Source organism: Sphingomonas sp. Leaf4 (assembly GCF_920939515.1).
In the GTDB taxonomy this organism is placed as follows: domain Bacteria; phylum Pseudomonadota; class Alphaproteobacteria; order Sphingomonadales; family Sphingomonadaceae; genus Sphingomonas.
Genome location: NZ_CAKLBB010000002.1, coordinates 449,361 through 498,857, shown reverse-complemented (window position 1 = coordinate 498,857; position 49,497 = coordinate 449,361). Strand labels below are relative to the sequence as shown.

At 66.4% G+C, this 49,497-nt stretch carries 38 protein-coding genes, 2 pseudogenes and 1 CRISPR repeat array (1 of these 41 cut by a window edge); of the genes and pseudogenes, 27 read left to right on the top strand and 13 right to left on the bottom strand.

From position 1 onward, the window contains the following. The first annotated feature begins 142 nt into the window (after positions 1-142). The 5 genes from LRA89_RS04820 (at position 143) to LRA89_RS04800 (ending at position 6,004) form a co-directional block, all read left to right on the top strand. Positions 143-325: a hypothetical protein gene (locus tag LRA89_RS04820; RefSeq protein WP_230769215.1), complete on the top strand. Its 183-nt coding sequence runs from the start codon at positions 143-145 to the stop codon at positions 323-325. After that, positions 322-1,098: a type I-E CRISPR-associated protein Cas6/Cse3/CasE gene (locus tag LRA89_RS04815; RefSeq protein ID WP_162233449.1), complete on the top strand. Its 777-nt coding sequence runs from the start codon at positions 322-324 to the stop codon at positions 1,096-1,098. The genes LRA89_RS04820 and LRA89_RS04815 overlap by 4 nt, the downstream gene beginning before the upstream one ends. After that, entirely contained in the window at positions 1,099-1,998 is a 900-nt protein-coding gene (cas1e, locus tag LRA89_RS04810; RefSeq protein ID WP_230769214.1) for a type I-E CRISPR-associated endonuclease Cas1e, read from the top strand. Between the two features lie 5 nt (positions 1,999-2,003). Further along, entirely contained in the window at positions 2,004-2,318 is a 315-nt protein-coding gene (gene cas2e, locus LRA89_RS04805) for a type I-E CRISPR-associated endoribonuclease Cas2e (RefSeq protein WP_230769213.1), read from the top strand. Positions 2,319-2,364: 46 nt separating this feature from the next. Beyond that, positions 2,365-4,914: direct repeats of the CRISPR family, unit length 29 nt; unit sequence GGCTCCCCCGCATGCGCGGGGATAGACCC. 280 nt (positions 4,915-5,194) lie between these two features. After that, positions 5,195-6,004, top strand: a complete 810-nt coding sequence (locus tag LRA89_RS04800) for an IS5 family transposase (protein ID WP_230769212.1) — start codon at positions 5,195-5,197, stop codon at positions 6,002-6,004. 156 nt (positions 6,005-6,160) lie between these two features. Here the strand turns inward: LRA89_RS04800 and LRA89_RS04795 are convergent, their stop codons facing one another. Next, positions 6,161-6,478, bottom strand: a complete 318-nt coding sequence (locus tag LRA89_RS04795) for a hypothetical protein (RefSeq protein ID WP_230769211.1) — start codon at positions 6,476-6,478, stop codon at positions 6,161-6,163. Between the two features lie 91 nt (positions 6,479-6,569). Between LRA89_RS04795 and LRA89_RS04790 the strand changes: the two genes are divergently transcribed. Then, on the top strand, positions 6,570-6,827 hold the full coding sequence (locus LRA89_RS04790) for a helix-turn-helix domain-containing protein (RefSeq protein ID WP_230769210.1): 258 nt from the start codon (positions 6,570-6,572) through the stop codon (positions 6,825-6,827). 1,094 nt (positions 6,828-7,921) lie between these two features. Here the strand turns inward: LRA89_RS04790 and LRA89_RS20605 are convergent. Then, positions 7,922-8,221: a DUF6471 domain-containing protein gene (locus LRA89_RS20605; protein WP_443024933.1), complete on the bottom strand. Its 300-nt coding sequence runs from the start codon at positions 8,219-8,221 to the stop codon at positions 7,922-7,924. A gap of 34 nt (positions 8,222-8,255) precedes the next feature. Between LRA89_RS20605 and LRA89_RS04785 the strand changes: the two are divergent. Further along, a pseudogene (locus tag LRA89_RS04785) lies at positions 8,256-9,217 on the top strand (IS1595 family transposase). Positions 9,218-9,719: 502 nt separating this feature from the next. Then, complete coding sequence (locus LRA89_RS04780) at positions 9,720-10,136, top strand: hypothetical protein (RefSeq protein ID WP_230769209.1); 417 nt, start codon at positions 9,720-9,722, stop codon at positions 10,134-10,136. A 36-nt stretch (positions 10,137-10,172) separates the two neighbouring features. On the opposite strand, the gene LRA89_RS04775 is transcribed toward LRA89_RS04780, so the two are convergent. Continuing rightward, entirely contained in the window at positions 10,173-10,631 is a 459-nt protein-coding gene (locus LRA89_RS04775; RefSeq protein ID WP_230769208.1) for a hypothetical protein, read from the bottom strand. Positions 10,632-10,677: 46 nt separating this feature from the next. Then, on the bottom strand, positions 10,678-11,655 hold the full coding sequence (locus LRA89_RS04770; RefSeq protein ID WP_230769207.1) for a hypothetical protein: 978 nt from the start codon (positions 11,653-11,655) through the stop codon (positions 10,678-10,680). A gap of 65 nt (positions 11,656-11,720) precedes the next feature. Here LRA89_RS04770 and LRA89_RS04765 point away from each other — a divergent pair, with 65 nt between their 5' ends. Together LRA89_RS04765 and LRA89_RS04760 are read left to right on the top strand one after the other, a co-directional pair. Continuing rightward, positions 11,721-12,722: an NAD-dependent epimerase/dehydratase family protein gene (locus LRA89_RS04765; protein WP_230769206.1), complete on the top strand. Its 1,002-nt coding sequence runs from the start codon at positions 11,721-11,723 to the stop codon at positions 12,720-12,722. Positions 12,723-12,923: 201 nt separating this feature from the next. Beyond that, positions 12,924-13,204 (top strand): annotated as a pseudogene (locus tag LRA89_RS04760) (transposase); the annotation flags it as partial. Positions 13,205-13,212: 8 nt separating this feature from the next. On the opposite strand, the gene LRA89_RS04755 reads toward LRA89_RS04760, so the two are convergent. The 6 genes from LRA89_RS04755 to LRA89_RS04730 form a co-directional block, all read right to left on the bottom strand. After that, a complete protein-coding gene (locus tag LRA89_RS04755; RefSeq protein ID WP_230769205.1) occupies positions 13,213-14,598 on the bottom strand; it encodes a hypothetical protein in 1,386 nt (461 codons plus the stop codon). A gap of 76 nt (positions 14,599-14,674) precedes the next feature. Further along, the gene (locus tag LRA89_RS04750) at positions 14,675-15,751 is read right to left on the bottom strand and encodes a helix-turn-helix transcriptional regulator (RefSeq protein WP_230769204.1); all 1,077 of its coding nucleotides are present in this window, start codon (positions 15,749-15,751) and stop codon (positions 14,675-14,677) included. Positions 15,752-15,830: 79 nt separating this feature from the next. Further along, positions 15,831-17,330: a hypothetical protein gene (locus tag LRA89_RS04745; protein ID WP_230769203.1), complete on the bottom strand. Its 1,500-nt coding sequence runs from the start codon at positions 17,328-17,330 to the stop codon at positions 15,831-15,833. 49 nt (positions 17,331-17,379) lie between these two features. After that, positions 17,380-19,011 carry a GDSL-type esterase/lipase family protein gene (locus tag LRA89_RS04740; protein ID WP_230769202.1) on the bottom strand — a complete coding sequence of 544 codons (1,632 nt, stop codon included), beginning with the start codon at positions 19,009-19,011 and terminating at the stop codon, positions 17,380-17,382. Between the two features lie 18 nt (positions 19,012-19,029). Next, the gene (locus LRA89_RS04735) at positions 19,030-20,694 is read right to left on the bottom strand and encodes a hypothetical protein (protein ID WP_230769201.1); all 1,665 of its coding nucleotides are present in this window, start codon (positions 20,692-20,694) and stop codon (positions 19,030-19,032) included. 289 nt (positions 20,695-20,983) lie between these two features. Next, positions 20,984-21,472 carry an Lrp/AsnC family transcriptional regulator gene (locus tag LRA89_RS04730; RefSeq protein ID WP_230769200.1) on the bottom strand — a complete coding sequence of 163 codons (489 nt, stop codon included), beginning with the start codon at positions 21,470-21,472 and terminating at the stop codon, positions 20,984-20,986. Between the two features lie 177 nt (positions 21,473-21,649). On the opposite strand from LRA89_RS04730, the gene LRA89_RS04725 reads away from it, so the two are divergent. From LRA89_RS04725 to LRA89_RS04690, 8 genes are all read left to right on the top strand, one after another. Further along, entirely contained in the window at positions 21,650-24,727 is a 3,078-nt protein-coding gene (locus tag LRA89_RS04725) for a TonB-dependent receptor plug domain-containing protein (protein WP_230769199.1), read from the top strand. 73 nt (positions 24,728-24,800) lie between these two features. Further along, positions 24,801-28,022, top strand: a complete 3,222-nt coding sequence (locus tag LRA89_RS04720) for a S41 family peptidase (protein WP_230769198.1) — start codon at positions 24,801-24,803, stop codon at positions 28,020-28,022. A gap of 185 nt (positions 28,023-28,207) precedes the next feature. Then, positions 28,208-28,780, top strand: a complete 573-nt coding sequence (locus LRA89_RS04715) for an RNA polymerase sigma factor (RefSeq protein ID WP_056494546.1) — start codon at positions 28,208-28,210, stop codon at positions 28,778-28,780. Continuing rightward, the gene (locus tag LRA89_RS04710) at positions 28,750-29,682 is read left to right on the top strand and encodes a FecR family protein (RefSeq protein ID WP_056494543.1); all 933 of its coding nucleotides are present in this window, start codon (positions 28,750-28,752) and stop codon (positions 29,680-29,682) included. The genes LRA89_RS04715 and LRA89_RS04710 overlap by 31 nt, the downstream gene beginning before the upstream one ends. A 79-nt stretch (positions 29,683-29,761) precedes the next feature. Further along, entirely contained in the window at positions 29,762-32,275 is a 2,514-nt protein-coding gene (locus LRA89_RS04705) for a TonB-dependent receptor domain-containing protein (RefSeq protein ID WP_230769197.1), read from the top strand. A gap of 65 nt (positions 32,276-32,340) precedes the next feature. After that, entirely contained in the window at positions 32,341-33,264 is a 924-nt protein-coding gene (locus LRA89_RS04700; RefSeq protein WP_230769196.1) for a metallophosphoesterase family protein, read from the top strand. A gap of 265 nt (positions 33,265-33,529) precedes the next feature. Continuing rightward, complete coding sequence (locus LRA89_RS04695) at positions 33,530-35,158, top strand: Na+/H+ antiporter (RefSeq protein WP_230769195.1); 1,629 nt, start codon at positions 33,530-33,532, stop codon at positions 35,156-35,158. Between the two features lie 146 nt (positions 35,159-35,304). Next, positions 35,305-37,377 carry a catalase gene (locus LRA89_RS04690; protein ID WP_230769194.1) on the top strand — a complete coding sequence of 691 codons (2,073 nt, stop codon included), beginning with the start codon at positions 35,305-35,307 and terminating at the stop codon, positions 37,375-37,377. A 64-nt stretch (positions 37,378-37,441) separates the two neighbouring features. On the opposite strand, the gene LRA89_RS04685 is transcribed toward LRA89_RS04690, so the two are convergent. Beyond that, positions 37,442-37,939 (bottom strand): hypothetical protein, encoded by a 498-nt coding sequence (locus LRA89_RS04685; RefSeq protein WP_055756029.1) that lies wholly within the window; start codon positions 37,937-37,939, stop codon positions 37,442-37,444. A 77-nt stretch (positions 37,940-38,016) separates the two neighbouring features. Here LRA89_RS04685 and LRA89_RS20600 point away from each other — a divergent pair, with 77 nt between their 5' ends. Then, complete coding sequence (locus tag LRA89_RS20600; RefSeq protein WP_443024931.1) at positions 38,017-38,352, top strand: DUF6440 family protein; 336 nt, start codon at positions 38,017-38,019, stop codon at positions 38,350-38,352. A 31-nt stretch (positions 38,353-38,383) separates the two neighbouring features. On the opposite strand, the gene LRA89_RS04680 is transcribed toward LRA89_RS20600, so the two are convergent. Then, positions 38,384-39,460, bottom strand: coding sequence for a DUF1176 domain-containing protein (locus LRA89_RS04680; RefSeq protein ID WP_230769193.1), 1,077 nt, complete (start codon positions 39,458-39,460; stop codon positions 38,384-38,386). Beyond that, on the bottom strand, positions 39,453-39,803 hold the full coding sequence (locus LRA89_RS04675) for a hypothetical protein (RefSeq protein ID WP_230769192.1): 351 nt from the start codon (positions 39,801-39,803) through the stop codon (positions 39,453-39,455). The genes LRA89_RS04680 and LRA89_RS04675 overlap by 8 nt, the downstream gene beginning before the upstream one ends. 226 nt (positions 39,804-40,029) lie before the next feature. On the opposite strand from LRA89_RS04675, the gene LRA89_RS04670 reads away from it, so the two are divergent. From LRA89_RS04670 to LRA89_RS04635, 8 genes are all read left to right on the top strand, one after another. Then, a complete protein-coding gene (locus tag LRA89_RS04670; protein ID WP_230769191.1) occupies positions 40,030-40,881 on the top strand; it encodes a TorF family putative porin in 852 nt (283 codons plus the stop codon). A gap of 113 nt (positions 40,882-40,994) precedes the next feature. After that, positions 40,995-41,084, top strand: a complete 90-nt coding sequence (gene kdpF, locus LRA89_RS04665; protein ID WP_055756022.1) for a K(+)-transporting ATPase subunit F — start codon at positions 40,995-40,997, stop codon at positions 41,082-41,084. 13 nt (positions 41,085-41,097) lie between these two features. Continuing rightward, positions 41,098-42,801 carry a potassium-transporting ATPase subunit KdpA gene (kdpA, locus tag LRA89_RS04660; protein ID WP_230769190.1) on the top strand — a complete coding sequence of 568 codons (1,704 nt, stop codon included), beginning with the start codon at positions 41,098-41,100 and terminating at the stop codon, positions 42,799-42,801. A 13-nt stretch (positions 42,802-42,814) separates the two neighbouring features. Beyond that, positions 42,815-44,851 (top strand): potassium-transporting ATPase subunit KdpB, encoded by a 2,037-nt coding sequence (kdpB, locus tag LRA89_RS04655; RefSeq protein ID WP_230769189.1) that lies wholly within the window; start codon positions 42,815-42,817, stop codon positions 44,849-44,851. A gap of 12 nt (positions 44,852-44,863) precedes the next feature. Further along, positions 44,864-45,448, top strand: coding sequence for a potassium-transporting ATPase subunit KdpC (gene kdpC / locus LRA89_RS04650; RefSeq protein ID WP_230769188.1), 585 nt, complete (start codon positions 44,864-44,866; stop codon positions 45,446-45,448). Next, entirely contained in the window at positions 45,448-48,117 is a 2,670-nt protein-coding gene (locus tag LRA89_RS04645) for a sensor histidine kinase (protein WP_230769187.1), read from the top strand. The genes kdpC and LRA89_RS04645 overlap by 1 nt, the downstream gene beginning before the upstream one ends. Beyond that, positions 48,117-48,794: a response regulator transcription factor gene (locus LRA89_RS04640; RefSeq protein ID WP_230769186.1), complete on the top strand. Its 678-nt coding sequence runs from the start codon at positions 48,117-48,119 to the stop codon at positions 48,792-48,794. The genes LRA89_RS04645 and LRA89_RS04640 overlap by 1 nt, the downstream gene beginning before the upstream one ends. 104 nt (positions 48,795-48,898) lie before the next feature. Beyond that, positions 48,899-49,497, top strand: the 5' portion of a protein-coding gene (locus LRA89_RS04635) for a PepSY-associated TM helix domain-containing protein (RefSeq protein ID WP_230769185.1). 73 nt of this gene lie beyond the right edge of the window; the window shows 599 of its 672 coding nt (coding positions 1-599); its start codon is at positions 48,899-48,901; its stop codon lies off the right edge, out of view.

The following is a 49,497-nucleotide window of genomic DNA, read 5'->3' as shown; positions in this document are numbered from 1 at the left end:
CTCCCGCAGGTCCATCGATAACGGCTTGCCCATCTGACCGGCCTCCTGTCGCCGGTGACAGGCTTGAATCAGACTTCAGTCCCCTTGGGAATCCCTCAACGATTCACGCCGTTCGGATTATGCTCTAGCGCTGCTCAAGGACTTGCCGACGGGCTTCAACGCGGCCGCCACCCTGCCCGCGCAATGGCCGATCGGCGAAGCAATGGACGTGGCAAGTGCGGAGGAAGAGGAACTGACCGACGAACGCCACTGGCCGGCCGGAGTCCATGCCGGACTGCGCCGGGTGATGCGCGGATCGATCGCATGGCCGGAGACGACCGCATGACGCTGCATCTCGTCCGGCTGGCGATCGACCGGCATCCGCTCGCCGTCTACGCCGCCGAGCGGCGGCTGGCCGACGATGACGGCGGCTATGCCTTGCACCATGCGCTTCGCAACCGGTTCAGCAGCGCCGCCCCGCAACCGTTCCGCTATTTCGCCGAACATCCGCGCGGTCCGCATCTGCTGGGCTATGTTGCCGACCGGTCGGCGCTTGATGATGCGGCGGCCCTTCCCTCCGCCGACGATCTGCTGCGCTCGGTCTTTCCCACACCGCCCGATGTTCAGGAAATGCCGGCGACGTGGCGCGCCGGCAGCCGCTATGATTTCGAGGTTCGCGCCCGCCCGGTCGTCCGTTTCGGCAAGAAGAAGCGCGCCGAACGGGCCGGGCGGCAGGACGCGTGGCAACGTAGCGCGAGCGAGATCGACGCCTATGTCGCGGCCTGCGAACGGGTGGTCGCGGCAGGTGGCGACAGCAAGACCGTCCACCGCGAACACGTCTATCGCGACTGGCTGCTCGCCCGGCTCGACGGGATCGCCGAAATCGAGGCGGTCGATCTGCGCATGGCGCTGCGCCAGCGCACCCGGCGCAGCCGGCATGCCACGCCCGACAAGCCGGCGCGTACCTGCCCGGTGGAAGGACCGGATGCCCTCCTCGCGGGTACGTTGCGCGTGACCGACCCCGACCGGTTCGCCGCGCTGCTGGCGCGCGGCGTCGGCCGGCATGCCGCGTTCGGCTTCGGCATGCTGCTGCTCCGGCCGCCGGGGCGGAACGGGTAGATGCTCTCCGGTCGGCTGGGCCTCGAGAAAGCCCGCATCCCGCATGCCGACCGTCAGGGGCTGGTCTGGCTCGATCGCGGGCGGCTGGAAGTTGAGAACGGCTGCCTGCGGTTCGTGACCGCGGGCGGCGGGCAGATGGCGGCCGGGGACTATCAGATCCCCTATCACGCCATCTCGATCGTGCTGCTCGGCCCCGGATCGAGCGTCACCCATGATGCGCTGCGCCTGCTCGCCCGCCACGGATGCGCGCTGGCGGCGATCGGCGACGGCGCGGTCCGCTTCTATACCGCACCGCCGCTGATGCCCGACAGTTCGGCGCTGGCGCGGGCACAGGTCACGCGCTGGGCCGACCCCAAGTTGCGTATGGAAACCGCGCGCGCGATGTACGCGATGCGCTTCGGCGAGATCGTGCGGACGCGCGAGATCGCCGTGCTGCGCGGACAGGAGGGCGCGCGGATCAAGCGGGCCTATGCGCTCGCCGCCGAACGACACGGCATCGTGTGGAACGGGCGACGCTACGACCGTGAGAACCCCGAAGCCGGCGATCTCGCCAACCAGGCGATCAACCATGCCGGATCGGCGATGACCGCCGCCGCCTGCGTCGCGGTGGCGGCGACCGGGGCGATCCCGCAACTGGGCTTCGTCCATGAGGATTCGGGCCAGAGCTTCGTCCTCGACATCGCCGATCTCTATCGCCACGACGTGCTGCTCGACATTGCCTTCGGCGCCGTCCGCGATGCGCGTGCGCGGGGCGCCGCCCCGATTGAACGTCTGGTGCGCAAACGCTCGGCATTGCTGTTCCGTCAGCGTGCCGTCATCCCCGGCATGATCGACCGGATCAAGACGCTGCTGCTCCCGGGCGAAACGCCACCCCCGGCGCCCCCGGCGGGCGTGGCCTGACGGCTATGCCGCTTACCGTCGTCATCACCCGCGATGTCGAGGATCGCTACCGCGGGTTCCTCGGCTCGGCGATGCTTGAACTGGCCCCCGGTGTCTATGCCCAGCCCCGGATGAGTGCTGGCGTTCGCGGCCGGATCTGGGCCGTGGTCGAGGAATGGCACGGCCGCCTGCGCCGCGGCAGCATCGTGATGTGCTGGGCCGAATCCGCCGCCGCCGGCGGTCTGGGGCTTGCAACGCTGGGCGAACCGCCCAAGGATGTGACGGCGTACGACGGCATCCTCCTGGTCCGCCGCGCCCTCCCCGGTCGAACAGAGGATTGAATGGATCTTTGACATTGTGAGAGAGAACAGCCAGTTAGGTGGGAGGGGCTCCCCCGCATGCGCGGGGATAGACCATACGGACGGGTCGCAGATGCCTACCCGGTCAAGGCTCCCCCGCATGCGCGGGGATAGACCCCCATCGACTTCGCCATAGGTGAGGTGCGTGCCGGCTCCCCCGCATGCGCGGGGATAGACCCAGCAGTGAGTCGCTGCTCCTGCTCGTAGGCCTGGCTCCCCCGCATGCGCGGGGATAGACCCTGGAAGCCGTGGCGCAGGTAATGCGCGATGCAGGCTCCCCCGCATGCGCGGGGATAGACCCGACTGCGTCGACGAGGCGGCGCGGCTGGACGAGGCTCCCCCGCATGCGCGGGGATAGACCCAACGCCGGCATGGTCGCGGAAGGCACGCTCAAGGCTCCCCCGCATGCGCGGGGATAGACCCCGGCTTCGACGTGAAGACGATGCGGCAGATCGGGCTCCCCCGCATGCGCGGGGATAGACCCAGTCCCGCAAGGCACATAAGATCAAGCAGATGGGCTCCCCCGCATGCGCGGGGATAGACCCCTCGTAATATTCGCAGACGCGGATAATATCCTTCGCGTACCAGTCATAATGGGCTCCCCCGCATGCGCGGGGATAGACCCCATCGTTAACGCCGGCAGATGAACCAACAGGCGGCTCCCCCGCATGCGCGGGGATAGACCCTCCCGACTGTCGCATTGCCCGAGGGTAGCGCGGGCTCCCCCGCATGCGCGGGGATAGACCCCGCGTCCTGCTCGGGCGCAATCGGGATCGCATGGCTCCCCCGCATGCGCGGGGATAGACCCTGATCGCCGCCCTCGCGCGCGTCGAGGTTTTCGGCTCCCCCGCATGCGCGGGGATAGACCCGCCCCGCCGGCCTCGCTGGCGAGGTGCGCGGTGGCTCCCCCGCATGCGCGGGGATAGACCTCAGCGAGCAAAGCGAAATCGCCGCGCGTGATCGGCTCCCCCGCATGCGCGGGGATAGACCCAAGTTCATCAATGACTGGGGAAACTTCTCAAAGGCTCCCCCGCATGCGCGGGGATAGACCCGGGCGGAGCAATGCGCCCGCCGCGACCGACATGGCTCCCCCGCATGCGCGGGGATAGACCCACCGCGACCGACGCGGCGTGGTCGCTAATCGGGGCTCCCCCGCATGCGCGGGGATAGACCCTCGGGCAGCGGGCGAGCGGGATCGATACCGGCGGCTCCCCCGCATGCGCGGGGATAGACCCTTCGCGCGCCGCGCCAGCTCGGACTGGCTGAGGGCTCCCCCGCATGCGCGGGGATAGACCCTCATTGCCGACCGATCCGCCCGGAACGCGCCCGGCTCCCCCGCATGCGCGGGGATAGACCCTAACCCAACATTAGTTGCCCCACGTAGCGCCTGGCTCCCCCGCATGCGCGGGGATAGACCCGTTTGATCTGGACGACGTCGCATGATCGCCGTGGCTCCCCCGCATGCGCGGGGATAGACCCGGATTCTGCCCGCCTGCCAGCGAGACGCCAATGGCTCCCCCGCATGCGCGGGGATAGACCCCTTGCCGATCTGATGCCGACTAGCACGATCTGGGCTCCCCCGCATGCGCGGGGATAGACCCGATCCGGCTACCGGCAAGATGAATGACTGGCTGGCTCCCCCGCATGCGCGGGGATAGACCCGGGAGGCGAGGCGATGACGGACCTGTTCGACGGGCTCCCCCGCATGCGCGGGGATAGACCCGTAACCGACGTGCCAATCGCGAACAAGGCGACGGCTCCCCCGCATGCGCGGGGATAGACCCTCGGTCGGCGGGACGCCTGCGCTGGTCAAGTAGGCTCCCCCGCATGCGCGGGGATAGACCCTTCTTGATCACCCATTGGTTGGTGACCAGCTCGGCTCCCCCGCATGCGCGGGGATAGACCGCCATGCCGTCTCCTCGCATCGCACCACGCGACGGGCTCCCCCGCATGCGCGGGGATAGACCCGCCGCTGCCGCTATCCGCCGAGTGACATTCACGGCTCCCCCGCATGCGCGGGGATAGACCCTGGATAGTTGGCGTTACCACCACCCCCGCCACGGCTCCCCCGCATGCGCGGGGATAGACCCGGCACTGGCTCGACTTCATCAGCTACAGCGGCGGCTCCCCCGCATGCGCGGGGATAGACCCGCGGCGATGACGCTGGTCGACAGACACGGCGTGGCTCCCCCGCATGCGCGGGGATAGACCCCGGCCGTCCATCTCATCGAACAGCGGGCCATAGGCTCCCCCGCATGCGCGGGGATAGACCCGCGGCCTCGTCGATGGCGTAGGACTGTTTCGCGGCTCCCCCGCATGCGCGGGGATAGACCCCCGGTGCGGGTTCGGTGACAATGGCGACGTGCGGCTCCCCCGCATGCGCGGGGATAGACCCTGGTGACGATCCTCAAGCCGATCGATCACGAAGGCTCCCCCGCATGCGCGGGGATAGACCCTGCGCTCGCGCCATCTTCTGCATCTTCGTCACGGCTCCCCCGCATGCGCGGGGATAGACCCGGGTTCAGCAGCGTGATCCCGTCAACGACGCAGGCTCCCCCGCATGCGCGGGGATGGACCCCACCCCGACACGCGCGGCATTATGTAGCAAATGCACCAACGCCGAAAATTGGCGTGAGCGGCGACCTACCTTCGGCGATTTATAAATAGAATAATGGACACAACAGTAATGATGCGTCGCTACATGGCGCTGGTTGAAGCGATCGATACCAAGGTAGAAGTCAGAATAGAGGCCTACGTCGGACTTAATCAAGAGCCGGGATCGTGTGCTGATTTTCCAGCTTCGCTTCGCCTAGAAGCTGTTATGGACTTGAGTGTGGGTGTGATTCATCCGTTACTAGATGAGCATTTTCCGCAAGCCGTATCCGTCCGACGTCAGCGATGAAGAATGGTCGCTGATCGCGCCATACCTGCCGTTGCAGCGCGAGGATGCGGGCCAGCGTGAGCATGATCTGCGCGAAGGGTTCAACGGCCTGCGCTACATCGTGAAGACTGGCGCGCCGTGGCGGTGGATGCCCAATGATCTGCCTCCTTGGGCGGCGGTGTACCAGCAGACGCAACGCTGGCTGGTGGCGGGTTGCTTCGAGGCGCTGGTGGATGACCTGCGCGCGGTGCTGCGCCTGGCGGCGGGCCGCAAAGCCGAGCCCACTGCCGCGATCATCGACAGCCGGACATTGCGCTTCACGCCTGAGAGTGGCGAGCGCGCCGGCTATGACGGGAGCAAGCGGAAGAAAGGGTCAAAAATCCACATGGCCGTCGATACGCTGGGGCACCTGCTCGCGCTGCATGTGACGCCAGCCAGTGCCGAGGATCGCGGCGAAGTAGAACGCCTCGCACGCACCGTGCAGGCCGTCACGGGCGATACCGTCGATATCGCATATGTCGATCAAGGCTATACGGGCGAACGTGCCGCGAAGGCCGCAGCTGCCCATGGCATCACGCTGGAAGTCATCAAACTGCCTGAGGCAAAACGCGGGTTCGTCCTCCTGCCGCGCCGCTGGGTCGTCGAACGGTCATTCGCTTGGGCAACCCGCTTCCGACGCCTCGTCAAAGACTATGAACGCTACGCCAAAACACTCGCAGGACTTCACGTCGTCGCCTTCGCCTGCCTCATGATGAAGCAGGCTGCCGCGCTCACCGCAAGTTCATAACAGCCTCTAGAGATTGATTCATCGTTGGATCAAAATGCTTCGACGCTAGAAATTAAGTGGTTGGTGCAGCAAGCTACTGGTTATGAACCTGCTCGATTTGCTTGGAAGCGCGTCAGTAGCGCGGCACACATGGCCATCATAGCAATACGGCACATATTACAGCCCCATTTTGTCGCAACGCTTGAGCGTACTCTCGCGTTGCTCAACACATATCGCTAATTCTCTAGGATCAGCGGATATATCCTTGTTGAACAGGGCGGCTGCATTCTCGCAGCGAGCGATGGATTCTTCCTCGCTGATACTACGCTCGATTCGACAAGATTGCTTTTGATACTCAGCATTCTCCTTTTCTTCCTTTTTTTCGTCCTGAGAAACCTGCCATATTGCGAAGGGAAGAAGCAGAAGCAGAAGGATCGAACAACCAGACGACTTCTCGACTGTATCGCCTAACACGTTCCGAAACATTCCACTCACTCTGCCCCCTATCTGCCCTGCTATGACAAGCCACTGCGATGGGTGAACCACATTCCAAAATGGAATGTAACGGAGTCGAGGGTACCGTTGGGTGGTGGGCCTGCCGACCAACCTTCATCGCCAGAAAGCGATCGGAAAAGCGCTGCGGACCGCTCGTGAAGCGGCTGGCTTGCAGCAAATCCAACTCGGCGAAAGGATCGGTCGGACTCAGGGATACATCAGCAAGATCGAAGGCGGACATCAGGGCGTTGACGTGCTGTTGCTCTACGATATTGCGTTTGCGCTTCAGCAAGAACCTATCGCACTGCACTCGAACGTAATAAAATACTTAGAGGGTGAAAATGGATGACAGCTTTAAATTCCACCAAACCGAACCCTACTGGTTTCTAGCGCGTAAAGAATGGCGCGTTTATTTTACCGCGCAACTCGGAAACCTAACTATCCAGATACCTACCCTTGTAGATAAAGTCATACCAGAGGACGATCGTCATATGGTCATATAGAAGCGCAAAACAAGTTCATAGAATTTGTTGAAAACTACTTAGTGACGCGCAAAAATACTTTTGACCCGACTAATTAGATAGTATTCCGTATAGATCATCAATCGTCGGGTAAAACTTATCTTTGACCAATGCAGCGATCGGCATTTGGTTTTCGATGGATCGTATTCAGGAATCTCACCGGCAAATTTTCCGAGATTATTCCAGAGTAATTTCAAAATTTTCATATTATATTTAGTTTCATTGCCACTTATTCGTATAAGCGCTCGTCATCACGGAATAGTGGGTTAATGCCATAAAGCATTCGGTTGCGTCCGAGAGTTTCCCAGTCTTGTGCAAGATGGAGGGATTTTATTCTGCGCATACCCGAAAGAGCATTTAGTTGCCGTAGCTACCCAAATACTGAAGCACCTTGGCTCTGTATGTCAGCGACCAATTTTTCAGCGTACGCCACTATCTTCCTGTAGCAGCGCAAATACACGCCGGTAGTCGCGGACGGTGATAGATGGTCGTGCGCAACACTCCACGTTCTGACAAGTGAACGCAGATCGCTATCCGAAAGGATAAAGGCTGTTGTGCAAATCCAAAGAAGATGCCGCCTCGAAGAATTAAAAGGGAACCGACGCGCTACTTTATCCGCATAACTTTTTGCGCTGAGTAGGGTATGTGCTTGAAACCGTGTTTCGCATGGCTCCAAAAAGAAGCTCATAACAGCATCGTATTGCCTCTGCGTCGGAGGGCAGAATGCGTCGTATCCCTGATCCGGTATAGTTTGGCGAATAGAAAATCGCTCAATCTCTCCTTCGCAACCTACGAACGAGCCAATCCGTTGACGTGTTCGTTTAACTGGTATCGTCTTCGGAGAGTAAACTTTACCGGCGAGCGACAGGTCCAACTCCCAAATTAGGATCGTCGCCCTGTCTCCGCTCGACTTGCCGCCCATTCAATCTTCCTTTAGCCGAAGAGTGCGGACGCCAATTGCTTCTAAACATTGGAGTAAGAACACGGCAGTGAACTTACCCCTAGCAATCTTATTGCGGATGTTAGGCTCTGTTTCCTCCACCCCGATTGTCTGCAACCGGCTCGCGAGATCGTGATAAGAGATTGCGCGTCGCTTGAGTTCCGCCTTCAGAACCCCTTTGACACGATCCTCCCAGTTTTGATCACTTAGCAATGTCACGCTCCCGATGTTTTTGCCATCATACACGATGCAAAAACACTTGCAATCAGGATAAATTGCCATCGTATGCGATGCATAAGCAACTCATGTGGTGGCATTGGTACAGAATTTCCTCCTTTCTGCGGAAGCACGAACCCTGAGCTTGGGGTCGGTATTCCGTATGAGTGAGGATGCGGCCTACGAATCATTCCGCAAGATGCGCTGGCCGGACACGGACGGCAAAGCCATTTGCCCGAAGTGCGGGTGTGTGGAGACATACGACATAAAGAGCCGCCGCCGGTTCAAGTGCATGGCCTGCCACCACCAGTTCAGCGTCACATCCGGCACCATTTTCGCCAGCCGCAAGCTGCCGTTCACCACGTTGATCGCGGCGATCGTCATCTTCGTGCATGGCGCGAAGGGCGTTGCCGCTCTGCACCTGAGCCGCGATCTCGATGTGCAGTACAAGACGGCGTTCATCCTGACGCACAAGCTGCGCGAAGCGATGGCAGCAGAGTTCAAGGATCGAACCTTGTCAGGCACCGTCGAGGTCGATGGCGCGTACTTCGGCGGTTACGTCAAACCGGCGAACGAGAAGAAGGACCGAAAGGATCGTCGTCTGCTCGAACATCGGACGGGCAAACGACAGTCGGTCATCATCATGCGCGAACGTCGGGGACGCTCTCTCGCCTTCGTGGCTGCATCGGAAGCTGCCGGTGCGCCGGTCGTTCAACAGCGGGTCGAACGTAACACGATGTTGATCGCCGATGAGAGCAATGCGTGGGAGCGGTTCCACCTGACGCACGAAACGTTGCGGGTGAACCATTCTCAACGATACATGGATCGGGGTGTGACGACGAATCAGGCCGAGAGTATTTTTCCCGGCTTCGTCGCGCGGAGGTTGGTGTCCATCATCACATCGCTGGACCGTATCTTGGCGCGTATGCATCGGAGATGTCGTGGCGGGAAGACAACCGCCGGGTGTCGAACGGGACGCAGACGGTGATGTTGGCCGAGGCGGCGCTTGCGTTGAAGCCATCGCGTCAGTGGAAAGGATACTGGCAACGCCGTGCCTGCTAGAAAAAAATGGGCCACCTAAAGTGGCCCTAGTTGCGACGCCGCGCACACTGGCGGCGACAAGAATGATCGAACTAACGGCTACCTAACCGTTAGCGGCGACGCCAGTGAGCGCACACGGTTTCCCAGCGCCCCCGACGAAAGCGGATGTATCCGCGAATGCGTCGCATCCGTCTCTTCCTGTTGCAATGCACGCGAAGAAATGCGAATCCACAGTTGTTCACGCTGGAGATTGCATGGCTTCCCGCCATTCGATTCCTGACGGAAGGGGTCGCTTCGGCGGCCCCTTTTGCTATGCGGCATCCTAGCCCCGCACGGCATCTACCTACATACAGCCCCCTAGCCCCTGCCCGAACGTGGTTCGCCATGGCAGGAGTTCAGCACTCATAGCCTGCGCTGAACTTCGACGCAACCCCCGTTGCGCCGGTGAGGACACATGTGCTTCGTAAGTGTCCCTTGTGTTGCTGGGCATGATTCTGTATATTGCCGCTAGTGAGGGAGCGAAATGTCCGATTCTAACGACATCATCAAGAAAGCTATGCAGAAGAGACTGAGCCTTCAAGCTGAGCTTAAGAAGGTCGAAAATTTTTTAAAAATGGCTGAGGATTATAACGGTGGTGCGTTACCTAATCTTCTCGACACGAACGAAATAATTAAACGTTCCGAAGAGCGCCTTAGAAACCATATTCAGAACAGAAGGTACTCTACAGATCAGGTTGTAGAAGCCACGAAAAAAGTCTTGAGTAGCGCTAAGCGTCCAATGAACCGTTTCGAACTTGTTGAAGTTCTGGATGATATGAACGTTCGAATCAATGGCGTCGATAAGGCAAAAAACCTAGGGACAATCTTGTGGAGGTCGCCCGATTTCGTGAGCACCCCCGAAGGGTATTGGATTAATGAGAATCTTCCCGATAAAGATTAATAGAATTGATGTGATGTTATTTGCATCATTTTCAATTTAATTATTCATAGTTGTCCATGGAAATTGGCGGGTGTGCTGTTCCATAGCCCCCGTCACCAACCCTTCCGCCTTGAGTTTGACCAAAGCTTTTGCAATCCTCTTCTTCACGACGGTTCGGATAACTCGATCCGATGGGTCCAATCCACGCTTCCTAATCGATGCTGCGGCCAACGCTGTCGTTGTAACGGGCATAGGTGCAACGCGAAGTTCATCCATGATGAACCGACGTACCTCAGCACGAAGCGCAGGAATCATCGGCGGCGCTGGACGCTCGGGCAGATCGCCAATATCCGCATCAGGCCGGAATACCCGGATGGCACGCTCAACCGCCGGCATCGATACCAAACACTCATCCAAGCGTCCGCGAAGGTCAGCCTCCAACGCGGATAACTCACCGCGCTTCCGCAGCAAACCGTGAACCGCTTGAACATATTCCGTGTCGCTCATACGCAACATATAGCGCGCTATACGGTGCTATACGCCATCGTTTGTGGTGCATTTGCTACATAATGCCGGACACGCGCCACTTGTGCCAGTCCATGGCTCCCCCGCATGCGCGGGGATAGACCCTGCCGGAATAGGTGCATCCCGGGTCGTAGCGGTGTCCGTCGAACAAATCCTTGAACGTGCCGTCGGCTTTCACGCCATAGATGGCGATACCATTGCTCCACCGAACGGCGAATGCACCGATCGTGTCGGCAGGCGGCTTGCCGCCAAGCAGAACCGGCTGTCCGATCACGCCGCTATACGAATCGACGTGCGCGGTGATCTTCCATTGCCACACCGGATCAGGGCTGACCTTGTCCAGACTGACGTCGAAACGGGCCAGCGTACGCTCGTCGCCATGGACCATGATGATCGTCGCCCGCATGCCGTCCACCGACGACACGACCAGCGGGCTGCAGCGAAGCTTGATCGGCCGCTGGGTACGAAGCGGATGGTTCCATGGGCGGGACGGCTTCAGCACCAGATAGCCTCCGCGCTCCGCTAACGATAAGAAGGCGCCGATCTCCGCCATGCTTGCGATCGGCGGGAAGCGTAACCGCAGGCGCAACGGAAGCAGGCACCTTTTGAGCCGCTGGATCGATACGATACCGCCGGGTTGCAAGACATCGGCGACGGCCAGTCTGGATTCGGCGTTCGACTGTACGATGGCCTTGTCCACCAGAAAGCTGTCGGTTTTCTTGTTCGCCCTGACGGTTTCCAGTCTGCTGCGCAGCGTCGCGAGCTTCGTGGCCATCGAATAGATCACGCGCCAGATCTCGACCCGATCGCCATCGAACCGAAGCTGGATGGCCGTTTCCGTTTCGATGTCGCTCTGGATCGTATCGCGAAGGGCCCGTGGCGTCTTCGTAGGCTCGTCAGTTCCTGCGCTGACCTGTCCTCCTCCTCGTTCTGGTTGCCGCACGGAAATGAAACGGCGGGAAGGCGGCAGCGCATTGCTCCGTCGGATTCGCTCGCGTTTTGATGCTGCCCGCACAGCAAATCTATGGCAACGGCAAAGCCCGGACGCTTCCTTGCGTTACCAGCAGACGGAGACAGGCCTTGAGTATCGTCGTCACCGGAGCCGCCGGGTTCATCGGTTCGCATGTCGCGCGCCGGCTGATCGACAGCGGGCGCGACGTGATCGGCATCGATAATTTCGAGCCTTATTACGACGTTGCGCTGAAGCATGCCCGCATCGCATCGATCAAGGCATCGGAACACGGCCGCCGCTTCACGCTGCGCGACGTGGATATTGCCGACGACGTCGCGCTCGATGCCGCGCTGGAGACCGATGCGATCGACGGGATCGTCCATCTCGCCGCGCAGGCCGGAGTGCGTTACTCGATCCTCGAACCGCGCAAATATGTCCGCGCGAACCTGGTCGGCCATCTCAACATGCTCGAGGTCGCGCGGGCGCGGCCGGGGGTGCCGTTCGTCTATGCGTCGTCCTCCTCGGTCTATGGCGGCAACACGGCCCAGCCGTTCCGGGTGGAGGACCGGGTGGATTCCCCGCTCTCGCTCTATGCCGCGACCAAGCGCGCCGACGAGCTGATGAGCGAAACCTATGCCCATCTCTACCGCATTCCGCAGACGGGGCTGCGCTTCTTTACCGTCTATGGCCCATGGGGTCGGCCCGACATGGCGATGTGGCTGTTCACCGACGCCATCCTGTCCGAACGGCCGATCACCGTGTTCAACGGCGGACGCATGGTGCGCGACTTTACCTATATCGACGATATTGTCTCCGGCGTGGTCGCGGCACTCGACCGACCACCGCTCGACGATGGCGAGGAAAAAGCCGGGGGCAGCCGTTCGCCCCACCGGCTCTACAACATCGGCAACAACCGGCCCGAAGCGCTGGAGACGCTGATCGCGACGCTGGAAGAGGCGCTCGGCCGCAAGGCGATCCGCGACTATCAGCCGATCCAGCCGGGCGACGTGCCCAGCACCAGCGCCGACATCAGCGCGATCAGCCGCGATCTGGGGTTCAGCCCGACGACGCCGATCACCGTCGGCGTGCCGCGCTTCGTCGATTGGTATCGCGACTATACCGGACGCTGAACGCGACAGCATTTGCGCAGTGCGTCGAGCGCGCCTATCGCAGAACGTACGGTCCAACGGAGAAGGACCGGGAACGTCGGTCGCCAGGACATGGTTGGCAATGGGCACGTCGGCCGCGTTGCTGGCCGGATGTGCGGGCAGTCGCGGCGGGGACATCCCCTACAACCCGGACGGCTTCGTCGCTGACGATCCCCCGATTTAGTGAACACCTTTGCTAAGCCCGTAAGAGCATGGAGGTGTACAGTACCAAAGACGAGGCGGAAATTTTCTCCCGAGTTCAAGCGGGAGACGGTTGCCCTGCTGGAAAGCAGCGGGCGACCGCTGATGCAGGTGGCGACCGAGGTAGGAATTCGCCATCGATGTTACGGAACTGGCGGGCGATAATCCGTAGCGGCACGGCACAGTCAAGGGCAGCGACGTCCGCTGCATCACCACCGCCGTCGCTGGCTGACCAAGCGTCGGAGATCGCGCGACTGAATCGACTTCGACTCTAGATTCTCCGGCGGGCGATGCGTGCTTCCCAGACCTTGGCATCGGGGGATAAGCGAACCACGCGATCGAGAATCCCCGCCTCGCCCCAGCGTTCGCGGCGAGCCTCGCCGATGCGCAGGCGGGTCGCGACCGCGTCCCATCGTCCGGCCCGTGCCGCGATCAGCATCGCGACGGCGGGGGACGGGTCCGTGCCCGCTTGCAATTGCCGCACCGCCCGGTCGGTGACGACACGGCGGATTTCCGCCGGACCGGCGGCGAGCGCGCGGTCCAGTCCGGCGGCGTCGCGTTGCAGCGACCGCCCCTGTCGCAACCGGGCCACGCGGACGACGTGGCGGGCGTGGGCGGTGAAATCACCCTCGACCAGCGCGACGATGGAGAGACATTCATGCGCTACCGGGAAATCGGGGTGCGCCCGTTCGACCCAGTCGAGGATGGCGCGGCCTTCGGCATCGCGGCCGGCGGCCCAGAGCGCCCAGCCGTAATCGGTCATCAGCGCGATCGATCCGGGCAGCGCGAGGCGGGCGCGGTCCAGTTCGCGCAAGGCCGCGACATGGTCGCCCCGGTCGGACAGGATGTTGCCGTACCAGAAGCGCGTCAGCGCATCGTCGGGATCGGCGGCGAGCGCCGCGCCGAATTGCAGATCGGCTTCCGCCCGGTCGTGATCGGCCCAATAGGCGATGAACCCCATCGCGCGGCGCGCCATCGGCAGGTCGGGGGCAAGGCGCAGCGAGCGCCGCGCCGCCACTCGGGCGCGGTCGAACGCCTCGGCATCGTCCTGCTGCGCGAATTCGCGCGACAGCAGCAGCGCCTCGGCAAGTGCCGCATGGCCCGGCGCGAAGCCGGGTGCGGCGGTCGTCACAGCCTGAAGCAGCGCGACGCCACGGGCAAGCGTGGCGGGGCTGCGCGCGGCGACCAGATCGCGCGCCATCAGGAAGCGCGACGCCACCGCCGGATCGGCCGGCAGCACGACGCCCGAGGCGCGCGGTGCGGCGGGCCACACCGTCACCAGCGCGACGATGGCGATCACCAGCAGCGCCGCCAGTATCGCCAGCAGGCGGGGACGAGGACGACCCCGGGCGACCGGCGCGGATGCGACGGTATCGGCGGGCGGCGGCGCGGGCGGTGCCGGTGCGACGGCGTCGACCGCATCCGCGCCATCGACGGGCACGCTGGCCCAGCGATCCAGTTCGCCGCGCAGGGCATAGACGGTGCCGACCCGGCCGCCGGGCAGGCGATGGACCGGCAACGCCCGTTCGCGCGCCCAGCGGATGACGGTGGTCCGGTCGCGCCCGAAATAGGCCGCGATCGATTTCCAGCCATCGATCCGGTCCTCGGCGAAGCGCGACGCGACGTCCCGCTCCGGCAATGCGGTTGCGCGATCCATGTCAAATGTGGTCTGCATCGCCCCACCCCGCCCGTCTGCGCAGATGTTTACCCCGGTGGGCGGCGGCGTGCGTCCATCATCTGTTTAGGGCGTCACCGCCGGAAATGGTGACGAAGCGATGCGCCAGTGCGATCAGCGCGGCCTGTCCGCCGGTCGCGGTCTTTTCATAGATGCGGTGGAGATGGGTTCGCGCGGTCGCCCGCGCCATGCCGAGCCGGGACCCGATACCGATCAGGTCGGCATGGGTGACGACATCGTCCAGCACGCGCGCCTCGGTCGGGGTCAGGCGGTAGAAGGCGGCGATCGCGCCGATCGCGATGGTCGAGGGACGGTCGAGCCGGGTAAGGTGGACGATACAGGCGATGCCGCCGGTGTCGCCCAGATCGGCGAACCGGTCGCGGATCACCGGCAAGACCTGCACCAGCACCGGGAGCGGGGTGGCGACACCGTCCGCCAGTTCGACCGCGACCGGCTGTCCCCCGGTCCGGGCGAGGTTGATCGCGCGGGCCAGCGCGGGCAGGCGCACCGGTTCGCCGTGGCGCAGCGCCAGCAGGTCGGCGGCGGCGGGATCATGGTCGATCACGCGGTGCTGGGCATCGAGCATCAGCACGGCATCGCCGCGCGCCGCGACCAGCGTGCGCAGCGCCGCCATTTGGTCGACGGCGCGCGACAGGTGCGACCCGACATAGACCGCGCGGCGCAGATGCGGGACCAGCGCCTGCAACCGGTCACGATCGGTATCGGCGAAGGGTGCCACGGCACCGCGCCGGATGAGCGCCAGATGCGCGCTCAGCCCCGGCTGTTTGAACAGATTGACCGCCAGATTGTCGACCACGCCCATCGGCGCCAGATAGTCGCGGTAGAAGATGCTGGCGCGCACCGCCGGTTCGGCCAGCATCGCGTGCGCGGTGACGCACTGTCCCTCGGCCGCCTGCATCAGCCGGGGGAACAGGATGTCATGCTGGTGATAGCGGGTGGCATACAGGTCGAGCCACGCGGGGTCGTTGCCGAACTGCGCCTGGAACGCCGCACCGTCGGGCACGGTACAGGCGAGGAACCCCGACTGGGCATCGAACGACCGCACCAGTTGTTCGAGCAGGGTGGCGAGATGTTCGCGCCCGAACGCCGCTGCATATATGTCCTCGATCCGCATCGGCCCTCCCTTTGCCGGCCATTCTACCCGCGCCGGCCCGCCGCGCCCAGAGGATCGCGCGGCGGGCGGCCCGCGCCGGTCAGTTGACGATCAGCGGCGGGGTGAGCAGCACCGGCGACAAGGACCCGACCGTCACCGCCGCCAGCAGCGCGGCGGCCAGCGTCGGGTGATGGAAACACACCTTGCCATCGGCGGCGACGTCGCTGAAGCGCAGCGCGAGCGTCAGTTGCGCCGAGATCACCACCGCATGATAGATGGCCGCGATCAGTAGCGAGGCAATCGCCGCCCCCGCCGCGACCGCCATCGGCCCCAGGCCCGACACCGCCGTCGCCAGTTCGGCGATCGGCGCGATGTTGAGCGCGGTGGCGACCCCCGAATGGAACGTCGCCAGCAGCGACAGCGCGGTGCCGAGCGCGTCGGCGGTGTTCGCCGCGACCCGGTCGAGCGTCAGCGACCGGGCGCAGGCGGCATCGATGCAGATGTTGACGCCGAACGGGATGCCGATGCCCGCGACCAATGGCAGCGCGGCGATGCTCCATTCGCCTTCGATGAAGCAGCGGAACGGCCCCAGTTCCGACAGCACGCCGTCGAGGTGCCGGCGCAGCAACTGCACCGCGCGCAGCACGTCCTGCGACTGCATGATGCCTTCGCGGATCTGGCGGATGAAATCGGGTTCCTTGATCTCCGGGATCGGCAGGGTCGGCAGGTCGAACCGGTCGGGCAGATAGCCGCGCAGCGGCGCGGTGCATTCGGTCACTTCGCGCGTGACTTCATCGACGATGGTCGACCAGACGGTGATCGTGCCGACGACGATGTCGACGAACCCCTTGCCCACGCAAAAGGTCGCGGCACAGACCCGCGCGGGCTGGAACGAGGGATCGCCGGCGCCGAACCATCCGCAGGCCCCGTCCCTGTCGCGCACCGTCTCGTCGAAACACTTCGCATAGCGTTCCTGCGCCGACATCCAGACGTTGACCGTCTCGCTCACCCGGCGTTCGACCGATTCGGTGATAGTGGTGGTCGTGCAGTGGGCCGCGCTGCCCAGATCGTCCCAGACCTGCCCGAGCGTCGCCATCTGTTGTTTGCCGACCGGCTGCTTCTTCTGTGCGGCCAGCACCGGGAAGGCGGTGGCATAGGCCGAGCGGAGCTGCATCGCGCTGCGCGTCCAGCCCTTGTTGCCACGGATCAGCTTCACCAGCACCGCGAGATTACCTTTCAGCGGGCGCGGCTTGTCCTTGCCGACCGCGAACCCTTCGGCGGTCAGCGTCAGGCCGGTGGCCTCGTCGCCGAGGCGGATCGTCGCCATCCGCCCACCGAAATCGAACAGGCCGTTGCCATCGGCCGAGCGGATCAGGAACGGGCAGAGTTCGCCGTCGATCACCGTGGCGCGCACCAGCCCCCATGGCCCCTTGATCCCGTCGGGGATGGCGGTGAACAGCGCGGGCAGCTTGACCGGTGCCTTGGTGAAGCGTGGCTGCGCGGCGATCGGCGCGCCGATGCCGAACAACCCGCCGACGGCGGTGGTGCCGGCCAGCAGGTGGCGGCGGGACAGGACAGACGTCGAGGCAGATAAGGTCATGATCGATACTCCTTGAACGGGACAGGATGCGGGAGGGCGACGCGGCGGATCATTCGCGCCCGTCGGCGATGCGGTTGTCGGAGAGCGGATCACCCGGCACCGACTTGCCCGTCGCTTCGGCGCGCGCGCGCGCGAGCAGCTCGGTAATCGCCGCCCGGTCGCCGGCCGGCGCGGTCAGCGGCGGACGGTTGACCAGCCCGGCGGGCACCGAGACGCGCAGCGCGCCGCCGGCGGCACCGGGACGGATCGCGGTGCGCGCGGCGATGGCGCGGGCCGTGGCGGCGGCCTGCGCCTTTTCCCTCGCGCTGCGCTTGGCGGCGAGTATCGCCCATTTGCGGCGGATGTCGCGCACCGCGTCGCGCAGCGCGATCTCATAGGCCGGCCGGTAGGTACTGGCATGGCCGGTGCGGGTGGGATGGACAATGCCATAGGCATCGCCCTGCATCGCGAACGACGCGATCAGGTGGTTGTTGAAATAGGGTTCGCGATCGTTGCACAGCCCGTGGCCGCGCGCGCGATCCGCCGTCGCCACCATCGACCATTTCGGCCCGTCGCCGACCGCGCCGCGGATCGCGGCGTTGAGCGGGCGCAGGAACGCGGCATCGAGTGCTGCGAATTCCGATCGCGGGCTGAATGGCGGCAGGTCGCAATAGGCGCCGTCCGCCCCGCGCATCGGATCGGCATATTCGGACACCAGCACCCGGTCGTAGGTGAAGTTCGCGTCGAACGCCTGGCGCAGACTGGCATAAAGCTGCGGCACGTCCTGCGCGATGCGGCGACGCAAATTGGCGCCGGCTTCGTCGTCCGGCCCCATGATGCCCGGCAGGACGAGGTAATCCCGGACGAAATCGCCGAAATCGACGTCGTTGCCGCCGCCCGACACCATCGCGATGTTCAGTTCGGCATAGCCATTGTCGGCCAGCCAGTCGCGGACCACCGCCAATTGCGGCCGGACCGGCGTCTGCAGATTCGTCTGGACCTCTTCCCAGATCCAGCTCGGCCTGAGTTGCGACAGCAACAACCCCTCGGTGATCTGCGCGCCCGAACAGGCGACGTTCTTGAACGCGATGGCCGTTTCGGGATTTTCGTCGATGATCGTGGCGACCGCGCGCGCCTGCCCCGAATTGCCGCTGCGATGGCACAGTTCATTGTCCCATTTCGCCCCGGTGCGATACGGCGCGCCCTCGCCGCTGGCATAGGAATCGCCCAGATTGGCGATGGTCAGCTTGTCGGGCATGATGAAGGCGACGACCGGGGATTCGACGAGGGTCGTGCCGCGCGCTTTCACGACCTTGTAGAAGACGCGGTCGCCCGACGACAGCTTTTGCGCGCGGACATCCTGCGCGTTGGGCGTCGTGTTGTCGGAATGGGGAAACACGAAGCGCGCCCGCGCCACCCCCTCGGCCGAGGTCGCGGTGATCGCGACGCGGCCGCGCGGCTGCTGACCGGTCAGCGTCGCCGCCCGCACCTCGGCCGCATCGTCGCCATAGACAACCCAGATCGCGATATTGGCCGAGGTATCGCCGGGATCGAGCTTCACCGCCAGCGGCAGCGCACGGTCGCCGGAACCGAAGGGCACGTCGTCATAGGCGACGAACTGCGGCGGCGCGTCCTGCGCCAGTGCCGGCAGCGCGGTGGCGGCGAGGAGCAGCGCGAGCGCGCGGGACAGGGTCCTGGACATGTCGGAAATCCTTTCGAGTCAGCGATGCGAGGGGAGCAGGAGGTCGGAGAGCATCTCGCCCGCCGCCTGCACCGCGTCGGGAAAGGGCATGGTCACGTCGCCGCGGGTCATGCGGGTGAAGAAGCGTGTGCGCTCCAGCCGGGCGGCGGTGGCGGCGGCGTTGCTCGCCGGGTCGACCACCTGCGTCCACAGCCGGGTCAGCCGCGCGGCATGGTCGCCGCGCGCGAACGGGCGCGCGGCGATGCCGGTCGCGCGGGCGGGGGTGACGAGCACGATCACCGCGTCGCGCCGCTGGGTGCGGGCACGCTCGTGGAACAGGTTGCCGACCACCGGCAGGTCGCCGAGGATCGGGGTCTTGGAAAAGGTCGCGTCGTCGACGGTTTCGTTGAGGCCCGAGAGCAGCAGCGTCTCGCCGAAGCGGATCTCGGCGGTGGCCAGCACTTTCTGCCGGAAGGTGGTCAGCGCCTCGCTGAACGAGCCCGCCGGGTCGGCGGTGACGAAGCTGCGCTCCGCCTCCACCTTGACGCGGGTGCCGGTGGCGGTGATCTCGACCGGCGTGACTTTCAGCGCGACGCCGATGTCGATCTGTTCGAGCGATCCCGACTGGATACCGTTGACCGCGACCTTGATCGTGCGGCCGACGAAGAACTCGCTGGCCTCGCCGCGATAGGCGGTCAGTTGCGGGCGGGCGACGACCGAGTAGAATTGTCCGCCCCGGCTGAACAGGTTGAGGTTGTAGTTGAGCTGCGGCACGCCGATCGCGCTGGTCAGCACGCGCTGATATTCGTTGGTGCCGCCGCCCGCACCGTCGTCGCGGATGGTGCGGGTGCCGGTGCGGGTCAGGCCATATTGCAGGCTCAGCCCGTCGAGCAGGTTCATCCCCGTCCGCTCGCGTCGGGTGTTCTGCGACAGGATGATCGCGACGTCGACCGATACCTGGCCGGGCACGCCGTCCTCGACCACCGGTGCCGGATCGGGCGCGGCGTCGAGCGCGGCGGTGCGTTCGATCTGCGCCACGCGCGCGCCGGTGGGGGCGGCGAGATCGGGGGCGACCACCTGTAGCCGGGCGAGGCGGGCGCGGGCGGCGGCGGGATCGCCCGCTGCTGCTGCTGCCAGCGCGGCGAGGCGCAGCAGCCCCGCATCGCGTTCGCCGTCGATCGTCGTCGCGCGGGTCGCCGCCAGCATCGCCAGCGCCGGATCGCCCGCCATATAGGCCGATGCCGCCAGCGCGCCGAGCAGTCGCGCGTCGCCCGGGCGGAGCGCGGCGGCGCGGGCGAAATGCTCGCTCGCCTCGCCATAGCGGCCCTGATCGAACGTCGCCCGGCCCGCGAGGGCGGCCGGCCACATCTCCCCCGGATCGGCGCGGGCCGCGATCTCATAGCCGGCCAGCGCCAGATCGGGGGTGTCGCCGCGCACCTGCGCCGACTGGTGATAGGCGAGCGCCAGCAGCGTCTGCGCGGTCGCGTCGCGCGGCTGGCGCGAGGCGAGTTCCGACAGCATCGGGATCGCCCCCGCCGGATCGCCTGCCCGGAGCGCCGCTACGCCGTCGCCGCGCAGGACGGCGGGGGTCAGTCCCGCCGGGTCGATCCGGGGCTTCGCCGCCAGCGGCGAGGCGAGCGCCAGCAGGGTTATGCCCGCCGCCATCGCCCCCGATCGTCGTGCCGCACCGATGTCGCCCCGCATTCGCCTGCCCCCTGTCTGCTGTGCGGCAAGGATGGCGGATCAGGCGGAGGGCAAGGAACCGGGCAAGGGGTGGCAAACAGTGGTAATCGGTGGAAACCACCGGGTGAGGCGGTGTCCCGGAACGACCTGCGCGGTGCTGTCAACGTCCGGCCGGGTCGTCGTAACGACGATCCGCCGGGACCGGGTCTGGAGAATGTGGCGGGAACCCGGTCGAGGATCTACGCCAGCCGAGCGCCGACGCCTGCCGAAAACCCGTGTCCCCGCGATGCGCGCGTTGCGCGACGGCGGATCAATATTTGATCGCGGACGGTGGCGTGGCCCGGTCCAGCACCCGCCGCAGGACGAACGAGCTGCGGATTTTCGCGACATTCGGCAGGATCGATAGTTCCTGACGATAGGTTTCGTCATAGTCCTCCAGCGAGGTGACATGCACCAGCGCTAGGAAATCGACGTCGCCTGAAACGAACCAGCATTTCGAAACCGCCGCGCAGCGCTGGATCGCCTGCTCGAACTCCCCGATCGCCCGGTCGGATTGCGAGGCGAGTTCGATCTGGACGAGGATCAGCAGGCCATACCCGATGCGTCGCAGATTGATGTCGGCCGAATAGCCGGCGATCACGCCGCTTTCCTCCATCTGCCGGCGGCGGCGCGCGACGGCGTTGCTCGACAGTCCGGCTTCCTCGCCGATCGCGACATCGCTCGACCGCCCCTGCGACGAAAGCACGCGAAGAATGCGATAATCGATTCGATCGAGATCAACCGCATCGGTTTTCGTCATCCGATCATCCTTTCGCTGCAATATCGTGCATCGATACACGATTTCCGGGGAAAGATTGGTGAGAACCCCCGTCCGGTTTGGTGTTAGCAAGCGCACAATGGAATCCGAAAGAGATTCCGCACCGCCACAACGGCATCACGCAGGGGTGAAAGCAGTCATGAAGCTGGGGGCTACATCATGCGCTATCATACTGGAGTATCGTCGCTCGTTCTTTCCATCGCGCTGATCTACGGCACCGCCGCATCCGCGCAGACCACGCCGAAGCGCGGCGCGCAAAGCGCCGCGCCCGATCCCGTATCGGCCGATCCCGACGCGGCCCCGCTGCCCGTGACCGATCCGGTCGTGCCGGACGCCGACGACGACGCCATCGTCGTCACCGGTTCGCGGCTGCCTTCTGAATTTTCGCTGACCGCGCCGGTGCAGGTGATCCGCGCCGATACGGCAGCCAATGCCGGCCTGGCCACCGCCGCGGAAATGGTCGCGCGATCGACGGCGGCGCTGGGCACGCAACAGGTCAACAACCAGATGGCGGCGACCGGGGCGGGCGGCATGGTCGTCAGCGGCGGCGCGAACGTCAGCACCATATCGCTGCGCAACCTGTCGGCGATCCGCACCCTGACCCTGCTGAACGGGCAGCGCATCGCGCCGTCGGGCACCGGCAGCCAGGTCGCGCCGGTCGATTACAATGTCATTCCGGCGATCGCGCTCGACCGGGTCGAGGTGCTGACCACCGGCGCATCGTCGGTCTATGGATCGGACGCGATCGCGGGCGTCGTCAACGCGATCACCCGCAAGGGCGGCAACGGGCTGGAGATCGGCGGCTTCGGGCGCGTGTCGCAGGCGGGCGGCGGCGAGTATCTGAACGCCAACGCCTATTGGGGCCGCAATTACGAGAATTTCTATGCGTCGCTGGCGGTCGAATATGACCGGCAATACGAACTGAACCTGAAGGACCGGGCGGAAACCGCCTGCGCGCAGGATTTCGTCTATTCCCCGACCAGCGGCGAGCGGGTCGATGCCCGCGACCGGTCGGGCAACTTCCGCTGCTACAACCATAATCCGACCGGCATCTTCTTCGATCCCTATTGGTACGGCGGCAGCTTCACGCTCGATCCGGGCCGGGCCAACGGCCCCTACCCCGCCGCCGCGCTGAACCTGCAATCGCTCGCCAATCCGGCGACCGCGCCGCTGCGCGACTGGGTACGCACCAACCGCGCCGGCTTCCCCGACACCTTCGCCTATTCGCCCAATACCAGCCGCGCGTTCGAGGAAGCGGATTCGATCTCGCCGTACAGCCGGCTCAATGCGTTCTTCTCGGCCGGGTTCGACGTTGCGGGGCACAGCGAATTCTATCTGACCGGCCTGTATTCGCATCGCGAATCGACGTCCAATAGCTGGTATTTCCTCTATCCGCTGCTGGCGGCGACCAATCCCAACAACACCGTCGGATCGGCGCTGATCGCCGCCAGCGGCGGCAATTCGCCCGGCGTCGTCGGGCCGCAGGTCGTGCGCCCGTTCCGCGCCGAACAGCGTGTCGACTTCGCCCAGGCCAGCTTCGGCTTGCGCGGCACCTTCACCGGCGGCGCGCTCAAGGGGTGGCGCTACGACGCCAATGCCCGGGTCGGCCTGTCGCGCGGCACCTATGGCCAGACCTTCTATTATCAGGACCGGCTGAACGCGGCGACCGCGCCGGGCACCGCTTGCGACGCGCGCCGGATCACCATTTCCGGCCCGACGCCGTGCGTGTCGATCCCTTGGCTGACCAAACGGTTCCTCGTCGACCAGAACTGGAGCGATGCCGAACGCGGTTTCCTCGAAGGCTATGAGGAAGGCCATACCCGCTACGACCAGTTCGCGCTGGAGGCGAGCCTGTCGGGCACGCTGTTCACGCTGCCCGCCGGCAACGTGGCGCTCGCGGTCGGCGGCACGATCAGGACCGACGATCTCGACGACACGCCGGGCTATAACGCGCGCAACCAGAACTATTTCGCCTTCTCCACCGCCGGGCGCACGGCGGGGTCGGACACGGTGCGCGAAGTGTACGGCGAACTGGGCGTCCCGCTGCTCGCCGGCCTGCCGCTGATCCGCAGCCTGCAAGTGACCGCATCGGGGCGCTACACCGATTACAGCTCCTATGGATCGAACGGCACCTACCGGGTGGCGGGCGCGTGGGAGGTGGTGAAGCCGATCGCGCTGCGCGCTTCCTATGGCACGTCGTTCCGCGCGCCGACGATCTACGAACTCAACCTCGCCGACCAGACATCGTTTTTCGGTTATACCGACCCCTGCCAGCGCTATGGCGAGGGGGCCAACGCGACCGTCGCCGCCAATTGCCGCGCCGATGGCTTCGCCGCCGACTTCACCCCCGCCAACATCACCTCGATCCGCGGGATCAGCGGCGGCGGCGCGGGCAATCTGAAGGCGGAGACGTCGACCAACCTCAACTTCGGCGTGGTGGTGCGGCCCGGGTTCGCCGGCTTGCAGCTCGCGGTCGATTATTACGACATCCGCGTCCGCAACCAAGTGACGACCTTCGGCGTGTCGAACATCATCGGCAGTTGCTACCGGCTGAGCGGCCCCGAGCGGCAAAGCTTCTGTTCGCAGATCACCCGCGATCCGGTGACGCGGGCGATCACCGAAGTGTCGAACCGCTATCTGAACCTGTCCGAACAGCGCGCACGCGGCATCGACGTGGCGCTGCAACTGGCGGTGCCGCTGCCCGGTGAGGTCCGGCTGGGCTTCGAACTGCGCGGCACCCGTGCGCTCGAAACCTCGGTCACGCGCGACGCGCTGAGCGCGAAACTGGAGCGCAACGGCCTGTCGGGCTTCCCCGAACTCAGCGGCTATGCAGAGGCGAACCTGAGCTGGCGCAAGCTGAGCTGGTTCGTCGGCGCGAACTATATCGGGAAGGTCGACGACACGCGCTACTGGACGGACGAGGAGGCATTCGTTCCCGGCACCGATCATTTCCGCTTCTACGGCGCCTATGCGGGCCGCAACACCTATGGCAATTCCAACGACTTCGCCGAAGTGGTCGAGAAGCTGTCGGTGCCGGCCTATGTCACCGCCTACACCTCGCTGCGCGCGCAGGTGCTGGAACGCACCAACCTTCAGGTCGGCGTGACGAACCTGTTCGACCGGCGACCGGCGGTGATCGGCCCCGATGCCTTCACCTACCGCATCGGATCGGTCGCGGGGAACCAGTACAACCTGACCGGCCGGTCGTTCTTCGTCCGGTTGAAGCAGGGCTTCTGATCCGCCGGGGGGCCGGGCGTGGCGACACGCCCGGCCCCTTGCCAGTTTCGCGTTTCGCATGGATGTTGCCCGCATGATCGCCCGCCTCGCCGCCTTGTTGCTGGCCACCGCCGCCGTGCCCCTCGCCGCACAGGACCCCGCCGCGTCCGTAGCGCGACCGATGCTGTCCGAACCGGCGCTGTCGCCCGACGGCATGACGATCGCGTTCGTATCGGGCGGCGACATCTGGGAAGTGCCCGCCGCCGGCGGGATCGCCCGCCTGCTCGTGACCGATCCGGCGACCGAGGGGCGGCCACGCTATTCGCCCGACGGCCGCCGCCTCGCCTTCACCTCGAACCGGGGTGGCAGCACCAACATCCATGTCCTGAACCTCGACAACGGCGCGATCACCCGGCTGACCTATGCCGAGGCGAACGAGGAACTGGACGGCTGGTCCGGCGACGGCCAGTGGCTCTATTTCGCGTCGAGCGCGGGCGACGTCGCGCGCCAGAGCGACATCTTCCGGGTGCCGGTCACGGGCGGCACGCCGCAACCGGTCAGCGGCGAACGCTATCTGTCCGAATTCCAGGCGGCACCTTCGCCCGATGGCGGGCGGATCGCGCTGGTCGCGCGCGGCATCGCCAACACACAATGGTGGCGCAACGGCCACAGCCATATCGACGAGAACGAGATCTGGCTGAAACAGGCGGACGGCACCGGAGCCTACCGTATGCTGCTGGGCGACGGGGCCAAGCACGCATGGCCGGTCTGGTCGGCCGATGGCGGGGCGATCACCTATATGAGCGACCGCGACGGCACCGAGAATCTGTGGCGCGTCGCGCTGACGCCCGGCGCGGTGCCGCAGCAATTGACCCGCTTCACCGATGGCCGGCTGCTGTTCCCCTCGGGCGCGCGGGCGGGCGGTGACATCGTGTTCGAACGCGACATGGGCGTATGGCGGTTCGATGCCGCGACCGGCACGGCGGCTCCGGTGCCGATCCGCCTGCGCGGTGCCCCCGCCGCCGAACCGCGCCGCCATCAACGCTTCGCCCGCTTCGATCGCATGGCGCTGTCGCCCGACGGGCGCAAGGTCGCGCTGATCGCGCATGGCGAGGTGTTCGCCGCCGCCGCCAAGGACGGCGGCCCGGCGCAGCGCATCACCACCAGCCTCGCCGCCGAACGCGAGGTCGCGTGGTCGCCCGATTCGCGCCGGCTGCTCTACGTCACCGAAGCGGGGCAGGATCGCCGCCTTGCGCTGAGCGACATCGCCGCCGGGCGCGAAACGATGCTGACCGGGGCCGGCGTCGCTGTCGCGCCGTCATGGTCGGGCGACGGCCGCGCCATCGCCTATGTCCGCAACCGCCGCGAATTGCGCGTCTATCGCCCGGCACAGGGCAAGGTGGCGGCCAGCGACACGCTGCTGTTCACCGGCGCGCTGGCGGTGGAGGAGGACGGACCGCGTCCGGTGTGGTCGCCCGACGGGACGTGGATCGCCTTTCCGGTGCGCGACGCACGGTCGTTCGTGAACGTCCATGTCGTGCCGGCGGCGGGCGGCGAAGCGCGACAGGTCGGGTTCCTCGCCAATGGCTGGCTGGGGCAGATCGCATGGTCGCCCGATGGCCGCTACATCCTGTTCGACACCGCGCAACGGACCGAGCCGTCGCGCATCGTCCGCATCGACCTGATCCCCCGCGTGCCGCGCTACCGCGAGGATCTGTTCCGCGGGCTGTTCGACGACACGCCCGACGCGAAGCCCGATGCCGCCAAGGCCGCCGCGCCGAAACCCGTCGCCGACGCCGCCCCGGTCCGCCCGGTGGTGCGGATCGAGTGGGACGGCCTGCGCGATCGCGCCAGCGTGCTGCCGCTGGGGATGAGCGCCGAGGCACCGGTGATCGCCGCCGACGGCAAGACGCTGGTGTTCCGCGCGCAGGAACGCGAACGCGACAATCTCTATCGCTACAGCCTTGATGAACAGGCCGCCACGCCGCCGTCAGCGCAACAGATCACCGCCACCGACCGGCCCAAGGGCGATTTCGACCTGTCCGGCGACGGCAAGCTGCTGGCGTGGCTGGAGGATGGGCGGGTGATGACCACGCCGCTCGCCGAACCGAAGCCGCAGATGGTCGACATCGGCGCGGAGATGGACGTCGATTTCGCCGCCGAACGCGGCATCGTGTTCGATCAGGCATGGGGCACGCTCGATCGCGGCTTCTTCGATCCCGGCTTCACCGGGCACGACTGGCGCGCGATCGGCGCGCGCTTTCGACCCTATGCGCTGGCGGCGGCGACGCCCGACGAACTGCGCCGGGTCATCAACCTGATGTTCGGCGAACTGAATGCGTCGCATATGGGCATCAACCGCCCGATGCGCGGCGACGGCGCGCTGCCGGTCGACCGGGTCGGCAATCTCGGCGTCACCTTCGATCCTGCCGCCGCCGAGGCGGGACGCGGGCTGGTCGTCGCGACGCTGGTGCCCAACGGCCCGGCGGCGGTCAGCGCCGCGATCGCGCCGGGCGACCGGATCGTCGCGATCGACGGGGTGGCGATCGGCCCGCACGACAATCTCGACGCGCTGCTCGACCACCGGGTCGGCGACCGGGTGAGCGTGACGATCGATCGTGGCGGCACGCGCCGCCAGACGGTGGTCCGCCCGGTTTCGGCCAGCGTCGCCGCCGGGCTGCGTTACCGGGCATGGGTGGCGGAGCGGCGGGCGATGACCGAACGGCTGTCGGCCGGGCGATTTGGCTATGTCCATATCCCCGACATGTCGGCGGAATCGCTGACCCAGCTCTACCTCGACCTCGACGCCACCAACCAGGCGCGACAAGGGGTGGTGATCGACCTGCGCCACAACGACGGCGGGTTCGTCAACGGCTATGCGCTCGACGTGTTCGCACGGCGCAACTTCCTGACCATGCAGACCCGCGGCCAGCCACCGGTGCCCAGCCGCCAGGCGCTGGGCCAGCGCGCGCTGGGGCTGCCGACGGTGCTGCTGACCGATGAATCGTCGCTGTCCGACGCGGAGGATTTCACCGAGGGCTATCGCACGCTGGGGCTGGGCAAGGTCGTCGGTCAACCCACGGCGGGCTGGATCATCTATACCAGCCCGACGTCGCTCATCGATGGATCGATCATGCGCGTGCCGCACACCCGCATCCGCGATACCGCCGGCCGCGACCTCGAAATGCACCCGCGTCCGGTCGATGTCAACGTCACCCGCCCGCTGGGCGAGAGCGGCGATGCGCAGTTGCTGAAAGGTATCGAAGTGCTGGGGTCGGGGCAGCCCATGCCGCCGATCGCGAGCGGAAGCAGGTGAAGGCCGGCAAGCGGTAGGTCGAGCCTGTCCGACCGCCGCGCCGCCTGCGTCGGCCCGATCGGCGTGGCCCGGTTCATGCTCTCGACGACGCCATGTTCGCCGGGGTGAGGAGCACCGGTTCGGGCTGTCGCTGTCGCGTCACATCGGTCGACTAGGAGCGGCCGTGACGTTCGAGGGTAACGGGTGTGAGCTGGCTCCGCGACATTGACCGATGGTTCATGGCCGAGGTGCTGCCGTCCGGGCCGGCCTATGTTCGCAAGGCCGCGCTGTTCTGTGGTGCGGGCGAGGCGGACGATCTGGTGCAGGAGGCCTATGCCCGCGTGCTGGCCGTCGCCGATTACCGCGCAATCCAGCATCCCCGCGCCTTCGTGCTGACCATCGTCCAGAACCTCGCGATCGAGCGGCTGCGCCGGGCGCAGGTGGTGTCGATCGATCACTTGGCGTCGATCGACACGCTGGTGCTGGCCGATCCGGCGCCCGATGCCTTCTCGGTCGCATCGGCGAAGTCCGACCTCGATCATCTGCTGCAATTGATCGATGCGTTGCCGCCGCAATGCGCGCGCGTCGTCCGGCTGCGCAAAATCGACGGCCTCTCGCCGGGCACGATAGCGGAAAGGCTTTCCATCTCCGTCTCTACCGTGGAAAAGCATCTCGCCAAGGGATTGTCGCTGCTCACCACGGCGATGCGTTCGGCGGAATCGGGCGCGCAAGAGAATAGCCGGACGGAATGGACCAGCACGCACAAGGCACGGAACTGACCGACACGGCGGCGGCATGGCTGGCGGCGCTCGACGCGGGTACGGCCGACCGTGCGGCGTTCGAGGGGTGGCGCGATGCCGATGTCCGGCACGCAATCGCCTTTGCCGAGGTCGCCGCGACCTGGCGGGCGCTGGATGGCGTGCGCGCGCTGCGACTGTTGCAGCAGCAGGCACCGCCGCCGCCCGCACCCCGGCGTCATCCGCGGCGCGCGATCCTGCGCGGTGCGATCGGCACCGGCGTCGTGGCGGCGATGGGCGGCGGCTTCGCCTATAGCGCCTATGCTCGCGAACGTGCCGTCACCGATGTCGGCGAACGCCGGACGATCCGCATCGACGACCAGTTGACGGTCGATCTCAACACCGACAGCATCCTGTATTGGCGAACCGGTGGCGACCGACCCATGCTGTGGCTCGACCGGGGCGAGGCGGCGATCGACTGCCGCAGCGATGCGACGCCAGTCGAATTGCGGACCTCCGCCGGGCGGTTCATGCTTGGTGGCGGGTCGTTCAACGCCCGGCTTGGCAGTGCGGCATGTACGCTGACCGTGCTCGAAGGCAGCGGGACCGGTAACGGCCGGACCGCGCGTACCGGCCAACGGCTGTTGCTGGCGGGCGGGACGGCACGCATTGAACCGGGCGACGATGCGGCCATCGATCGGCTACGTGGATGGCGACAGGGGGTACTCGTGCTCGAGGGCGACCGGCTCGATGCCGCGCTCGCCGAATATAACCGCTATCTGCGCGACAAGATCAGGATCGGCGAACCGGGGCTGGCCGGTCTGCGCCTTGGCGGACGCTTCTCGAACGGCGACGTTCGCGAATTCCTGGCAGCGATGCGGGCCAGCTTCGGTATCGCCGCGCGTCGCGACGCCAACGGCACGATCATTCTGGTCACCGCGTAAATAAATTTGCCGAAGCGATAGCGGTTCGTCCCCGACCACCCGTCCTGCATTCCGAACGACACATTGTTCGGGGGATTGCATGTTTCGGTATCTGAACGGCGTCGCGCTGCTATGCGCGGCGGTGCCCGCTGCTGCGCAGGCTGCGGCGCGGACCTATCATTTCGACATCGCGGCAGGTGACGCCACCGTCGCCTTCAACCGCTTTTCACAACAGGCGGGGGTGCAGATCTTGTTCCCCTATGACGCGCTGGCCGGACGCAGGGTAAAGGCATTGCGCGGTTCCTATACCCGCGACGCCGCGCTCCGCCACCTGATGGCCGGGCAGCCGCTTGAAATCCGCACGCGGAGCGCGACGATGATCGCGCTCCGCGCGGTCGCGCCTGCCGCCGCACCGCGCCCGACGACCATCGGTGCGGCGACCGCGCCCGAGCCGGAACCGCAGGAGATCATCGTGCTTGGTCGCGGCCAGTCGCGCCAGAGCCAGACGCTGTCGCCGCGCGAACTCGCCAAGGAAGCGCCCGGCACCTCGCCGTTGCAGACGCTCGCCAAGCTGCCCGGGGTCGACTTCGTGTCGTCCGACCCGCTGGGTGCGTATGAATGGGCGCAGCAGATCACCATCCGCGGCTTCACCACCGACCAGATGGGCTATACGCTCGACGGCGTCCCGCTGGGCAACATGCAGTATCGCAACAACAACGGCCTGGCGATCGGCCGCGCCCTCATCACCGAGAACAACGGTGCGGTGACGTTATCGCAGGGCAGCGGCGCGCTGGGCACCGCCTCCACCAGCAATATCGGCGGGACGATCGATTTCACGTCGTTGCCGCCGGCCGACAGCTTCGGCATCGACCTCGCCCAGACCTATGGCAGCGCGGATACGTGGCGCACCTTCGCCCGGGCGAATAGCGGCATCCTGCCCGGTGGCGGGCGCGTGGCGCTGTCCTTTGCGCATCAGAATACCGGCAAATGGAAAGGGTCCGGCAAGCAGAAACAGGACCAGTTGAACGTCCAGTTCGTGCAGCCGATCGGTGACGCGGTCACCTCGACCACCTATCTCAACCTGCAGGATCGTCGCGAGGACGATTATGCGGACGTGTCGTTCGATCTGGTCAACCGGCTGGGCTGGGACGTCGACAACGTGACCGACAATTTCGCGCTGGCCGAGGCGCTGGCGCGCGCGCTCCAGAACGGAACCGCCGTACCCGCACCCTATAAGAATGCCGACGACGTCTATTACAATGGCGGCGGCGTACGGCGCGACATGCTGGCGTATGAAAAGCTCGCCTATCGCCTGTCGGACGCGATCAGCGGCAGCACGACCGTCTATTGGCATCTCGACAAGGGTATCGGCACCTTCGCCAGCCCCTATGACCCCTCGCCCGCGGCATTCGGCGGGTCGCCGGTTTCGGTATCGGCGGTCAAATACGACATCAACCGCAAGGGGTTGATCTCCCGCCTTGCCGCCGACCTTGGCGATCATCATGTCGAGGGCGGGATCTGGATCGAGGACAACCGTTTCCATCAGCAGGCGTATTATTACGGGTTGCAGGCGGGCGTCGCACCGCGCCGGTTCCAGAAATTCTACGAAAATCCGTTCTTCACCCGCTGGAACTATCGCTTCACGACGAAGATCACGCAGGTGCATCTGGGCGATACGTGGCAGGCGAGCGAGGCGCTGAAACTGAACGCCGGCGTGAAGGCGCTCATCACCAGCAACACGGCGGAGACGATCACGAGCCGCCAGCCGATCGACGGCACGATCCGCGCGACCAACTGGTTCCTGCCGACCGTCGGTGCGCTCTACCGGCTCGATGCGCACAACGAAGTCTTCGCCGACTATACGCGCAACATGGCGGGCTTCGTCGCCTCCGCCGCGAGCGGCCCGTTCTCGACCACGCAGGCCGGGTTCAACTTCATCCGCGACGATCTGAAGCCCGAGACGACCAGCACGATCGAGGGCGGCTATCGCTATCACGATGCCGCGCTGCAATTGTCGCTCACCGGCTATCACGTCCGCTTCGCCAACCGGCTGCTCGCATCGTCGATCAGCGCGACGATCGTCGGCAACCAGAATGTGCTCCAGAACGTCGGCAGCGTGACGTCGCGCGGCGTAGAGGGTGCCGCCAACTGGCGGTTCGCCCCCGACTGGTCGTTGTACGGAAGCTGGGGCTATAACGTCGCGACCTATGACGACGATGTGGCGGTGCCCGGCCGTGCGCCGGTGGCGATCGCGGGCAATCAGGTCGTCGCCTCGCCGCGCAACACCGGCAACCTCGAACTGGCGTATGACGACGACCGGTTGTGGGGACAGGTAAGCGGCCATTATCGCAGCAGCCGCTATTATACCTTCACCAACGACCGCCCGGTGCCCGGCGCAGCGACGGTCGACCTTTCGGCAGGCTATCGCCTGACCGGCACGAAGGCCCGGCCCGGTGCCGAGCTGCTCGTCAATGTCGTGAACCTGTTCGATCGCCGCTATTATGCCTCGCTCGGCACCAGCGGTTTTCGCAACAGCGACCCCGGCGGCACCTATACGACGTTGCAGGTCGCCGCACCGCGTCAGCTCTACGCCACCCTCCGCGCCCATTTCTGAAACAAGGCGGGGGCGGGCGGCGCGATCATCGGGATCGCGCCGCCCGTCGTTGCGAAGGATTTGCCATGAACCGTCGCCATCTGCTGTCCGGGGCGCTCGCCGCGCCGCTCCTGCTGCCCGCCGCGCGTGCCGCTGATCGCGGCCGGGCGGAACCGTCCTTCCGTTTCGCCTTCGTCACCGATTGCCATATCCAGCCCGAACTGCAGGCGGCGGACGGATGCCGCCAATGTTTCCGTGCGGTCGCGCGCGGGCGTTACGACTTCGTCATCCAGGGCGGCGACCATGTCTATGACGCGCTGGAAGTCGATCGCGCGCGGGCGAACCGGCTGATGGACCTGTATGTCGAAACCGAACAGGCGATCGGATCGAAGGTGCATCACGTGCTGGGCAATCACGACTGTTTCGGCGTGTTCCCGACCAGCGGCATCGCACCGTCCGCGCCCGATTATGGCAAGCAATATTATATCGAACGCTTCGGCCCGACCTATTACGCCTTCGATCACAAGGGCGTGCATTTCGTCGTGCTCGATTCGATCGGGCTGACCCCGGATCGCAGCTATGAAGGGCGGATCGATCCGGCACAGCTCGCCTGGCTGGCGCGGGATCTGGCCGCGCAGCCCAAGGGTACGCGGATCATCGTCGCGACCCATATCCCGATCGTCACCGCGCTGTCGATCTACGAGCCGGAGGAATGGACGAGGACGCCGCACAACTGGACCAACGTGGTGAACGCCCGCGAGGTGTTGCGCGTCCTGCGCCCCTATCATGTGATCGCGGTGCTCCAGGGGCATAGCCATGTCGCCGAGACGGTGACGCTGAACGGTATCCCGTTCATTACCGGCGGAGCGGTCAGCGGCAACTGGTGGCAGGGCAGTTTCCTGGGCACGGACGAGGGGTACATGGACATCGCGGTCGATGGCGATCAGGTCATCTCGCGCTATCGCGGCTTTGGTTTTCGTTCGATCGACCGACACGATGTGATCATCTGAACGAGACGGCAACATTCGAGCCCGTCTTGTGGCGTCCGAACGCCAGACGTTCTTCCCGGGTCGATGCGGATACTGGGTGGCGCCTCTGCGGAACGGATACCCGATCGGCCACGCATGATCGCCCTGCCCGACGCCGGCCTAGATCGTAAAGGTGGGTCGGCGCCCGGCTGGCAAGCACCTCGACCAGCGTGCCGTCGGCCAGTTGCAGGTTGCCCTACACCGCGACATTTCTCTACCAACCCGCTGACGTCTGGGGAGAAGCTATTTGGAAGTCGTGTCGATCAGTCTGTTCCTGTTGCTGGCGGTGGTCGTCAGCGGCGCGATCGCGCGGATGCTGCCGTGGTCGATGCCGACGCCGCTGGTGCAGATCGCGCTGGGCGGAGTGATCGGGCTGTCGACCGCGCACCGCGTGACGCTCGACCCCGAACTGTTCCTGTTCCTCTTCCTGCCGCCGCTGCTGTTCCTCGACGGCTGGCGCATCCCCAAGGACGAGTTGTTCAAGGATTTGTCGACCGTCGTCGAACTGGCGCTGGGGCTGGTGTTGCTGACCGTGGTGGGCATGGGGTTCTTCATCCACTGGATGATCCCGGCGATGCCGCTGGCGGTCGCGATCGCGCTGGCCGCCGTCGTCTCGCCGACCGATCCGATCGCGGTATCGGCCATCGCCGCGCGGGTGCCGATCCCCAAGCGGATGATGCACATCCTCGAAGGGGAGTCGCTGCTCAACGACGCCTCGGGCCTCGTCTGCCTGCGCTTCGCCATCACCGCCGCGCTGACGGGCAGCTTTTCGGCGACGCAGGCCGCGTTCAACTTCCTGTGGGTCGCGGGCGCGGGCCTTGCGATCGGCGTCGCGCTCACCCTCACCGTTTCGCGCGCCAAGGCGTGGGTAACGCGCCGCTACGGCGAGGATACCGGATCGCAGATCCTCGTCAGCCTGCTGATCCCGTTCGGCTCCTATCTGCTCGCCGAGCATGTCCATGCCTCGGGCATCCTCGCCGCGGTCGGGGCGGGCGTGACGATGACCTATGCCGAAATCTCGCGACAGGCGATGGCGGTCACGCGGATGCGCCGCAATTCGGTGTGGGACATGGTCCAGTTCGCGCTGAACGGCATCATCTTCGTCCTGCTCGGCGAACAATTGCCCGCCATCCTCGACGGCGCGCGCGAAACGGTGGCGCTGACCGGCCACGCCTCGCCATGGTGGCTGGCGGTCTATGTCCTCGCGATCGTCGGCGGCCTCGCGCTGCTGCGCTTCTGCTGGGTATGGGTGTCGCTGCGCCTCACCATCCTGCGCAAGGCACCGCCGGGAGCGATGCGCAGCCCCGACTGGCGACTGGTCGCGACGACCTCGTTCGCCGGGGTGCGCGGCGCGATCACGCTGGCCGGCGTGCTGACCCTGCCGCTCACGCTGAACGACGGCACCGCCTTTCCCGCGCGCGACCTGGCGATCTTCCTCGCCGCCGGGGTCATCATCGTCTCGCTGTTGCTGGCGACGGTTGCGCTGCCGGTGCTGCTGAACGGCCTGACGCTTCCCGCCGAACCGTCGCGTCAGGCCGAGGAGGACGGCGCCCGCATCGCCACCGCCAAGGCGGCGGTACGCGCGATCGAGCGGCAGCAGCACGCGCTGGCCGAAGCGCATGACGATCCCGATCTGTATGCCGCCGCCGGCGCGCGGGTGATGGACTTCTATCGCGAGCGGATCGACGGGCTGACCGGCGGCACCGCCGATGCGATGCGGACGCAGGAACGGCTGTCGGCCGAACTGGGGCTGATCGGGGTGAAGGCAGAGCGCGAGCAACTCACCGAACTGATCCGTGGCCGCACCATCGGCAGCGAAACCGCAAGGAAGCTGGTGCGCGAACTCGATCTTGCCGAGGCCCGGTATCGGGGGTGACGGGAGCGTGAGCCGACGCCCGACCCGGCGTCGGGGTCATGTCGCGCTTCGTTGCCGGCAAGCTGTTGATAAGCGTTCGCGAATGGGTCCTTCGCGGCGCTGCTTCGTTAGGACGGGGGAGCCCATCCGGGGAACGAAGGATCGACATGAGCGACACGAACACAGCGATCGGCAAGGGCGGCGAAACGCACCAGCGCGCAACCGGTGACGACGCCGTCCTGACCACCAACCACGGCGTACCGATCAGCGACAACCAGAACAGCCTGAAGTCCGGTGCGCGGGGACCGACGCTGCTGGAGGACTTCGTTCTCCGCGAGAAGATCTTTCACTTCGATCACGAACGCATCCCCGAGCGGATCGTCCACGCGCGCGGTTCGGGCGCGCATGGCGTGTTCGAGGCGACCGACGACCTGTCGGACCTGAGCCGGGCGGCGGTCTTCACCAAGGGCGAGCAGACCGAGGTGTTCGTGCGCTTCTCGACGGTCGCGGGCGGCGCGGGATCGGTCGACACGCCACGCGACGTGCGCGGCTTCGCGGTGAAATTCTACACGCGCGAAGGAAACTGGGACCTCGTCGGCAACAATATTCCGGTGTTCTTCATCCAGGACGCGATCAAGTTTCCCGACCTCGTCCATTCGGTGAAGATGGAGGCGGACCGCGCCTATCCGCAGGCGGGCAGCGCGCACGACACATTCTGGGACTGGGCCAGCCTGATGCCCGAGACGACGCACATGCTGATGTGGGCGATGTCGGACCGTACCCTGCCCCGCTCGTTCCGCACGATGGAGGGGTTCGGCGTCCATACCTTCAAGCTGGTCAACGCCGAGGGCAAGGCCAGTTTCGTCAAGTTCCACTGGAAGCCGAAGCTCGGCCTGCAATCGACGATCTGGGACGAGGCGCTGAAGCTTCAGGCCGCCGACAACGACTATCAGCGTCGCGACCTGTGGGAAGCGATCGATACCGGCGCGTTTCCGCAATGGGACCTTGGCATCCAGGTGTTCGACGAGGCGTTCGCACAGGCGCAGCCCTATGACGTACTCGACGCGACCAAGCTGATCCCCGAGGACGATGTGCCGGTGCGCATCATCGGCACGCTGACGCTGAACCGCAATCCCGACAATTTCTTCGCGGAAACCGAACAGGTCGCGTTCCTGCCGACCAACATCGTGCCGGGCATCGACTTTTCGAACGATCCGTTGTTGCAGGGTCGGCTGTTCAGCTATCTCGACACGCAGAATTCGCGACTGGGCACGACCAACTTCCACCAGATCCCGATCAACGCGCCGCGTTGCCCGTTCGGCAATTTCCAGCGCGACGGCAAGATGCAGACGCAGGTGCCCAAGGGCCGGGCCAATTACGAACCCAACAGCCTTGCCGCGCATGGCGAGGACGGCGGCCCGCGCGAAAGTGTCGAGCGCGGTTTCGCCACGGTGAACGCGGCGACCGGTCCTGACGAACAGGGCGACAAGCTGCGCGTCCGGGCCGAGCTGTTCGCCGATCACTACAGCCAGGCGCGGCTATTCTATCGTTCGCAGACGGCAAGCGAGCAGGCGCATATCGCGTCGTCGTTCGTGTTCGAACTGTCGAAGGTCGGCGTGCTCGATCAGGTGCCGCCGCGCATGGTCGCGAACCTGCGCAACGTCGACGAGGATCTGGCGAAGCGCGTCGCCGACGGCCTCGGCATCGACCTGCCAGCCAAGGCCAAGCCCGCCCGCGAGCCGGTGGACATGGTGCCGTCCGACGCGCTGTCGATCCACAAGAACATGAAGGAGACGCTGGAAGGACGCAGCGTCGGCATCCTGTTCACCGACGGCAGCGACGGCGCGGCAATCGACACGCTGGTCGCGGCGGTCGAGGCGGCGAAGGGCAAGCCGGTTCTGGTCGCGCCCAAGGTCGGCGGCGCGACGCTGGCCGACGGATCGAAGCGCAAGGCCGACGGCCAGCTTGCCGGTACGCCGAGCCAGCTCTTCGACGCGGTCGCGGTGATCGTGTCCGATGCGGGCTGTCGCACGCTGTTGAAGGAAGCGGCGGCGGTGCAGTTCGTCATGGATGCCTTCGGCCACCTCAAGGCGATCGGCGCGAGCGCGGGCGCGAAACCGTTGCTGGACAAGGCCGGCGTCGAACCTGACGACGGGATCGTCGGGGTGGAGGACGATTTCGTCGCTGCGGCGGCGCGGCGCTTCTACGCCCGCGAACCCGGCGTGCGTACGCTGGCGTGATCCGGGTGGCGAGCCGGTCGGGCCGGCTCGCCACTCGCCTTGCTCCCGATGCTTCCGGGCCAGCTTACACTCGCAGGTAGAGCAACCGGGGATCGTCAAGCATGCTTGCGGGCGTCGGCATGATCCAGTCGGCGCCGCGTTCGGGATAGGGCCCGTAGAAAAGATCGCCCAGCGCCCGGCGATAATGCGCGTTCATCCAGCGGCGGCGGCGATGCTCGGGTGCGTCGTGGATCATGTGGCAGCGTTGGCACAGCGCGGCCAGCTTCTCGAACCGGCTGTCGCTGGGATCATGGGTCAGGTGGGCGCAGGCCAGTACCACCGACGTCCATCGCCCGGCATGGAGGATGTCCTCGGTCGGACGGCGCACCCGCCGCCCCTCCCCGTTGCGCCAATAGCGCCGGTCGGCATCCCACCATCGGCCGTCGCCCATGTGGAACACCCGTTGCAGGTGCCGCCGGCCGCAATGTTCGCAGCAACCCTTCGCGCGCACGAACCTCACGAAATGCGAGATATGTCGCCAATCGATCGGATAGAGATAGGTGTGCTCGGGACGGATCGGCATCGCTGGCCGCACTATGCGGCAGGGCGGAGTCGGATGGCAAGACACGGTTCGTTCTTTGTGCCGCTGGCGGCAGAATCATGCGGCATGGCCCGACCTTGCGCCGGAACGGTCCAGGCCATAGGCTGGCGTCGTTGGATATGCCGATGGCGGGGGAAATGATGCGCGCGGCTTTGGCCCTTTGTCTGTTGACGTCGCTGCTTGCCGGCTGTGACAAGTTCGATTCGTCCCGGTCTGTGCCGGACAACACTGCGACGACCGAAGCCGAAGTGCTTCGCCGTAGCACGGGGAACGAACGGGTGCGGGTCTGGCGCGACCCCGAAACCGGCTGCCAGTATCTGGCGTTGGGCCGGCGGCGGACCGGCAGCCTGACCCCCAGATTGAAGGCAGATGGTCGTCCGATGTGCGGTAGCTGACCCTGGTTTCGTCGTCCCCTTCCGCTTTCGCCTACCGCCGCGTCTGGTACAGTACCGGCCATTCGCCGGGTGTCGTCCCGGCGCAACGGTCCTGCCAGCGAAAGGCGGATACGCGGAAGGCCGTGCCGTCGAAGGTCCATTCGGTCGTACTGCCGCAATCGGCCATGCCCCGGCCTTTCGAAACCTCGACGAAGGTTCGGGTCGCCGGATCATAATCGCCCTCGACATATTCGCCGGCGCTGGCCGCGTCGGTCGGACGCGCGGCGGGCGGGTCGGGCAGCGTCAACAGTTTTGCCGCCGCCGGCCGGTCGCGCGGGGTACGGAACAGCAGCACCGACGCCTGATAGGCGAACCGGCCACAGCCGAGGACGACGATCGCCTCTGTCCGGGTGAGCGGATAGGCCGCGTCGTCGTCCGACGACCGATCGCATTCATGCGCGGCGAGGATGGTGGCCTGCGTGCGCCGGACAGCCCGCGCCAGACGCTGCGCATCGGCCAGTGCCGGCGCGGGTGGACCGACCCGGATACGCGGCGGCAGCATCGGCGGCGGTGTCAGGCCGGCCGGGCGGGAACCGGGGCGGATCAGTGCGCTGGCGTTGCCCACCCGCCCCTGCGCCTCATCCATCGCCAGCAGGACGGCGGCCAGCCCGCGCAGGCTGATCTGCGCCGGTCCGGCGCGGGCCAGCATCAGTGCGGGCGCATCGACGATCGCGCGGACGAACCGCCGGGCCGGCTCCCCGGTCAGCGAGGCGTCCTGCCCATCGCCGCCGGTCCGCCACGGCAGGTCCCGCGGCGGCGGCCGTGTGCCGATATGGATGCTTGTCGGATCGATCCGATGCTCGGCCTGCAACCGGACCGCGACGGCGCCGTTCGGTCCTGAATCGCGAGCGATGTCCATGCGGACCTCCGCATCGTCGCCCGCCACCGGCGCGGCCGCCGGGTCGCGCGCCGCCCGGGCCACGCAGTTGCGCAGATTGTCGCACGCGAGCAGCCAGTCGCCGATCTCACGGTAGACCGGCCGTGCGTCGGTGGCCGCCATCGCCGCCGGTCCCTGTATGCACAACGCGAGCGGCAGCAGCAGGATCGATCGCGCGCGCCGGTCAGCCATGAAGGGCTCCCGGCAGCGCCAGCAACGGGACGAAGCCCAGCAGCGCCACAAGAAACGACCAATATTCCATCCTGATCCAGAACAGCCGGTGCGTCCGGGTCAGCACGACGCGCTGCCCGGTCGCGGGGTCGACCAGTTCGCGCGGCGGTGTCGCGTTCATTCGCCTGCCGACGATCCAGTTGACCGCCGCCGCCGAGAACAGGCCGATACTCACCGCGACGAACGCCCAGTCGGGATAGCCGATGGCGGTGAGCAGCAACTGTCCGATCGCACCCACCACGATCGTTACCGCCGCCACGATGACAATCGTCAGCGCGCCCCAGCCACTCCAGATGATGAACATCGGCTTCTCCCGTTGAGAATGTCTCCCGCCGCCATGGCCCCTCGCCGACGCAGGGTGATCGAACGTCGCTTGGGAGAACCGGTACGGACGGATAAAATGCGTCGCCTATATGCGCGCTATACGGCTTTTGCCGGAATCGATCTCGAATTGCTACGCGGCATGCGCCTAATCGCAACGCCCTGAAGGTGCCCGTCACGGGACGGTGCCGTCTGCAAGGGGTGTCAGGATGAACTTCCGTCCTGCGGCCGTGGCCGTCGCATGCGCGACGTTGCCGATCGCCGCGCATGCGCAGTCGCTGCCGGCCGCACCACCGCCTGCGATCACCGTCAGCGGGTTGGCGACCATCGCTTCCGATTACCGGTTTCGCGGCGTGTCGCAGTCTGACGGGGACATGGCGGTGCAGGGCGGGATGACCGTCGCGCATGAAAGCGGGGCGTACATCGGCCTATGGGCTTCGAACCTCGCCGGATGGGGGACGTTCGGCGGCGCGAACATAGAACTGGACCTGATCGGCGGCTACAAGGCCAGGCTTGCCGACGATGCCGTGCTCGACGTCGGCCTCACCTGGTATCTGTATCCCGGCGGCGCGGACAAGACCGATTTCGCCGAACCCTATGTCAAGCTGACCGGCACCGCCGGCCCGGCGACGCTGATCGCCGGTGCCGCCTATGCGCCGCCCCAGCAGGCGATCGGCAAATGGTACGCCACCGGCGCCGATGCCGCCGCCGGTATCTATACGAACCCCGGCGCGAGGCACGACAATCTGTACCTGTGGGGCGACGGCGCGCTGGCGGTGGCGGGTACGCCGATCACGGCCAAGGCGCATCTCGGCCATAGCCGGGGACAGGACGGCCTGGGTCCGAACGCCACCGCCGTCGCCCCGACCGGCGCCTATTGGGACTGGTCGCTGGGTGTCGATACGACATGGCGCAACCTGACGCTGGGCGTCGGCTATGTCGGCACCGACATTTCGTCCCGCGACGCCCGCTACCTCCGCCCCGGCTTCAGCCGGGGCCAGGACGGCACCGGCACCATCGCCGGCGATACGCTGCTGGTCGCGCTGACCGCTGCCTTCTGAACCCCGAAAGGACCGTATATGCAGGATCTGCTCTGGATCGCGATCATGGCCGGACTGGTGGCGCTGACGCTTGCCTATGTTCGCCTGTGCGACAACGCCTGAGGGAGCGCGCGATGACTCCCGACCTGTGGCTAGCGGCGATAACCGCGCTTGGCCTTCTCGTCTATCTGGTGGCGGTCCTCCTCCGCCCCGAACGTTTCTGAAGGAGGCGAACCCGTGACCATTCAGGGATGGCTCCTGATCCTCGCCTTCGCCGGCGTCCTGCTGGCGTTGACGAAACCGGCCGGCCTGTGGCTCTTCGCGCTGTACGAAGGCCGCCGCACGCCGCTCCACCGCCTGCTCGGGCCGGTCGAGCGCGGCTTCTACCGGCTGTCGGGCATCGACCCGGCCGAGGAGCAGGGCTGGCGGCGCTATGCCGTGCATATGCTGGCGTTCAACGCGCTGCTGACGTTCTTCACCTATGGCGTATTGCGGTTGCAGGGTGTGCTGCCGGGCAATCCGCAGCGTCTGGCCGGGGTCGGCGAGCATCTGTCGTTCAACACCGCGATCAGCTTCGCCGCCAATACCAACTGGCAGAGCTATGCCGGTGAGAGCACCATGTCGAACCTGTCCCAGATGCTGGGGCTGACCGTCCTCAATTTCCTGTCGTCGGCGACCGGCATCGCCCTCGCCTTCGCGCTGTTCCGCGGCTTCGCTCGGACCCAGGCGAAGGCGATCGGCAATTTCTGGGCCGACATGACGCGGATCACGCTCTACCTGCTGCTGCCGGCCTGTGTCGTGCTGACGCTCGTCTACATCTCCGGCGGCGTGCCGCAGACGCTGGCCGGCGTCGTCGACGTGCAGACGCTGGAAGGCGCGCGCCAGTCGATCCTGCTGGGACCGGTCGCCAGCCAGGAAGCGATCAAGATGCTCGGCACCAACGGTGGCGGCTTCTTCAACGCCAACAGCGCGCATCCGTTCGAAAATCCGACCGCGCTGACCAATTTCATCCAGATGCTGTCGATCTTCGTGCTGGGCGCGGGGCTGACCTGGACGTTCGGCAAGGCGGTCGGCAACACGCGCCAGGGCTGGGCGATCCTGTCGGCGATGATGATCCTGTTCCTTGTCGGCACCACCGTCACCTACTGGGCCGAGGCGGCGGGCAATCCGGTGCTGCACGGCATCGGTGTGGCGGGCGGCAACATGGAGGGCAAGGAGGTCCGCTTCGGCATCGCCGCCTCCGCGCTGTTCTCGGTCGTCACCACCGCCGCGTCGTGCGGCGCGGTCAATGCGATGCACGACAGCTTCACCGCGCTGGGCGGGCTGGTCCCGCTGTTCAACATGCAGTTGGGCGAGGTCGTGATCGGCGGCGTCGGTGCCGGCATCTACGGCTTCCTGCTCTTCGCCATCCTCGCGGTGTTCGTCGCCGGGCTGATGGTCGGCCGCACCCCCGAATATGTCGGCAAGAAGATCGAGGCGCGCGAGGTGAAGCTGGCCGTCCTCGCCATCGCGGTGCTGCCGCTCATGATCCTCGGCCTCACCGCACTGTCGTCGGTGCTGGAACAGGGGCTGGCCGGGCCGCTCAACAAGGGGCCGCACGGGTTCAGCGAGATCCTCTACGCCTTCACCAGCGCGGTCGCCAACAACGGGTCGGCCTTCGCCGGCCTCACCGCCAACACCCCCTATTACAACGGGCTGCTGGGGGTGGCGATATGGATCGGCCGGTTCTTCATCATCGTGCCGATGCTGGCCATCGCCGGCAGCCTCGCCGCCAAGAAATACACGCCCGAAAGCGCGGGGTCGTTCCCGACGACGGGCGGACTGTGGGTGGGGCTGCTGGTCGGCATCATCCTGATCCTCGGCGGCCTCACCTTCCTGCCGGGCCTCGCGCTCGGTCCCATCGCCGATCATCTCGCGATGATCCGCGGCCAGTTGTCCTGACACGGGGGCCATGATGGCAAAGACCCAATCGAACAGCCTGTTCACCGCCGACCTCGTCCTGCCGGCCTGCCGGGCGGCGTTCGTCAAACTGAACCCGCGCGACCTCGTCCGCAATCCGGTGATGTTCGTCACCGCCGTGGTCGCCGCATTGATGACCGTCCTGCTCGTGATCGGGCAGGACGACCTCACCACCGCGTTCAAGCTGCAACTGGTCGTCTGGCTGTGGCTGACGGTGCTCTTCGGCACCTTTGCCGAGGCGCTGGCCGAGGGGCGCGGCAAGGCGCAGGCCGCGTCGCTGCGCGCGACCAAGGCCGACCTGACCGCCAAGCGGCTGACCGGAGCCGGCCGCGCATGGGACGATGTCCCGGCCAGCCAGTTGCGCGTCGGCGACGTCGTGCTGGTCGAAACCGGCGACCTGATCCCGTCGGACGGCGAGGTCGTATCCGGCGTCGCCTCGGTCAACGAGGCGGCGATCACCGGCGAGAGCGCGCCGGTGATCCGCGAGGCAGGTGGCGATCGTTCGGCGGTGACGGCGGGCACGCGCGTCATTTCCGACGAAATCCGCGTGAAGGTGACGGTAGAGCCCGGCAAGGGGTTCCTCGACCGGATGATCGCGCTGGTCGAGGGGGCCGAGCGGCAGAAGACGCCGAACGAGATCGCGCTGACGCTGCTGCTGGTCGGGCTGACGATCATCTTCCTGATCGCGGTCGCCACTATTCCCGGCTTCGCAAGCTATGCCGGCGGATCGATCCCGGTGGCGATCCTCGCCGCGCTGCTCGTCACGCTGATCCCCACCACGATCGCCGCGCTGCTGTCCGCGATCGGCATCGCCGGGATGGACCGGCTCGTCCGCTTCAACGTGCTGGCGAAATCGGGTCGCGCGGTCGAGGCGGCGGGCGACATCGATGTTCTGCTGCTCGACAAGACGGGCACGATCACCATCGGCGACCGGCAGGCATCCGAATTCCGTAGCGTCGGCGGCACCAGCGACGCCGAACTGGCCGAGGCGGCGTTGACCGCCAGCCTTGCCGACGAAACCCCCGAAGGCCGGTCGATCGTGGCGCTGGCGCGGCAGCGGTTTCAGGTGACGACGGCCGCGCTGCCCGACGATGCCGAGGTGATCGCGTTCACCGCGCAGACCCGGATTTCGGGCGTGCGCCTCGACGGATCGCTGATCCAGAAGGGCGCGGTCGATTCGATCCTGCGCGCCAATCCGGGTGCTGGACAGACGGCGGCGGCGACCGAGCTGCGCCGCATCACCGACGAGATTTCGCGCGCGGGCGGCACCCCGCTGGCGGTCGCCCGTGACGGACGGTTGCTCGGCGCGATCTTCCTGAAGGACGTGGTGAAGGCGGGCATCCGCGAACGCTTCGGCGAACTGCGCACCATGGGTATCCGCACGGTGATGATTACCGGCGACAACCCGCTCACCGCCGCCGCGATCGCCGCCGAGGCCGGGGTCGACGATTTTCTGGCGCAGGCCAGTCCCGAGGACAAGCTGGCGCTGATCCGCAAGGAACAGGAAGGGGGCAAGCTGGTCGCGATGTGCGGCGACGGCACCAACGACGCGCCGGCGCTGGCGCAGGCCGACGTCGGCGTGGCGATGAACACCGGCACGCAGGCCGCACGCGAGGCGGGCAACATGGTCGACCTCGACAGCGATCCGACCAAGCTGATCGAGGTCGTCGGGCTCGGCAAGCAGTTGCTGATGACGCGCGGCGCGCTGACGACCTTCTCGGTCGCCAACGACGTGGCGAAATATTTCGCGATCATCCCGGCGATGTTCGTCGTCCTCTATCCGGGGCTGGGCGTGCTGAATGTCATGCGGCTGGGCTCGCCCGAAAGCGCGATCCTGTCGGCGATCATCTTCAACGCGGTCATCATCCCCTGCCTCGTGCCGCTCGCGCTGCGCGGCGTCACCTATCGCCCGATGGCGGCCGGCCCGCTGCTCGCCCGCAATCTCGCGATCTACGGTCTGGGCGGCCTGATCGCCCCGTTCATCGGCATCAAGCTGATCGACCTGTTGGTCAGCGGCCTTGGTTTCGCCTAAAGGAATATCGACATGGGCAAGGATTTCTCTTCCGCGCTGCGACCCGCGATCGTGATGACGATCCTGTTCGCGCTGCTTCTCGGGATCGCCTATCCGCTGGCGATGACCGGCATCGGCCAGATGCTGTTCCCGGCACAGGCCGGCGGCAGCCTGGTCCGCGACGCGCGTGGCACGGTGATCGGATCGAGCGTCGTCGGACAGGCATTCACGTCGGACCGCTATTTCCAGACACGGCCATCGGCGGCGGGCAAGGGCTATGACGCGCTCGCCTCGTCGGGATCGAATTTCGGGCCAGCCTCGCGGGCGCTGGCCGACCGGGTGAAGGCCGATGTCGCGACGCGGCGCGCCGAGGGCGTGGCAGGTCCGCTGCCCGCCGACCTCGTCACCGCCAGCGGCTCGGGGCTCGACCCCGACCTGTCGCCTGCCGCCGCGCTGGCGCAGGTGCCGCGCATCGCCCGCGTCCGGGGCCTGCCGGTCGATCGGGTCCGCGCGCTGGTGGCGGCGACGACCGGGACGCCGGTGCTGGGCGACGCGCATGTCAACGTGCTGGCGCTCAATCGCGCGCTCGACGCCCTGCCCGGCGCGCGCCCACGCTGATGGCGGGTCCGGGTGACGGCCGCCCCGATCCCGACGCCCTCCTGCGCGCCGCCGCGCAGGAGGGTCGCGGCCGGCTGAAGATTTTTCTGGGCGCCGCCCCCGGCGTCGGCAAGACCTTCGAGATGCTCTCGGAAGGGGCGGCGCGCCGGCGCGACGGCACCGACGTGGTCGTCGGCATCGTCGAGACGCACGGCCGGATCGAAACCGAGGCGCTGACCCGTGGCCACGAGATCGTGCCGCGTCGCCCGGTCGCGCATGAAGGGCGCAGCCTCGACGAGATGGATCTCGACGCGATCCTCGTCCGTGCGCCGCGCCTCGTCCTCGTCGACGAACTGGCGCACAGCAACGCGCCGGGCAGCCGCCATGCCAAGCGGCATCAGGATGTCGAGGAACTGCTGGCCGCCGGGATCGACGTCTATTCCACGGTCAACATCCAGCACGTCGAGAGCCTGAACGACGTCGTCGCCAGCTTCACCCGGGTCCGCGTCCGCGAAACCGTGCCCGATTTCGTGCTGGAAATGGCCGAGATCGAGGTCGTCGACATTCCCCCCGACGAGCTGATCGAGCGGCTGCGCGCCGGCAAGGTCTATCTGCCGCACGAAGCGACACGGGCCTTGTCGCACTTCTTCTCGAAATCGAACCTGTCGGCGCTGCGCGAACTGGCGCTGCGCCGCGCGGCGCAGGCGGTCGACGCGCGGATGCTCGACGACGTCCGCGCGCTGGGGCTGGGCGGGACATGGGCGGGCGGCGACCGGATCGTCGTCGCGATCAACGAACTGCCCGGTTCGGACACACTGGTACGCGCCGCCAAACGGGTCGCCGACGGCCTGCGCGGACCGTGGACCGCGCTTTTCATCGAAACCCCGCGCACCGCACATTTCTCCGACGTCGAACATCGGCGGATCGCGGCGGCGATGACCCTCGCCACCCAGCTCGGCGGGGCGGTGGCGACCGTGCCGGCGACCGATGTCGTGACCGGTATCCAGAGCTTCCTTGCCGATGCGCGTGCGACGCAACTGGTGATGGGCAAATCGCGGCGGTCGCGCTGGTTCGAACTGCTGCACGGATCGGTCGTCGATCGCGTGATCCGCGACACGCCCGGCGTCGCCGTCCATGTCCTGCCGGTGGTCGCCGATCCGGCGGCGCGCGGCCGGCGGCGGCCGGCACCGTGGGGGACGCCCGCCGGCTATGTCGTCACGACCGCGATGGTCGCGGCGATCACCGCGGTGGCCAGCGCGCTGTTCCGCATCCTCGACCTCGGCAACGTCGCGCTGCTCTATCTCCTGCCGGTCATGGCGGCGGCCAGCCTTTATGGCCTGCGCACCGGCGTCTATGCCGGCATCGCCTCCAGCCTTGCCTATAATTTCTTCTTCCTGCCGCCGGTCGGCACGCTGAGCATCAGCAACCCCGAAAATCTGGTGTCGGTCGTCGTCCTCCTCGGCATCGCGGTAGCGACCAGCCAGTTGACGTCGCGCGTCCGGGCACAGGCCGATCTGGCGGCCGCCAGCGCCCGCACCAACGCGACGCTGGCCGGTTTCCTGCGCCAGATCACCAGCGTCAACGACATCGGCGTCGCCGCGCAGAGGATCTGCGACGACGTTCGCGGGCTGCTCGACGTGCAGGCGATCCTGATGGTGCCGGGGGCCGACCGGACGCTCGAAATCCTTGGCGCGAGCGACCCCGGCTATCGTCTTGGCACCATGGACACCGCCGCCGCCGCATGGTCGCTCGACACCGGCACGGCGGCAGGCAAGGGATCGGGGACGCTGGCGGCGTCGGAATGGCTGTTCCGCCCGCTGAAGGCCGGCGGGCGGGTGCTGGGCGTCCTCGGCATCGCCAAGGATTCGGCCGCCGATCCGGTCCGGCCCGACCAGTTGCCGCTGCTCGGCAGCCTGCTCGACCAGTCGGCGCTCGTCCTCGAACGGCTGCGGCTGGAGGTCGAAATGCGCGATGTCGAGACGGTGCGAACGCGCGACCGGCTGCGCGCGGCGCTGCTGTCGTCGGTGAGCCACGATCTGCGCACGCCGTTGACGGCAGTGATCGCCGCCGCCGACCAGCTCGATCATGGCGCGACTCCCGAACTGATCGGCACGATCAAGGCCGAGGCCGCGCGGCTCAACCGTTTCGTCGCCAACCTGCTCGACATGGCGCGGGTCGAGGCCGGCGCGCTGAGGCTGAACATCCAGCCGGTCGACCTCGAGGAAGCCGTCAGCGGTGCCGCGCACGACGCGCGCCGCGCGCTGGACGGCCATCCGGTCCGGTTCGACGTGCCGCCCGACCTGCCGCTGGTCCGCGCCGATCCGCAGCTTCTGCACCATTGCCTGCTCAACCTGCTCGACAATGCCGGCCGCTATGGCGACAGCGGGACCGAGATCGTCATCGAGGGGCGGCACCGCTTCGGCGAGTTGCGCCTGCTGGTGTCCGATCGTGGCCCCGGACTGCCGCCCGGCCGCGAGGCGGAGGTATTCGAGACGTTCCGCCGCCTCGAAGGGTCGGACCGCGCCGTCGGCGGGACCGGCCTTGGCCTCGCCATCGTGAAGGCATTCGCCGAGGCGATGGGCATGGCCGTCGAAGCCGCCAATCGCGACGACGGGACCGGTGCCGTCTTCGCGCTGATGTTCCCCGCCGCGCTGATCGTCCGCGATGCCGCACCCGAAGGACTTGTCTGATGCCTGCCAAGATCCTCGTGGTGGATGACGAAGCCGCGATCCGCCGCCTGTTGCGCAACACCCTCGTCCACGCCGGCTATCTGGTGATCGAGGCGGGGGACGGCCGAACGGCGTTGCAGCAGGCGGCGGCGGAACATCCCGATGCGATCCTGCTCGACCTGGGGCTGCCCGACCGCGACGGGCTGAGCCTGATCCCGCTGTTGCGGCCGGCCGTAGTCCTCATCGTCTCCGCGCGCGACGCAGTGGACGAAAAAGTGACCGCGCTCGACCTTGGCGCCGATGATTTCGTGACCAAGCCGTTCGATACGCAGGAACTCCTCGCCCGGCTGCGCGTGGCGCTGCGCCATCGCCAATCGCCGGAAACGACGCCGAAGGTCGTCCGCTGCGGCGATGTGGGCATCGATCTCGATCGGCGAATCGTATCGCGCGGTGGCGGCGAACTGCATCTGACGCGCAAGGAATTCGACGTCCTCGCCGTCCTCGCGCGACATCTCGGCCGCGTCGTGACGCACGACCGCCTCCTCACCGCCGCATGGGGCGGCGACGACGACCCACGGGTTGAATATCTGCGCATCGTCATCCGCAACCTGCGCCAGAAGCTCGAACATCCGGGGCCGATGGGTAGCCTGATCGCCAACGAACTGGGCGTCGGCTATCGGCTTCGCCCCGATGCGTGACGAGCGACGACCGGCGCCGTCCGGTCGGCTGTAGCCGTCAAGCAACCCTGTATCACCGCTTGCTAATGATAATAGGTCGCAGTAATTGCGGTGCAGAGGGGTAGATGACCAACAGCAATCTTCACGCCGAACGAGGGGTACGGACATCGGCCGGTCCGCGCAGGCGGCCGCGCAACTGGCGGGCGTGGTGGGCGAAGCAGATCATCGCATGGCACTGGATCAGCGCCGGCGTCGCGCTGGCGGCGATGCTGTTGTTCGCCGTCACCGGCATCACGCTGAACCACGCGGGGTCGATCTCCGCCGAACCGGTCGTCGCCGAACGTAGCGCGACCTTGCCCGCCGGGCTGACGGCGTCGCTCGAACCCGCGGCGCGTGCGAAAGCGGTGCTGCCATCCGCCGTGGCCACCGCGGTCGAGCAGGCGGTGGGCCTGAACGTCGCTGACCGCCCGGTCGAATGGTCCGATGGCGAAGCCTATGTCGCGCTGCCCCGCCCCGGCGGCGACGCATGGGTCAGCATCGACCGGGCCAGCGGCGCGATCCGTGCCGAGACGACCGACCGGGGCTGGATCAGCTACCTCAACGATCTGCACAAGGGCCGCAACGCCGGGACGGCATGGTTCTGGTTCATCGACGTCGTCGCCATCGCGTGCGTGTTGTTCTCGATCACCGGGCTGCTGCTGCTGCAACTCCATGCGAAGCGGCG

Excerpts from the sequence above, each read along its gene's own strand:
- LRA89_RS04705 (WP_230769197.1), top strand. The coding sequence starts at position 29,762 with ATGTTTCGGTATCTGAACGGCGTCGCGCTGCTATGCGCGGCGGTGCCC.
- LRA89_RS04720 (WP_230769198.1), top strand. The coding sequence starts at position 24,801 with ATGATCGCCCGCCTCGCCGCCTTGTTGCTGGCCACCGCCGCCGTGCCC.
- LRA89_RS04685 (WP_055756029.1), bottom strand. The coding sequence starts at position 37,939 with ATGCCGATCCGTCCCGAGCACACCTATCTCTATCCGATCGATTGGCGA.
- LRA89_RS04815 (WP_162233449.1), top strand. The coding sequence starts at position 322 with ATGACGCTGCATCTCGTCCGGCTGGCGATCGACCGGCATCCGCTCGCC.
- LRA89_RS04710 (WP_056494543.1), top strand. The coding sequence starts at position 28,750 with ATGGACCAGCACGCACAAGGCACGGAACTGACCGACACGGCGGCGGCA.
- cas2e (WP_230769213.1), top strand. The coding sequence starts at position 2,004 with ATGCCGCTTACCGTCGTCATCACCCGCGATGTCGAGGATCGCTACCGC.
- LRA89_RS04750 (WP_230769204.1), bottom strand. The coding sequence starts at position 15,751 with ATGCGGATCGAGGACATATATGCAGCGGCGTTCGGGCGCGAACATCTC.
- cas1e (WP_230769214.1), top strand. The coding sequence starts at position 1,099 with ATGCTCTCCGGTCGGCTGGGCCTCGAGAAAGCCCGCATCCCGCATGCC.
- LRA89_RS04640 (WP_230769186.1), top strand. The coding sequence starts at position 48,117 with ATGCCTGCCAAGATCCTCGTGGTGGATGACGAAGCCGCGATCCGCCGC.
- LRA89_RS04725 (WP_230769199.1), top strand. The coding sequence starts at position 21,650 with ATGCGCTATCATACTGGAGTATCGTCGCTCGTTCTTTCCATCGCGCTG.
- LRA89_RS04800 (WP_230769212.1), top strand. The coding sequence starts at position 5,195 with ATGAGCATTTTCCGCAAGCCGTATCCGTCCGACGTCAGCGATGAAGAA.
- LRA89_RS20605 (WP_443024933.1), bottom strand. The coding sequence starts at position 8,221 with ATGGCAATTTATCCTGATTGCAAGTGTTTTTGCATCGTGTATGATGGC.
- LRA89_RS04690 (WP_230769194.1), top strand. The coding sequence starts at position 35,305 with ATGAGCGACACGAACACAGCGATCGGCAAGGGCGGCGAAACGCACCAG.
- LRA89_RS04745 (WP_230769203.1), bottom strand. The coding sequence starts at position 17,330 with ATGACCTTATCTGCCTCGACGTCTGTCCTGTCCCGCCGCCACCTGCTG.
- LRA89_RS04680 (WP_230769193.1), bottom strand. The coding sequence starts at position 39,460 with ATGGCTGACCGGCGCGCGCGATCGATCCTGCTGCTGCCGCTCGCGTTG.
- LRA89_RS20600 (WP_443024931.1), top strand. The coding sequence starts at position 38,017 with ATGCGGCATGGCCCGACCTTGCGCCGGAACGGTCCAGGCCATAGGCTG.
- LRA89_RS04775 (WP_230769208.1), bottom strand. The coding sequence starts at position 10,631 with ATGTTGCGTATGAGCGACACGGAATATGTTCAAGCGGTTCACGGTTTG.
- LRA89_RS04700 (WP_230769196.1), top strand. The coding sequence starts at position 32,341 with ATGAACCGTCGCCATCTGCTGTCCGGGGCGCTCGCCGCGCCGCTCCTG.
- kdpB (WP_230769189.1), top strand. The coding sequence starts at position 42,815 with ATGGCAAAGACCCAATCGAACAGCCTGTTCACCGCCGACCTCGTCCTG.
- LRA89_RS04735 (WP_230769201.1), bottom strand. The coding sequence starts at position 20,694 with ATGCGGGGCGACATCGGTGCGGCACGACGATCGGGGGCGATGGCGGCG.
- kdpF (WP_055756022.1), top strand. The coding sequence starts at position 40,995 with ATGACTCCCGACCTGTGGCTAGCGGCGATAACCGCGCTTGGCCTTCTC.
- LRA89_RS04730 (WP_230769200.1), bottom strand. The coding sequence starts at position 21,472 with ATGACGAAAACCGATGCGGTTGATCTCGATCGAATCGATTATCGCATT.
- LRA89_RS04645 (WP_230769187.1), top strand. The coding sequence starts at position 45,448 with ATGGCGGGTCCGGGTGACGGCCGCCCCGATCCCGACGCCCTCCTGCGC.
- LRA89_RS04780 (WP_230769209.1), top strand. The coding sequence starts at position 9,720 with ATGTCCGATTCTAACGACATCATCAAGAAAGCTATGCAGAAGAGACTG.
- LRA89_RS04675 (WP_230769192.1), bottom strand. The coding sequence starts at position 39,803 with ATGTTCATCATCTGGAGTGGCTGGGGCGCGCTGACGATTGTCATCGTG.
- LRA89_RS04740 (WP_230769202.1), bottom strand. The coding sequence starts at position 19,011 with ATGTCCAGGACCCTGTCCCGCGCGCTCGCGCTGCTCCTCGCCGCCACC.
- kdpC (WP_230769188.1), top strand. The coding sequence starts at position 44,864 with ATGGGCAAGGATTTCTCTTCCGCGCTGCGACCCGCGATCGTGATGACG.
- LRA89_RS04755 (WP_230769205.1), bottom strand. The coding sequence starts at position 14,598 with ATGGATCGCGCAACCGCATTGCCGGAGCGGGACGTCGCGTCGCGCTTC.
- LRA89_RS04670 (WP_230769191.1), top strand. The coding sequence starts at position 40,030 with ATGAACTTCCGTCCTGCGGCCGTGGCCGTCGCATGCGCGACGTTGCCG.